Source organism: Ruegeria sp. CF1, assembly GCF_056537445.1.
In genome coordinates this window covers 115344-173014 of sequence record NZ_JBQFRN010000003.1, presented here as the reverse complement: position 1 = coordinate 173014, position 57671 = coordinate 115344, and the positions used below count along the sequence as shown (strand labels likewise).

44 protein-coding genes (2 of these 44 cut by a window edge) are annotated in these 57671 nt (G+C 57.6%); 17 read left to right on the top strand and 27 right to left on the bottom strand.

Features of this window, described 5'->3' with window-relative positions; translation table 11 throughout:
- Both ACRZ96_RS08500 and ACRZ96_RS08495 read right to left on the bottom strand, forming a co-directional pair.
- On the bottom strand, nucleotides 1-198 hold the 5' end (the start) of the coding sequence (locus ACRZ96_RS08500; protein WP_480706250.1) for an alpha/beta fold hydrolase. Its footprint begins 615 nt before the window's first position; the window shows 198 of its 813 coding nt (coding positions 1-198); it begins with the start codon at nucleotides 196-198; its stop codon lies beyond the left edge, outside the window.
- Nucleotides 170-772 carry an amino acid synthesis family protein gene (locus ACRZ96_RS08495; RefSeq protein ID WP_480706251.1) on the bottom strand — a complete coding sequence of 201 codons (603 nt, stop codon included), beginning with the start codon at nucleotides 770-772 and terminating at the stop codon, nucleotides 170-172. Before ACRZ96_RS08495 ends, ACRZ96_RS08500 begins: the two co-directional genes overlap by 29 nt.
- 102 nt (nucleotides 773-874) lie before the next feature.
- On the opposite strand from ACRZ96_RS08495, the gene ACRZ96_RS08490 reads away from it, so the two are divergent.
- Nucleotides 875-1561: a GntR family transcriptional regulator gene (locus tag ACRZ96_RS08490; RefSeq protein ID WP_480706253.1), complete on the top strand. Its 687-nt coding sequence runs from the start codon at nucleotides 875-877 to the stop codon at nucleotides 1559-1561.
- Nucleotides 1562-1661: 100 nt separating this feature from the next.
- Complete coding sequence (locus ACRZ96_RS08485) at nucleotides 1662-2636, top strand: LysR family transcriptional regulator (protein WP_480706255.1); 975 nt, start codon at nucleotides 1662-1664, stop codon at nucleotides 2634-2636.
- Nucleotides 2637-2650: 14 nt separating this feature from the next.
- Here ACRZ96_RS08485 and ACRZ96_RS08480 read toward each other — a convergent pair whose 3' ends face one another.
- Nucleotides 2651-4168, bottom strand: coding sequence for a trimethylamine methyltransferase family protein (locus ACRZ96_RS08480; RefSeq protein ID WP_480814395.1), 1518 nt, complete (start codon nucleotides 4166-4168; stop codon nucleotides 2651-2653).
- 188 nt (nucleotides 4169-4356) lie between these two features.
- Here ACRZ96_RS08480 and ACRZ96_RS08475 point away from each other — a divergent pair, with 188 nt between their 5' ends.
- A complete protein-coding gene (locus ACRZ96_RS08475; RefSeq protein ID WP_480706257.1) occupies nucleotides 4357-6792 on the top strand; it encodes a GcvT family protein in 2436 nt (811 codons plus the stop codon).
- 8 nt (nucleotides 6793-6800) lie between these two features.
- On the opposite strand, the gene ACRZ96_RS08470 is transcribed toward ACRZ96_RS08475, so the two are convergent.
- Nucleotides 6801-7718: a GlxA family transcriptional regulator gene (locus tag ACRZ96_RS08470; protein WP_480771802.1), complete on the bottom strand. Its 918-nt coding sequence runs from the start codon at nucleotides 7716-7718 to the stop codon at nucleotides 6801-6803.
- A 95-nt stretch (nucleotides 7719-7813) separates the two neighbouring features.
- Between ACRZ96_RS08470 and ACRZ96_RS08465 the strand changes: the two genes are divergently transcribed.
- From ACRZ96_RS08465 to ACRZ96_RS08450, 4 genes are all read left to right on the top strand, one after another.
- Nucleotides 7814-8974, top strand: coding sequence for an acyl-CoA dehydrogenase family protein (locus tag ACRZ96_RS08465; protein WP_480562055.1), 1161 nt, complete (start codon nucleotides 7814-7816; stop codon nucleotides 8972-8974).
- A 7-nt stretch (nucleotides 8975-8981) separates the two neighbouring features.
- The gene (locus ACRZ96_RS08460) at nucleotides 8982-10997 is read left to right on the top strand and encodes an acetate--CoA ligase family protein (protein ID WP_480706261.1); all 2016 of its coding nucleotides are present in this window, start codon (nucleotides 8982-8984) and stop codon (nucleotides 10995-10997) included.
- Between the two features lie 3 nt (nucleotides 10998-11000).
- Entirely contained in the window at nucleotides 11001-11780 is a 780-nt protein-coding gene (locus tag ACRZ96_RS08455; RefSeq protein WP_480706263.1) for a carnitinyl-CoA dehydratase, read from the top strand.
- Between the two features lie 147 nt (nucleotides 11781-11927).
- Complete coding sequence (locus tag ACRZ96_RS08450) at nucleotides 11928-12509, top strand: XRE family transcriptional regulator (protein WP_223118496.1); 582 nt, start codon at nucleotides 11928-11930, stop codon at nucleotides 12507-12509.
- Nucleotides 12510-12523: 14 nt separating this feature from the next.
- Here ACRZ96_RS08450 and ACRZ96_RS08445 read toward each other — a convergent pair whose 3' ends face one another.
- Genes ACRZ96_RS08445 through ACRZ96_RS08435 form a run of 3 tightly spaced genes read right to left on the bottom strand, consistent with a single transcriptional unit; the run spans nucleotide 12524 to nucleotide 14582 of the window.
- The gene (locus tag ACRZ96_RS08445; protein WP_480562060.1) at nucleotides 12524-13321 is read right to left on the bottom strand and encodes a metal ABC transporter permease; all 798 of its coding nucleotides are present in this window, start codon (nucleotides 13319-13321) and stop codon (nucleotides 12524-12526) included.
- Complete coding sequence (locus ACRZ96_RS08440) at nucleotides 13321-14067, bottom strand: metal ABC transporter ATP-binding protein (protein ID WP_170611711.1); 747 nt, start codon at nucleotides 14065-14067, stop codon at nucleotides 13321-13323. Before ACRZ96_RS08440 ends, ACRZ96_RS08445 begins: the two co-directional genes overlap by 1 nt.
- 2 nt (nucleotides 14068-14069) lie before the next feature.
- The gene (locus ACRZ96_RS08435) at nucleotides 14070-14582 is read right to left on the bottom strand and encodes a Fur family transcriptional regulator (RefSeq protein WP_170801717.1); all 513 of its coding nucleotides are present in this window, start codon (nucleotides 14580-14582) and stop codon (nucleotides 14070-14072) included.
- Nucleotides 14583-14638: 56 nt separating this feature from the next.
- Here ACRZ96_RS08435 and ACRZ96_RS08430 point away from each other — a divergent pair, with 56 nt between their 5' ends.
- Nucleotides 14639-15763 (top strand): metal ABC transporter solute-binding protein, Zn/Mn family, encoded by a 1125-nt coding sequence (locus ACRZ96_RS08430; protein ID WP_170646963.1) that lies wholly within the window; start codon nucleotides 14639-14641, stop codon nucleotides 15761-15763.
- A 335-nt stretch (nucleotides 15764-16098) separates the two neighbouring features.
- Here the strand turns inward: ACRZ96_RS08430 and ACRZ96_RS08425 are convergent, their stop codons facing one another.
- The 3 genes from ACRZ96_RS08425 to ACRZ96_RS08415 form a co-directional block, all read right to left on the bottom strand.
- Nucleotides 16099-16497, bottom strand: a complete 399-nt coding sequence (locus tag ACRZ96_RS08425) for a 6TM ABC transporter family protein (protein WP_480706270.1) — start codon at nucleotides 16495-16497, stop codon at nucleotides 16099-16101.
- A gap of 447 nt (nucleotides 16498-16944) precedes the next feature.
- On the bottom strand, nucleotides 16945-18093 hold the full coding sequence (locus ACRZ96_RS08420; protein WP_170801719.1) for a TolC family protein: 1149 nt from the start codon (nucleotides 18091-18093) through the stop codon (nucleotides 16945-16947).
- 445 nt (nucleotides 18094-18538) lie between these two features.
- Nucleotides 18539-19681: an alpha-D-ribose 1-methylphosphonate 5-triphosphate diphosphatase gene (locus ACRZ96_RS08415; RefSeq protein WP_170407682.1), complete on the bottom strand. Its 1143-nt coding sequence runs from the start codon at nucleotides 19679-19681 to the stop codon at nucleotides 18539-18541.
- Nucleotides 19682-19730: 49 nt separating this feature from the next.
- Here ACRZ96_RS08415 and ACRZ96_RS08410 point away from each other — a divergent pair, with 49 nt between their 5' ends.
- Nucleotides 19731-20402 carry a DUF1045 domain-containing protein gene (locus tag ACRZ96_RS08410; protein WP_170512023.1) on the top strand — a complete coding sequence of 224 codons (672 nt, stop codon included), beginning with the start codon at nucleotides 19731-19733 and terminating at the stop codon, nucleotides 20400-20402.
- Here the strand turns inward: ACRZ96_RS08410 and phnN are convergent.
- From phnN to phnG, 7 genes are read right to left on the bottom strand one after another with little or no spacing between them, the layout of a single operon-like run.
- Complete coding sequence (phnN, locus tag ACRZ96_RS08405; RefSeq protein ID WP_480706275.1) at nucleotides 20378-20929, bottom strand: phosphonate metabolism protein/1,5-bisphosphokinase (PRPP-forming) PhnN; 552 nt, start codon at nucleotides 20927-20929, stop codon at nucleotides 20378-20380. The genes ACRZ96_RS08410 and phnN overlap by 25 nt on opposite strands.
- Entirely contained in the window at nucleotides 20926-21609 is a 684-nt protein-coding gene (phnL, locus tag ACRZ96_RS08400) for a phosphonate C-P lyase system protein PhnL (RefSeq protein WP_480814394.1), read from the bottom strand. The genes phnN and phnL overlap by 4 nt, the downstream gene beginning before the upstream one ends.
- Before the next feature lie 3 nt (nucleotides 21610-21612).
- Nucleotides 21613-22383 carry a phosphonate C-P lyase system protein PhnK gene (gene phnK, locus ACRZ96_RS08395; protein ID WP_170394315.1) on the bottom strand — a complete coding sequence of 257 codons (771 nt, stop codon included), beginning with the start codon at nucleotides 22381-22383 and terminating at the stop codon, nucleotides 21613-21615.
- Nucleotides 22380-23231 carry an alpha-D-ribose 1-methylphosphonate 5-phosphate C-P-lyase PhnJ gene (locus ACRZ96_RS08390; protein ID WP_170509531.1) on the bottom strand — a complete coding sequence of 284 codons (852 nt, stop codon included), beginning with the start codon at nucleotides 23229-23231 and terminating at the stop codon, nucleotides 22380-22382. Before ACRZ96_RS08390 ends, phnK begins: the two co-directional genes overlap by 4 nt.
- A complete protein-coding gene (locus tag ACRZ96_RS08385; RefSeq protein ID WP_480706278.1) occupies nucleotides 23228-24316 on the bottom strand; it encodes a carbon-phosphorus lyase complex subunit in 1089 nt (362 codons plus the stop codon). Before ACRZ96_RS08385 ends, ACRZ96_RS08390 begins: the two co-directional genes overlap by 4 nt.
- Nucleotides 24316-24879 carry a phosphonate C-P lyase system protein PhnH gene (phnH, locus tag ACRZ96_RS08380; RefSeq protein ID WP_480706280.1) on the bottom strand — a complete coding sequence of 188 codons (564 nt, stop codon included), beginning with the start codon at nucleotides 24877-24879 and terminating at the stop codon, nucleotides 24316-24318. The genes ACRZ96_RS08385 and phnH overlap by 1 nt, the downstream gene beginning before the upstream one ends.
- On the bottom strand, nucleotides 24879-25334 hold the full coding sequence (gene phnG, locus ACRZ96_RS08375; RefSeq protein ID WP_170394307.1) for a phosphonate C-P lyase system protein PhnG: 456 nt from the start codon (nucleotides 25332-25334) through the stop codon (nucleotides 24879-24881). The genes phnH and phnG overlap by 1 nt, the downstream gene beginning before the upstream one ends.
- Nucleotides 25335-25415: 81 nt before the next feature.
- On the opposite strand from phnG, the gene phnF reads away from it, so the two are divergent.
- Nucleotides 25416-26135 carry a phosphonate metabolism transcriptional regulator PhnF gene (gene phnF / locus ACRZ96_RS08370; RefSeq protein WP_170509522.1) on the top strand — a complete coding sequence of 240 codons (720 nt, stop codon included), beginning with the start codon at nucleotides 25416-25418 and terminating at the stop codon, nucleotides 26133-26135.
- Here phnF and ACRZ96_RS08365 read toward each other — a convergent pair.
- The 5 genes from ACRZ96_RS08365 to phnC form a co-directional block, all read right to left on the bottom strand.
- A complete protein-coding gene (locus ACRZ96_RS08365) occupies nucleotides 26132-26749 on the bottom strand; it encodes a DapH/DapD/GlmU-related protein (protein WP_170407658.1) in 618 nt (205 codons plus the stop codon). The genes phnF and ACRZ96_RS08365 overlap by 4 nt on opposite strands.
- Nucleotides 26749-28074: a phosphonate ABC transporter, permease protein PhnE gene (gene phnE, locus ACRZ96_RS08360; protein ID WP_170407654.1), complete on the bottom strand. Its 1326-nt coding sequence runs from the start codon at nucleotides 28072-28074 to the stop codon at nucleotides 26749-26751. Before phnE (ACRZ96_RS08360) ends, ACRZ96_RS08365 begins: the two co-directional genes overlap by 1 nt.
- Complete coding sequence (gene phnE / locus ACRZ96_RS08355) at nucleotides 28071-28946, bottom strand: phosphonate ABC transporter, permease protein PhnE (protein ID WP_170407651.1); 876 nt, start codon at nucleotides 28944-28946, stop codon at nucleotides 28071-28073. Before phnE (ACRZ96_RS08355) ends, phnE (ACRZ96_RS08360) begins: the two co-directional genes overlap by 4 nt.
- A 65-nt stretch (nucleotides 28947-29011) precedes the next feature.
- Nucleotides 29012-29923 carry a phosphonate ABC transporter substrate-binding protein gene (gene phnD, locus ACRZ96_RS08350; protein WP_170611738.1) on the bottom strand — a complete coding sequence of 304 codons (912 nt, stop codon included), beginning with the start codon at nucleotides 29921-29923 and terminating at the stop codon, nucleotides 29012-29014.
- Between the two features lie 58 nt (nucleotides 29924-29981).
- Nucleotides 29982-30797, bottom strand: a complete 816-nt coding sequence (gene phnC, locus ACRZ96_RS08345; protein WP_170394291.1) for a phosphonate ABC transporter ATP-binding protein — start codon at nucleotides 30795-30797, stop codon at nucleotides 29982-29984.
- Nucleotides 30798-31015: 218 nt separating this feature from the next.
- Here phnC and ACRZ96_RS08340 point away from each other — a divergent pair, with 218 nt between their 5' ends.
- Nucleotides 31016-31309: a hypothetical protein gene (locus ACRZ96_RS08340; protein ID WP_170646977.1), complete on the top strand. Its 294-nt coding sequence runs from the start codon at nucleotides 31016-31018 to the stop codon at nucleotides 31307-31309.
- 86 nt (nucleotides 31310-31395) lie between these two features.
- Here the strand turns inward: ACRZ96_RS08340 and ACRZ96_RS08335 are convergent, their stop codons facing one another.
- Nucleotides 31396-31782: a carboxymuconolactone decarboxylase family protein gene (locus ACRZ96_RS08335; protein WP_480436495.1), complete on the bottom strand. Its 387-nt coding sequence runs from the start codon at nucleotides 31780-31782 to the stop codon at nucleotides 31396-31398.
- Nucleotides 31783-31980: 198 nt separating this feature from the next.
- Nucleotides 31981-33072 (bottom strand): aromatic ring-hydroxylating oxygenase subunit alpha, encoded by a 1092-nt coding sequence (locus ACRZ96_RS08330; RefSeq protein ID WP_170394282.1) that lies wholly within the window; start codon nucleotides 33070-33072, stop codon nucleotides 31981-31983.
- A 214-nt stretch (nucleotides 33073-33286) separates the two neighbouring features.
- Between ACRZ96_RS08330 and ACRZ96_RS08325 the strand changes: the two genes are divergently transcribed.
- The 4 genes from ACRZ96_RS08325 to ACRZ96_RS08310 are packed head-to-tail and all read left to right on the top strand — an operon-like array spanning nucleotide 33287 to nucleotide 39432.
- On the top strand, nucleotides 33287-35761 hold the full coding sequence (locus ACRZ96_RS08325; protein ID WP_480706285.1) for an FAD-dependent oxidoreductase: 2475 nt from the start codon (nucleotides 33287-33289) through the stop codon (nucleotides 35759-35761).
- A gap of 47 nt (nucleotides 35762-35808) precedes the next feature.
- Nucleotides 35809-36924: a mandelate racemase/muconate lactonizing enzyme family protein gene (locus ACRZ96_RS08320; RefSeq protein WP_480706287.1), complete on the top strand. Its 1116-nt coding sequence runs from the start codon at nucleotides 35809-35811 to the stop codon at nucleotides 36922-36924.
- Between the two features lie 13 nt (nucleotides 36925-36937).
- A complete protein-coding gene (locus ACRZ96_RS08315; RefSeq protein ID WP_480706289.1) occupies nucleotides 36938-38041 on the top strand; it encodes a mandelate racemase/muconate lactonizing enzyme family protein in 1104 nt (367 codons plus the stop codon).
- A 29-nt stretch (nucleotides 38042-38070) separates the two neighbouring features.
- Nucleotides 38071-39432 carry an aminotransferase class III-fold pyridoxal phosphate-dependent enzyme gene (locus tag ACRZ96_RS08310; RefSeq protein ID WP_480706291.1) on the top strand — a complete coding sequence of 454 codons (1362 nt, stop codon included), beginning with the start codon at nucleotides 38071-38073 and terminating at the stop codon, nucleotides 39430-39432.
- A gap of 173 nt (nucleotides 39433-39605) precedes the next feature.
- Here ACRZ96_RS08310 and ACRZ96_RS08305 read toward each other — a convergent pair whose 3' ends face one another.
- The gene (locus tag ACRZ96_RS08305; RefSeq protein ID WP_170407630.1) at nucleotides 39606-40085 is read right to left on the bottom strand and encodes an invasion associated locus B family protein; all 480 of its coding nucleotides are present in this window, start codon (nucleotides 40083-40085) and stop codon (nucleotides 39606-39608) included.
- 18 nt (nucleotides 40086-40103) lie between these two features.
- Nucleotides 40104-53315, bottom strand: coding sequence for a hypothetical protein (locus ACRZ96_RS08300; protein ID WP_480814393.1), 13212 nt, complete (start codon nucleotides 53313-53315; stop codon nucleotides 40104-40106).
- A 384-nt stretch (nucleotides 53316-53699) separates the two neighbouring features.
- Here ACRZ96_RS08300 and ACRZ96_RS08295 point away from each other — a divergent pair, with 384 nt between their 5' ends.
- Complete coding sequence (locus ACRZ96_RS08295) at nucleotides 53700-54737, top strand: zinc-dependent alcohol dehydrogenase family protein (RefSeq protein WP_480771809.1); 1038 nt, start codon at nucleotides 53700-53702, stop codon at nucleotides 54735-54737.
- A gap of 65 nt (nucleotides 54738-54802) precedes the next feature.
- Here the strand turns inward: ACRZ96_RS08295 and ACRZ96_RS08290 are convergent, their stop codons facing one another.
- Nucleotides 54803-55606 carry a helix-turn-helix domain-containing protein gene (locus tag ACRZ96_RS08290; protein ID WP_170407624.1) on the bottom strand — a complete coding sequence of 268 codons (804 nt, stop codon included), beginning with the start codon at nucleotides 55604-55606 and terminating at the stop codon, nucleotides 54803-54805.
- A gap of 131 nt (nucleotides 55607-55737) precedes the next feature.
- Here ACRZ96_RS08290 and ACRZ96_RS08285 point away from each other — a divergent pair, with 131 nt between their 5' ends.
- On the top strand, nucleotides 55738-57671 hold the 5' portion of the coding sequence (locus ACRZ96_RS08285; RefSeq protein ID WP_480771810.1) for a CocE/NonD family hydrolase. 43 nt of this gene lie beyond the right edge of the window; the window shows 1934 of its 1977 coding nt (coding positions 1-1934); it begins with the start codon at nucleotides 55738-55740; the stop codon falls past the right edge of the window.

Genomic DNA, 57671 nt, shown 5'->3' with positions numbered 1-57671 from the left:
CAGACGGTCACTGCCTCCATGCCCCGGCAGATCAACCGCAATTATACGGCAATGCTGGCTCAGCGTGTCAAACTGAGGGCCCCAGGCCGCAGATTGCATGCCAACGCCATGGATCATAAAGACCGGTTGCCCTTCGCCCGCCTCTCTGAACGCGACTGATCGGCCCGAGTTAGACAGCTGCAGGGTTGTCAACGTCATGACCAAGTTCCTCGATGTCCTGATAGCGATCCCCGATCCGGTGGTGCGGCCGCCCTCCAATCGATGCACCCAGTGCAATCAGAATCTCATCTGCCGCAGGTGCATCTACGACCGAAGTCTGGATCGTAAGGTAGTGAGAGCGACGACCCCCATCATGTTTGTCCATCAAGGGGATCAGCAGCGGCGCATTGGCAGGGCCGCGCGTATTGCAGAAGGAAAGGTAGGATTTCGCGCCGACTGCTTTGCGATAATGATTGCCAAAATGCAGCGTGTGGATCAGGGCCGACGCATGCTCGACCTCTCCGTTCAAGCCCACAATCGCGGATTTTCCATAGGCTTCGACCCGGTCGCCGCCACCTGAAGCATCCAAAATCATTTTGGTCAGCAACTCCCCCAGTCCAGGGGCGCACTCGCGGATTGCAGGGCCAAGATCCTCGACAAATCCCTGACCAGCCCACGGGTTCCGAATGACAGCCATTGCGGCAATTAGCTTCAGCGGAGTGTCCGCCAACTTACCACCCTCGATCAGAGTGTCTTCGACATGCAGAAGCGTTTTTCGAATTTCGGCGGACATGGTGATTCCTTTGGCAAGCCTTTGGTCGAGAATATGGTATACCATATTACGATATGTCAATCATACTTGTTCCGGATCCGTACCACAGATATGAAAGCGTCGATGATGAACACCGACTCCACCCTTCAAAAGATCGAAAAAGCACCGCAAACCTTGCGGGATATCGTGCAAGCACGCCTGCGCGAAGCGATCATCGCCGGGCATTTTGCCCCCGGTGAGCGGCTTGTTGAACGCCCGCTTTGCGATCAGCTTGGTGTCAGCCGCACCGTCATCCGCGAGACGATCCGGTTTCTGGAAGCCGAAGGTTTGGTTGAGATTATCCCCAACCGCGGGCCAATCGTCTCGACCCTCAGCTGGGACCAAGCGCGGCAAATCTATGACATCCGCTTACAGCTAGAAGGCTCAGCCGCCGCCGCCTGTGCACAAGCGCATGAGACAGGTTTCGCAAAGGATCTGGGCAAGGCATTGAAAGCAGTGGGCGGGGCGCAGAATGACACCGAATGGTCAAATCTGCTACAGGCCACAACTCGCTTCTATGAACTGATTTTTCTACAGGCTGGGCACAGCATCGCCTGGGAGGTCGTGCAACGTCTGAACGGCCGGATCAGCCGCCTGCGGGCCTTGACCCTCGCAGCGCGGAATCGAGAGCGTTCTGGGATGAGCCACATGACTGCCATCCATGATGCCATCCTCAGTAGAGATCCTGCCAAAGCCCGAAAAGCAGTCGAAAGCCATATCGCGGATGCTGCACAGACCGCGCGCGGCTTTTTGGAAAGCTCTGAGACCTGAGTGCTCGGCAATTGAGCCAGAATTCCAAGATTCTGATATCAAAGCTCTCATTATCTGCGTAGATTTGCCGGGAATGCCCTGATCTCACGAAAGCACCGGAATGCCGCGTCAGTCTGCTCCCAAAGACCTCAGTCTCAAATGGCTGGAACTGTTTCAGATATGTGCGCAAAAGGGCTCGCTACAGGCGGCTGCCAAGGAAACAGGGCTGACGATCAGCACCGTTTCCCATCACCTGCGCAATCTCGAAGACCATCTGGGCGTTGAGCTGTTCAACCACACCCGTAGACCCATGGTTCTGACCCCGAAGGGCCGGGTCTTCCTGCGCAATATCGACGATGCGCTGCACCTGATCCGAAAGGCCAAGGCAGAGGCATCTGCGGGCAGTATTACCGAGGCCAGTTATCTGCGTTTCGGCACGATCGAGGATTTCGACAGCGACATCATTCCGGAACTGGCAGTCTACTTGTTTACGAACATGCCTGCCTGCGATTTCATGTACCATACAGATTCCAGCCACGCGATTATCGACATGCTGCGCGACAGGCAGTTGGATCTGGGGATTTCCACTACTCCTAGCGAACGTATGCGCGATCTGCAGGATCGCCCCCTTCTGCGCGATCCATTTGTGATCGTTTTGCCTGCGGTGAATGACAAGTCTTTGCAAGACATTGTTGAGGGACGAACCAAATTGCCGTTTCTACGATATTCCGGCAATCTGATCATCGCGCGCCAGATCGAGTCCCAATTACGCCGGATGGGGATTTCGTCCTCTCACAGGTTTGAATGCAGCAACAATCAGACGCTGATGTCGATGGTGTCCTCCGGTGCGGGTTGGACCATCACGACGCCGCTGCTGTATTCTCGGGCAAAGCGGTTCCAATCAAGGCTGTGCATGCACCCATTTCCGGGCAAGAGCTTTGCACGCACACTGGCGCTGGTCGCGACGCCGGATTGTTCAAGATCAGTGATTGAGCTTGTGGATGCCAAAACCCGATCATTGATCAATGACCGCATCATTTCCCCACTGCGCGATGATATCCCGTGGCTGACGGATAGTTTCAAACTTATCGAATAGCACTGGATCAGCCTTCAAAGAATGTTGAAGCGATCTCGGATTTGCCGATCCTGTTCGTCTGACAGGTATCTTGGCGTATGGGTCTGCAAAATTTCTTGCGCCCGATGTCGCGCGCGGCTCCAGGCATCTTGCGCTCCGTTTTCTGCCCAGGTTCGCGGCTCGTCCCTGTCTGCGAGTGAGGGATAAAAGTAATCCCGTTCCATGGCCGAAAAAGTATGCTGACCACCCAGAAAATGGCCCTCGCCCAGAACTGCTTCGCAGATTGCGTCAAAGCCCAGATTCTCGTGTGTCACCTCTATCCCCCTCAAAGCGCGGTAGGTGTACGAGTGCATCTCATCATCCAGCACGAACGCCTCAAAACTTGCACCCAGCAACGAGGCCGTCATGCCCGAGCTTTCATAGATCAGATTACCACCTGCCAGCGCTGCCGCCATTGAGGTCAGTCCCTTTTCCATCCCGTATTGAGCGTCGATCGCCTTGGCATCAGACATCGAACAGGCCACACCTGAAGGCAGCCCAAGCCAATTTGATAATTGTGCAGATGCTGCATTCAGGACAGCCGTCTCTCCGCTGCCACCTGAGAACGCGCCGGTCCGAAGGTCAATCACCAGTGGCCAATTCGAAAAGACCATAGGAAACCCGGGCTGGATCGCGTGGACCATTACCAGACTCGCAAGAGTTTCTGCCAATGACTGCGCCAGAAAACCAGCCAAGGTCGCTGGTGCAGTCGCGCCGGCCTGAGCAGCGGTGATGCAAGAAATCGGAATATTGTGTTCGATGCAGGCGTAGACCACATCCACTGCGTCTTCGCCGTAGCGCATCGGCGAGATCACCGGGCTTATATGTGCTTTCATGAACGGGCGTTTTGCGAATTCACCGGGTCCCCCGGCTGCGATATCCAATATCTCAACAATTGGCGCAACGTGCTGCGCCAATGTAAAAGACGTCGCGGTGGGCTTGGAGGTATTCTTCAACAGCGCATAGACGGTGTTCACATCCAGATCGAAGGTTTCCTCCAGATCGGTTGCAACGCAACAGCGGGTGAACCAGCTGACATTTGGCAAGACATCTTGAAGACGCGTGAAATCATGCAAGTCCTGCAAGGTTGAAGGCCGATAGCGACCACTGCGCAGATCAAGCGTCTGAACCGCCGCCCCTCCGGTTCCGAAATAGACGCGATTACCGCCAACTTCGATGGATCGGGCTGGATCACGCCCGTGCAGAACGAAGGTCTTGGCGGCCTGATCAATCGCCTGTTCCACAAGTTGAGGCGAAAAAAGTATCCTCCCCTCCCCGCTATCTTGCGCCCCAACCGCCAACAAATCAGAACGCAAGCGATCCGGCACCTCACCGATCCCCAGCTTCTCAAGAAGATCCAGAGCCGTGTTGTAAATCCGCTCAAGCTCAACCCCAGTCAAGGGTTTGTAAGCGCCTCCCGGTTGACCTGGCGGACAGGGGTCGAGCGCAGGCTTTTCAGCCCGCTGTGCGATACGTCCTTTTCGACCGGACCTTTTCGCCTGCGGCGCAGCCATTTGTGATCCTCCAACCGCATCAGGTTGATCAATTCAACTAAACGTCTAAAGCCAATTTCAACCGCATTCGAATTACTACGAGTTAATGAGCTTTTATTTTCGATTTTTTACGTAACAATATCCAGCCGCTTGTGAACCAACTGACAGAACAGGCTAATCCCCAAAAACTACGTACCGGAGGGTCCTTGATGAAATCGCGCACTAAAGTGGTCGTCATTGGCGGCGGTATCGCCGGCTGCTCGACTCTGTATCACTTGACCCGTGAAGGTTGGTCCGATGTGGTGCTGGTCGAGCGCGATGAGTTGACCAGCGGCACAACTTGGCATTCGGCCGCGCAGGTGACCAATTTTGGCATGAACCAGACCATGGTTGGTCTGAAGACCCACTCGATCAACCTGTACAAGGAACTGGCCGAGGATCCGGACTATCCTATCAACTACCATCACGGTGACGGCGGCATCCGGCTTGCAAATACGCCTGAGCAGATGCAGGGGTACCACCATTTTGCGTCTATGGCGCGCGGAATGGATGTGCATTTCGAGGTCATAGATGCAGAGGAATGCGCCCGCCGGCACCCGTTGATTTCCACCGACAACCTTCTCGGTGGGCTATGGGATCCGTTAGATGGCGACATCGATCCGGCTCAACTGTGCCAAGCTCTGGCGCGCCGTGCGCGCAAAGCCGGGGCCGAGGTTTATCGCAATACTCCGGTCACAGGACTGACACAGCACAAGGACGATACCTGGACGGTTCGCACGGAACACGGCGATATTGATTGCGATATCGTAGTTAACGCTTGTGGTTATCGGGTCAACGAAGTGGGCGCGATGATGGGCGTGCACCACCCTGTCGCTTCGATGGAGCATCAGTATTTTCTGACAGAAGAAATCGAAGCGATCCGCGACGCAGGCCATCGGATGCCCCTGCTGCGCTGTCCGATCAGCGACTATTATTGTCGGCAGGAGAAGAACGGCTTGCTGGTCGGCTTCTACGAGCAGGATTGCAAAACCTGGGGCATGGACGGGATCGATCCGAATTTTGTGAACGCGCTGTGCCCTGACGATCTGGACCGCGTGACGGATGTGCTGGAAGGTGCCTTCGCACGCATGCCTGCACTGATGGATGTCGGTATTCATACAGTGGTGAATGGTCCGATCACCTACACAATTGACGGCGCACCTTTGGTCGGGCCAATCCCCGGAAAGCGCAATGCTTTCTGCATCATCGGTCTGCGCGCGGGTTTGGGCGAAGGGGGTGGCCATGGCTGGCTGCTGGCCCAACAGATCCTTCACGGCGAGGCCTGTTATGACACGTGGTGCCTTGATCCGCGTCGGTTTACCGGCCACACAAATGTGGAGCTGACCGCGCTGAAAGCCATCGAAGATTACCAGAATGAATTCCGCTTTCATTTCCCGCACGAACACCGGCCTGCCGGTCGCCCCGCCAAAACCACACCGCTGACCCCGATCCTCGCAGCAGAAGGGGCTGAATTTACAGTGGTCAACGGTTGGGAGCGGGTCGACTACATCAAGCCTGCACCAGATTTTCACCCAACGCTGAGTTTCAGTTTTGATGAGACCTTTGACGTCGTGGCAGCGGAAATCAGAAACCTTCAAGAAAATGTCGGACTGGCCGAAGTGAACGGCTTCAACCGGCTGGAAATCACTGGAACCGATCGGCATCGGTTTCTGGATCGGATGATGTGCGGCGCGGTGACAAAACGCGACGGGCGGGTCGGCCTTGGTTATCTGCTGAACCACCACGGGATGGTCAAAGCCGAGGCCACCATCGCCAACCTTCCCGCGAGTGATCGCGGCCCGGCACGGGTCTGGTACGGGTCCGCCGCCGCCAGCGAATACCATGATATGGACTGGCTAAAGGCGCATCTGCATGATGGCGAAGATGTGCAAATCCGCTCACTCACCAATGATCAGACAATATTAGTGCTGGCCGGACCCAAATCGCGCGACGTGCTGTCCGCTTGTGCTCGAGGAGACTGGTCGCGAGAAGCCTTTCCCTGGCTGTCAGTTCGCGAGTGTTTTGTCGGGTTCGCGCCAGCAACTGTATTGAATATCAGCTACTCAGGGGAACTGGCCTACGAGATACATGTCCCGAACGCCTCACTATACGCGGCCTATCTGGCGTTCAGAAAAGCTGGCGAGACGCATGGCTTGAAATTATTTGGTGCTCGCGCCGTCGAGTCCATGCGGATGGAGAAAGGGTTCTTGCACTGGAAAGCCGATCTGCTCACAGAGTTCGACCCATTTGAGACCGGTTTGGATCGGTTCGTAAAACTGACCAAAGGCGATTTCATTGGCCGAAACGCGTTGCAGAGACGCCTTGAGAACGGGCCTCAAAAGAAACTGGTAAGCCTGAAAATCGATGCAACCAAAGCACCGGCGCATGGTGGAGCCTCCCTGATGTCGGACGACATGGTTATTGGCACAATCACGTCAGGTGACTGGGGCCACAGAACAGGGCTAAACCTTGCTTACGGCTTTGTGATTCCGGAATTTTCCGAACCCGGCAGCCGAATGCAGCTTGACCTGTGCGGAGAATTGATCGCGGCCGAGGTGATTGCGCCATCCCCGTATGACCCGGACCTCTCACGCGTGCGAGGCTAATCCCAAAGTTACTCCCCGTTTCGATAGGCTGTTGGTGTCTGCCCGAATTGCATCCGGAACGCCCGCGTCATTGCGCTTGGGTTCTCATACCCGCAGCGGCTGGCGATCTCGGCCACGGACTGCTGAGTCTCGACCGCAAGTTTACGCGCCAAATTCAGACGCAGGCGACGATAGAGCGCCTGCGGTGTTACACCCAGCTCGGACAAAACCCGGGTCTCAATCTTCTTTTGAGAGCACCCGAGCTGACGAGCGATATCCTTTATCATTACTGGCGCATCCAACGTGCCCTGCATGACGCCCAGCACCCGATTCACCAGCCTGTCTTCGGATTTCATCTGTGGTGAAGCAGCACTTGGTTCACCACGATTCATCAGAAGATGTGCCACCTCCATCGACAACAGCGGCCCGTGATCCGCAAGAATCAGCGCAGTCGCCAGATCATAAGCAGCCATCGCGCCCGAACAGGTGATCCGGTTCCGGTCGATCACAAAACGTTCCTGCACGACCTCGACATCGGTAAAAGTTTCTTCGAACCGGGAAAGTTCATCCCAGTGAATGGTCGCGCGATGCCCTTCCAACAGTCCCGCGCGCGCGAGCAACCAACTCCCTGTGTCCAGACCAGCCAGTTTGCGATGACGGGTTGCGGCCCTGCGCAAAGCGCGATGAGTATCGGGAACCGAGTGTTCCAGATACCCATAAGACGGCATGACAACCAAAGCATCACCCGCCTCAATGCCCATCGCTCCATGAGGCGCGACCTGCAACCCGCTGGAACTTTGGACTGGCGCACCATGGGGTGAATAAAACTGCCAGGCATAGAGATCCTGCCCCGCCAAAGTGTTCGCCGCGCGCAATGGCTCAACCATGTTGGCGAGGCAAAGGTTCGAGAACCCGTCGAACAGCAAAAAGTTATAGATCTGGGTCAAATTTTTCTAACTCGGCATGATATCGTACGATTACTGCATGTCATCGTGTCAGGCAATTACGTTTCATTGCCAATCAGACATCAGGGGAACGCGTCATGCAATTTGGCTTAACCGAAGAACAGGAAATGATCGTCTCAACAGTGCGGAGCTTTGTTGAGAACGAGATTTACCCCCACGAAGCTGAGGTCGAACGCACCGGACAGGTGCCGCAAGAGCTGGGAGACGAAATCAAGCGGAAATGCATCGAACTGGGGTTTTATGCCTGTAACTTCCCCGAAGAAGTTGGTGGCGCAGGTCTCTCGCATCTTGATTTCACTCTTGTCGAACGCGAGCTCGGCCGAGGTTCGATGGCATTGACCCATTTCTTCGGTCGCCCGCAGAATATCCTGATGGCCTGCAACGCCGACCAACGTGAACGCTATTTGTTGCCTGCCGTGCGTGGCGAAAAGATGGATGCTCTGGCTATGACCGAACCTGACGCGGGTTCAGATGTTCGGGGCATGAAATGTCAGGCCGTACGCGATGGAGGAGACTGGGTCGTCAACGGTTCGAAACACTTCATCTCGGGCGCGGAGCACGCGGATTTCTTCATCGTATTCATCGCAACAGGTGTGGATGAAACTCCCAAAGGCCCTAAAAAGCGGATCACTACATTCCTCGTAGATCGTGGTACGCCGGGTTTTGAAGTGCGCGAGGGGTACAATTCAGTCAGCCACAAAGGCTACAAGAACTATATCCTGTATTTTGACAATTGCCGCCTGCCTGACACACAGGTTCTGGGCGAGGTCGATGGCGGTTTCGCCGTGATGAACGAGTGGCTCTATGCAACGCGCCTGACGGTTGCTGCTTTTTCGGTCGGGCGCGCGCGGCGCTGTTTTGATTATGCGCTGAACTACGCGGCTGAGCGCAAGCAATTCGGCCAGCCGATCGGTAAGTTTCAGGGTGTCGGCTTTCAGATCGCCGACATGATCACCGAGATCGACGCTGCTGACTGGCTGACGCTCGCGGCCGCATGGCGACTGGATCAGGACTTGCCCTCAAATCGCGAGATTGCCTCGGCCAAGCTTTATGCTTCGGAAATGCTGGCAAAGGTCACGGATACGACGTTGCAAATCTATGGTGGCATGGGTCTGATGGATGACTTCCCGATCGAACGGTTCTGGCGGGATGCGCGTGTAGAACGTATTTGGGATGGTACGAGTGAAATCCAGCGGCATATCATCAGTCGTGATCTGCTGCGGCCCCTGGGTGCCTGAGGACCGAATGAGCAAGGATATCTCCCGTCTTCTACGCCCGGAATCCATCGCGGTGATCGGCGGCGGCGCGTGGTGCCAGCAGGTTATCCTGCAGTCGGAACGCATGGGCTACGCAGGGAAAATCTGGCCTGTCCATCCCAAGGCGGATGAAATTGCCGGGCACAAGGCCTACGCACGGATTGAAGACCTGCCATCGTCCCCGGACGCGGCCTTTGTTGGCATCAACCGTCACGCCACTGTTGAGGCCGTTCAGGTTCTGTCAGACATGGGCAGCGGCGGCGCAGTTTGCTTTGCCTCTGGCTTCTCGGAAGCTGCAGCCGAGGATCAGGCAGGAGGAGATCTGCAATCAGAGTTGATCAATGCAGCAGGCAGCATGCCCATTCTTGGGCCAAACTGCTATGGCTTTATCAATGCGCTTGATGGTGCGCTATTGTGGCCCGATCAGCATGGAGCTGCTCGAGTAGATCGAGGCGTTGCCATTCTGACCCAGAGCTCCAACATCTCGATCAACCTGACTATGCAGAAACGAGCTCTGCCGATTGCCTATATGGTGACTTGCGGGAACATGGCGCAGACCAGTCAGGCTGAGATCGCGATGTCGCTGATCGATGATCCACGGGTCACTGCCGTCGGTTTACATATCGAGGGCTTCAAGGATATCCGCGAATGGGAGGCCCTTGCTGCCAAGGCACATCGGAAAGGCGTGCCTCTGATCGCACTTAAGGTGGGTGCATCCGAACAGGCGCAAGCAGCAACAGTTTCTCATACCGCCTCACTGGCAGGGAGCGATGCGGGTGCGCAGGCTTTGCTAAACCGGCTGGGCATCCCGCGCCTGTCCTCGCTGCCCGAGTTTCTGGAAACCCTGAAATTGTTGCATTGTTATGGGCCTTTGCCGGGGGGCAACATTGCTTCGATCAGCTGCTCGGGCGGCGAGGCCAGCCTGATCGCAGATATGGCGATCGGCACTGACCTCAGATTTCCAGAACTGTCCAGAGACAAGCAAACCCGATTGCGCGATGCGCTTGGTCCGATGGTCGCACTAAGCAATCCACTCGATTACCACACCTATATCTGGCGCGATGAAGATGCGATGGCGAAAGCTTGGGCCGGGATGACAGGCGACGACCTGGATATGACCTTCTCGATCGTCGACTACCCGACCACCGATCCAACGGATTGGGCTGCCGCGACACGCACGGCACTAAAGGTGCGGGCAGAAACGGGCGCGCGCTTCGCAGTGGTTTCTACACTGCCCGAATTGTTCCCTGAAAACACTGCGCAATCCCTGGTAGAAGGCGGTGTAGTTCCCTTCATTGGCCTTCGTGAAGCGCTTGCCGCTACACGCGCGGCGGCTCAAGTCGCCGCGCCTTCGGACACGCCAATCTGCCTGCCGGGCACATTAGATGCGACGCAGACGCTGACCGAAGCCGAGGCGAAGCAGGCTCTGGCCGCGCATGGTTTGCGCATTCCTCAGAACAGGTCTGTCCGAGGCGCCGAAGAAGCCCTAAGCGCGACGCGCGAGATGGAAGCGCCCTTTGCCGTCAAAGGTGTCGGCCTTGCCCACAAGTCTGAACATTCCGCTGTACGGCTGGGGGTACAGGCTGCCGATGTGGCGGGTGTGGCAGCGGATATTGGAACCGAAGAGATTCTGATCGAAGAGATGATCACAGGTGCGGTGGCAGAAATACTCGTCGGCGTCGTGCGGGATCCTGCCCACGGCTTTGTGCTGACTCTGGGTGCCGGAGGTGTCCTGACCGAAATACTGCGCGACACCACCTCGCTTTTGATCCCGGCAACGTCCAGCAGTATTCGCGCGGCACTGGGCGAGTTGAAAGTCGCGCCGCTGCTGTCAGGCTATCGCGGCCAACCAGCGGCTGATATGGATGAAATCGTTGCCGCCATTCAGGCCGTTCAAGACTATGTAATGCAAAATGCCGAAACGCTCGGCGAGGTCGAAATCAACCCGCTTCTCTGCACGCCCACCCGGGCGGTGGCGGTGGATGCGCTCATCAGAAAGGCCTGAGAAATGGACCCGATCAAGACCCGCCGTGACGGCGCAATTCTCGAAGTGACGCTGGATCGGCCAAAAGCCAATGCAATCGATCTAGCTACCAGCCGCATCATGGGGCAGGTATTTGCCGAGTTTCGCGATGATCCCGAACTGCGCGTCGCGATCTTGACCGGAGCAGGTGATAAATTCTTTTGCCCTGGCTGGGACCTGAAGGCAGCCGCCGAAGGCGATGCCGTAGATGGAGATTATGGTGTCGGTGGCTTTGGCGGTTTGCAGGAGTTACGCGATCTGAACAAACCGGTCATCGCGGCCATCAATGGTATTGCCTGTGGTGGCGGACTCGAGCTTGCGATTTCCGCCGATATGATCCTGGCCGCTGAACACGCAACTTTTGCCCTACCTGAGATTCGATCCGGAACCGTTGCAGATGCGGCGAGCGTCAAGCTACCCAAACGCATTCCCTACCACATCGCGATGGAGCTATTGCTGACTGGACGCTGGTTCGATGCCGAAGAAGGTCAGCGTTGGGGCTTGGTCAATGAAGTCCTGCCTGCCGATCAACTGTTGGATCGTGCCTGGGAATTGGCGCGTCTGCTCGCCTCGGGTCCTCCGCTGGTTTATGCTGCGATCAAAGAGGTCGTGCGCGAAGCTGAAGACAGCAAATTTCAGGACGCCATGAACCGCATCACCAAGCGCCAGCTGCGCACCGTCGATATCCTCTATTCCAGCGAAGATCAGCTTGAAGGCGCAAAAGCCTTCGCTGAAAAGCGTGATCCGGTCTGGAAAGGAAAATAAATTCAAAACACCGCTGCCTTCATCGCATTGGCGCAGTTTTGCGCCAATCGCTCAGCTAAGCTTGTTTTTTGTCAGAACACACTTTTACTATCCTGCAATTCAGGCCAAAGCTACTTTTACGGGAAGAAGGAATGTCAAAGCGGCCCGATGCAGGACAAGAAAACAGAACCAGAACTTGAGATCGGGCGAACCCTGCAGCGTTTGCGACAGGAACGTCAGCTCACGGTGACCGAACTCGCCGCGCAGTCAAAGGTTTCCGCGCCGATGATCAGCCGGATCGAAAATGGTCATGTGTCGCCGTCCCTTGGTACCTTACACGCGTTGGCAGATGCACTATCTGTCTCTCTGATGGCGATGTTCAGCCATACCGACACGACCTCGGATGTGCATCACGTTCAGGCGGGAACCGGGTTGCGGTCGCGGCGTATCACACCAGACCATGCCCATGACTATCTACTGCTCGGCAAACACAGCGGGCCTAGCGGGTCATTCCAATCCGCACGCATCCGCATCTCAAAACAAGACCAACGCAAGTTGCCTAACTATCAGCACGAAGGCTACGTCTTCATCTACATGATTGAAGGCAGCGCCATCTATGGCTGTGGGACCGAAGAGTTCCAGATGTCAGAAGGTGACACGCTCAGCTTCGACGCCAAGCTCCCACATGGGGTACGGGTCATCCTGTCAGACGAAATTGAATTCGTGACCGTGTCGACGCGACCGCATTGATCTTTGCAGATGCCCTAGGCTCCACGCCGCGTTTGCCATCCGATCAGACTGAAACACGCGAACACTACTGCAGCAACACAAACAATGGATGGCCCTGCAGGCGTATCAAACATGTAAGCAGCCCGTAGCCCGGCGATTGCGGAGAATGCGCCAATCGCCGCCGCAATCAATGCCATCGCTTCCGGAGATCTGGCCAGACTGCGCGCAGCCGCCGCCGGGATGATCAGCATTGCAGCAATCAGTAGAACACCTACGACCTTTATCGCCACGGCCACTGTAACTGCCAGAGACAGCGTCAGGATCAACTGCTCTCGCTTGGGGTCAAAGCCGCTGGCATAGGCCAACTCTTCATTCATGGTCGCCGTCAAAAGCTGCGACCAGCGCCATACGATGAAGGCCACGACAAGCGCTGCCCCCCCCCAGATCACAACCAGATCGGTGCGTGACACGGCCAGAATATCACCGAAGAGATAGGCCATCAGGTCGATGCGAACACCGGACAGGAAAGATACGGCGACCAGACCGAAGGCAAGTGCAGAATGTGCTAGAACACCCAGCAGTGTATCCATCGCGTAACCACGTCCGGACAACAGTGTCACGGTAAGTGCCATTGCAAGCGCAACAGCTAGCGCCCCAGTAAAGACGGACAACTGAAACGTCAGCGATAAAGCGACACCCAGGATTGCCGCATGGGCGGTGGCATCCCCGAAATAGGCCATTCGACGCCAGACAACAAAACACCCCAGTGGTGCCGCAGCAAAAGCAACGCCAACACCTGCAAGCGTCGCGCGCGTCATGAAATCATCCAGCATTATTCTGCGGCTTCCTGAGAGGTTTCACAGTGACCGTGATCGTGATCATGGTCGTGATCATGGCGATAAAGGGCCAGTGCGCCTCCGGTACCCGTTCCGAACAGGGCCCGATATTCCGGGGCCGAGGCTACGACTGCGGGGGACCCTTGGCAGCACACATGACCATTGAGGCAGATCACCCTGTCAGACGCGCTCATGACCACGTGCAATTCATGGCTGATCATCAGTATGGCGCATCCGGTTTCACGCCGGACCTCCTCGATCTGACGATAAAACGCCGCCGACCCCGGTTGGTCGAGACCCTGAGTGGCTTCGTCCAAAAGCAGAACGTCGGGCCGATTGATCAACGCTCGCGCCAGCAAAACGCGCTGAAACTGTCCGCCTGACAATTGCGACATTTGGCGCTTTAGCAGATCCGGCACCCCAGCAGTTTCAAGCGCTTCTGTACATTGAAGCCTAGAGACACGCTCCGTCAGACGCATGAATCTTTCCACTGATATCGGCAGGGTCGGATCAATGTGCAGTTTTTGGGGGACATACCCGATTTTTAGCCCAGGCTTCAGTGTAACCTTACCTTCCGCAGGCTTGGTCGCGCCAATGACGGCACGCAACAGGCTGGTCTTTCCCGATCCGTTTGGACCAACGATCGTCACGATTTCACCAGCCTCAATCGTCATGCCGACATGGCGCAGAACGGTATTCGCGCCATAACGCACGCTGAGATTTTCAACGGTGATCAGGGTCATGTCTACGCCTTCTCGGTGCAGTCTGGGCAGAGTCCCTCGGCTTCTACAACGGTTCGCTCGATTTCGAAACCCGCCGCGCGCGCGGCTGCGCCGAGGACGCCATTGGACGGTGCCGACTGAGCTTCGGCGACAGCGTCGCATTTTCTGCAGATCATGAAGGCCGGGGAATGGACCTCTCCGGGATGAGAGCAGGCCACAAAGGCGTTCAAACGTTCAATCTTATGGACGAACCCGTACTGGACCAGAAAATCCAGCGCGCGATAAGCCACCGGCGGCTGAGAGCCAAAACCGGCTTCACGCAAACGGTCAAGTATGGCGTAAGCCCCAAGCGACTTGTGGTCTTGCAACAGCATTTCAAGAACTTTTCGCCGCACAGGGGTTAGCCGCAACCCTTCTTCCCTGCACCGAGCATCCGCTGTGGCCAACGCCGTTTCGACGCAATTCTTGTGATCATGCTCCTGAAATCCTACCGGCGCATCTTCACCAACCGAAATGGAGTGCATCTCACTTGTCATGTTATACCATATCATATATGCCGCTCGTAACGTTATAAAATCACACAGAGGGTCTGATGTCCAGAAAGCTGCTCCCACTATCGATTACCGCTGCATTGATGGGCGGAACCGCCATGGCGGATGCACCCAAGGTTGCGGTTGACATCGCACCCGTTCACTCACTCGTGGCCCGGGTGATGGAGGGGGTAGGAACGCCTGAATTGATAGTGCAGCCCGGTGCCTCGCCACACGAATACAAACTTCGTCCGTCAGAAGCAGCCGCACTGCAAGAGGCAGATCTGGTATTCTGGATTGGCGAGGACCTGACCCCGTGGATGGAAGGCGCTGTCGAGACGCTCAGCGACGGGGCGACTGTTACGGTGTTGCTTGAGTCGGACGGAACGGTTCTGCTCGATTTCCGTGAAAGTGCTTTGTTCGAAGCGCATGACCATGGCGACGACGAAGATCATGGGGATGACAATCATGACGATCACGACCATGCTGAGGATGATGGTCATGATCACGACGACCACGACGATCATGCAAAAGACGATGACCACGATCACGAGGATCATGCCGAGGACAAAGAGCATGATGATCATAATCATGACGAAGAGCATGCGGATGAGCATGACCACGATGATCATGAGGACCACGCCGGACATGACGACCATGAGGGCCACGCGCATGGCGAACATGATCCGCACGCCTGGCTCTCTCCGGTCAACGCAGAAATCTGGCTGAAAACGATCGCGGCGCAGCTTTCTTCGGCTGACCCAGACAACGCAGGTGCTTATTTTGCAAATGCGGCAGCTGCGCGTGAAGAAATGGCTGCTTTGTCTGCGGAAGTGGCCGAAACGCTGGCGCCGGTCAAAGGTGGCAGCTTCATCGTGTTCCACGATGCCTATCAATATTTCGAAGATGCCTTTGGCTTCCCGGCCTCGGGTGCAATTTCCCTCAGCGATGCGACCGATCCAAGCCCGGCAAGGATCGCCGAAATTCAGGGGCGTATCCGCGACGAAGGTGTGGATTGTGTCATGGCTGAACCCCAGTTCAACCCCGGAATTGTCGCAACCGTTCTCGACGGCACCGAAGCTAAAACCGGCATCATGGACCCGCTGGGATCTGATCTGGAACCCGGAGTAAATCTGTACCCGCAACTCATCCGCAATCTGGCCAAAACACTGTCTGAGTGCCTTTGACTCAATCAACAGCCTGGTTGGGAGTTGGTTCTGGCCAGGCTGAAATCAGACAGAGTTCTCCGCTCATCGTTCCAACAAAGTCATCAGTATTCGGCTACCGGCCTCTCTAAGCTGTCCAATTTGGCGGCTAAGCTGCCGGCGCAAGTCAATCATCGCCAGCGGACTTTCGATGCCGCGCTCGACCAGAGGTTGGATCACGCCAATCTATTCCTCCAGAAACGCCGCCTCCACACCTGTACGGTCGGGAAGATCAAATTCTTGTCCGGATATCTGAGCCTCAAGTCTCGCGCGCGACGCGATCGCAATCGCCTGTCGCGGCCTGCCAATCGCCTAGATCACGCCACGAATACGAACGGGAAGGGCAGATCGACCAAAGCAACCAGCGAGGCAGACGTAAAGAAATCCCTCACGACTTCAAAGTCCTGAAGGATCGAGGCCATGCGTCCATTCTGCCCGCCCCGGGCTTTCATTATAAGCACCATCAACTGATTGAACAGCCGTTCGGTGATTTTCAGGTCCGCCCATTTTCCCGCTGTATCGATGAACCGTGTCCGCAGGTTCTTGATCAGGAAATCGAACAACAGTGCAAGGCCAACCCCGACGACCAGAGCCAGCAAGCTATCAACCACTTCGTTTGGCAGAATGGGGTCATGAACGACCATGGTGAACAGCGACGTCGTCGGCCCAAGCACACTTATCACCAACGCCGCCAACATATTCTGAATGTAGACCACGCGCAGATCGCTAAACGCAGACCAAAACCATTGGCCTTGCGGGGCAGAGCGGTCCTCGTCCGAACGGCGCGAGCATTATGCGCGCAATATCCAGCGTGTCTTGCGCAGTCGTGTTTCCTGTCGCCGCCAGATCTGAGGATCGCTGAATCCGCTGCTGGCATCGATCACAAGGAAGCGTTGGTGTCTTCTCGATCCAGAAACGCGAAAGATTGCACAGCTGCATCAAACGCCAGGACCAGAAACAAGTTCGGCTCCAGTTTCAGCAACCGCGCTTTCCCGAAACCCGCCTTTAGCCCACCGTTTCCACTGCGCTGACCGCCTAGGCGACTTCATTGCCCTAGAACACCCGAAAGATATCCACCTCGGACAACCCAAGACCCAAATGCTCTGTCAGAAGTCGGAGGTGCGTATTCAGCGGGTTAGTCGCAGTCGGGTTCATGACGGATATCACAAGGTTGGATCGGTCGGCTGTGCAACACCCAACGCGTCCAGGATATCGCCCGTGACCGCCAGCACGGCATATTCTGCACGACGTGCCTGGGCCTCAAGCTGGATCACCCGAACCTGCGCAAGATTCAACTCGCGCAACGCATCCAATATCTGTACCAGCGTGCTGCGCCCGATATCAAACTGTCCACGAGCTGCATCCAGCGCTTGCTCATTGATCTCGACAGCGCGCCGGGCTGTGGCGAGCCGTCGCTGGATTGAATTGGTCTCTTCCAAGGCCTGGGAGAGATTACGTTGCAACTCGCGCCGCAATTCTTCTTCATCAGCCCGGCTTTGTTGAAGATTCGCCCTTGCGGTTTCGACATTGGCGCGCGCGGATCCCCCTTGGTAAATCGGGACCGTTACACCCAATCGGGCCTGCACACCGTCGTCGATACTACCCTGGTCGAAATCTGTCTCAAGAATCGCAGAGAGTGTTGGGCGGGTCGCTCGTTCAGCAACCACAACCTCTTGCGCACGCACTTGACTGAAGGCGACCTGAGTACGCAGACGCGGGCTGCGTGCAACCATTTGCTGCGAGGTGGCCGCTGCCAGAATGGGTGCGGGGGGGATGGTCGGAATTATGTCGGGTCGCGTTCCGAAGACTTCGACCCATGTTGCCGTCGCCAGTTCCACATCCGTCTGAGCCTGCGCTAATTCTGTCTCGGCGTTAGACTTCCGCCCCTGCCCCGCCAGCAAATCTGCCACCGACCCGGCCCCGGCATCAAAGCGGGACTGGAGGTCGCTGACCAAAACGTCCGTACGATCCAGATTCTGCTGGGCTTGTTCTTCGAGGCGGCGATTTCGATCCAGATCAATTATGGTTTCGATGGCCTCGAAGCTCAGCGCGCTCAGCTCAGACAATTCGTTTAACCAGGTCTGCCGGGCTTCAATCTGACGCAAACCCACACGACCCGAGACTTTGCCACCATCATAGATGATCTGGCTAAGCCGCAGGATCGGTACTGTATCCCCATCGGACGTCAGGGATGTCTCGGCCTCGATCTGCGGCAGGAACGCGCCTTGCTCGGCATCAATGCGGGATTTCGAAGCCAGAACGCTGGCGGCTCCGGCTGCGGTGGTGGGCGATGTCGCGACAGACCTTCGCACCAACTCAGCGAATTCAGTGCGTGCGACATTTCCCTTCAGATTATTCCCCCCCGATAAGGGAGCGGGGGCTGGTGTCGCCCCGGGATCAAAGGACTTGGTTCCCTGTAAATCCTGACTGCAGCCCGCCAAAATAATAGTGGCTATCACAACCGACAACCATGCCCTCATTCCGCCAAAGCTCCTGATTTCAACTCTGAGATAAGCAACAAATTTCCAGTCAGTTAATCGTGGAACTTGTTGCCCGCATTTTGCGTTACAGGAGAAAGTGCGGTAAAAAAGTAACCATATTCTTTACGAGTTTAATGTTCTGGCACGACATCAGTTTATCAAGATGCGGGTCCAGAAAAATCAAGCGGAGCAAGGGCGCAGATCCCATCTGATAATCCGCGAGCTTTCGGCCGCCAGCCATGTTCTGTTCGGCAAGTTTGATTCAACCAATCACAACTCATCCAACCTTGTTGCCTTGGCTCCAGACACCGCGCAAAACTGGTGTTTGACCCATGCGACGCACACGCAGAACGTCACCGCGCAGACCTACATTCAGGATGCCACGGTCATCAAGACCGACAGCCATTGCAGGATTACGTGTAACCGTGGCCACAGCACGTGGCAGGTCGTCCCAAACACTGGCAAGATGAAAAGCCGACAGCAGTAGCGCAGAAGGCACATAGTCGGAAGACACAATTTCCAGAAGATCGGCCTTTGCAAGATCTTCAGCCGCGACATTGCCGGAATGCGAGCCGCCACGGATCAGATTCGGGGCACCCATCATGACGGCGATGTTGCGGGTACGGCAGGCCTCGGCCGCCTCGAACGTGGTTGGGAACTCGGCGAAAGCCACACCATTTTCGGACGATTTTTCGACATGCTGCGCCGTGGTATCGTCATGGCTGGCAAGCGCGGCGCCAAGACGGGCGGCCTCGATCACTGCACCGGCTTCGTGCTTTTCTCCGAAACGCTGCTGCAGACCACGCAGGTTCTCGACATGTGCAACGAAATCGGCGTCGGTCATACCGCGCTTTTTGGCGACATAGGTCTTCAATGCACTCAGATCGCTGAATTGGCGTTGACCCGGCGTGTGGTCCATCAGACTGACAATGCCAACCCTGTCTTCCGGCCCGAAGGTCGCCAATTCCTCAAGCAGTGTCTCCGAGCAGATCTCGGCCCGCAGGTGAAGGAAATGGCTGATCTTGAAATAGCCTGCGGCGCGCGCCGACAACAGTTCGTCCGCCAGTTTGCGGGCATAATCGATGTAACGGCCCTTGCCGCTGTGAATGGAACCTACTCGCATGGCGTCGAACACGGTTGTGATTCCGGTCGAGGCCAGCTCGCTATCATGCGCGATCAGGGCCGGAAGATGAGGCCAGTCCACTTCCGGGCGAGGCTCGATATGACGTTCGATATTGTCGGTGTGCAGCTCGACCAGTCCCGGAAGGATGTAATCACCTGCACAATCGACTGCGCCGGTCGGAACATGATCCCCTTCGGTGATCTCGGAAATGACGCCCTGTTCGATTGTCACCGAACCGGTTACTACCCGATCGGGCATAACAAGCTGGGCATTCGCAAGGCACAGATTATCTGACATATCGCTGTCACAAGCCTTTGCCAAAGAGGGCGCGGGAAAAGGGGAATTCATGTCATACTCTCGATTTGCAATCTACTACGTGCCGCCCGAAGGACCATTGGAACAGTTCGGCGCGCGCTGGCTGGGATGGGATGTCGTGCAGGGCTGCGAAGTGCCTCAGCCCGATCTGCCCGATTTGCATGACGTTACGATGACACCGCGCAAATACGGCTTTCACGGAACGCTGAAACCACCCTTTCAACTGGCCGGAGGTTATTCGCTTGAAGCCCTGAAAGCGGCGGCGTCTGAGATGGCCGCTGGCCTGGCGCCTTCGAGCTGTGAAGGGCTGAGTCTGACGAGGCTGGGCCGGTTTCTCGCCTTGACCCCACAGGGCGATGTTAGCGGCTTGCAAAGAATTGCTGCGGCCTGTGTACGTGAGCTTGACCCGTTTCGCGCCCCAACCAACGAGGCTGAACTTGAGCGGCGGCGCGGTGCAAGGCTGAGCCAACGTCAGGACGCACTGTTGATCGAGTGGGGTTATCCCTATGTGATGGACGAGTTTCGGTTTCACATGACGCTGACAGGTCGGCTGCCGAATGGTGATATTCCTGTATGGACCGAGGCGCTGCGCCGCCATTTGCCAGCCTTGCCCGAGCCCTTCGTCATCGACCAAATTGCCTTGTGCGGCGAGCGCATTGATGGGCGTTTCGAGCTTATTCATCGGTACGCGCTCGCTGGTTGAAGGACCCCTGCGGCGCGCGCAACCGTCTCGGCCAGTGGGCCATCGTTGGAAATGGTGATAATGTCCAACCCATCGGGCAAGGGTTTTTCTGCCTGAGCAAGCCGATTTGCAATCTCACTATCGCTTTCTCGGCCGCGAGTCGCCAAACGCCGAGCAAGAGTTTCCGGCTTCGCGGTGATATTCAGGACAATGAAGCGTGGGAATTTTTCTGCGGCCTCGAGCAGAGCTTTACGGGAGAAATTTGCCAGACAATCTGCGCCATCACTCAGCCGATCTTTGACAGCAACCGGTATCCCGTAGCAAAGCCCATGAGCAACCCAATGCACCGCAAAGGCACCATTCACCGCCATTTCTTCAAATTCGGCGAGTTCGACGGCGTCATAGTCTTCCCCGCCCAACTCTGGTGCACGGGTGATGACGCGGCGCACCAAATGCAAATCGGGCAACAAGTCACAAAGCCCTAGCATCACACTGTCTTTGCCAGCCCCCGACGGGCCAACCACAGCGATGAGGCGACCCCGGGTCATGCCGCGACCTCGGGCGAAAACTGACTGGCGTCGATTTCGCGATCACAAACGCGCGCCCTAGCCGCTTCGTCGTGAAAGATGCCGATGATTGCAGTACCACGCGCCTTTGCCTCTTCGATGAGCCTTAGAACAACCTCGCGATTGGCCGCATCCAGACTGGCAGTCGGCTCATCCAACAGCATCGCGGGATAAGAATGGGCGAACCCGCGTGCGATGTTGACACGCTGCTGTTCACCACCCGAGAAGGTAGTCGGTGAAAGGGTCCAGAGCCGCTCAGGAATGTTCAGTTGCCGCAACAGAGCTTCAGCCCGCGCCTTCGCGTCAGCAGCGGAAATGCCCACAGCCCGCAGCGGCTCGGCCACCACATCGACGGTGGGCACGCGCGGAACCACGCGAAGAAACTGGCTGACATAACCCAGAACCTCGCGGCGCAGGGCGATAACTGTCCGAGGCTCTGCCTGCACGATATCCACATCACCGATGCGAATTTCTCCGCTTCGGGCCAGATAGTTGCCATAGATCATACGCATGAGGGTGGACTTGCCCGCTCCAGACGCGCCCGTCAGCGCTACGCATTCGCCCGGAGAGACCGAGAAGGATACATCATTCAAAACCTTAATCACGGCCGCGCCTTGATTATGGAGGGTGAAAGTCTTTGAGACGTTATTAAGCTCAATCATTGCTCACACCTGCAAAACGGAACTGACAAGAAGTTGGCTATAGGCGTGTTGCGGGTCATCCAGCACTTGATCGGTCAGGCCTGCCTCGACCACGCGGCCCGATTTCATCACCATCAACCGATCTGCCAGCAGGCGCACCACGGCCAGATCATGCGTGACGATGATCGCCGACAAGCCCATGTCGCGAACTAACCCGCGCAACAAGTCGAGCAACCGCGCCTGAACGGACACGTCCAAACCGCCCGTTGGCTCATCCATAAACACCAGCCGAGGACCGGTCACGAGGTTTCGTGCAATCTGCAGGCGCTGCTGCATCCCGCCCGAAAAGGTCGTCGGGCGATCATCCACACGGGAGGCATCGATCTCCACTCGTTGCAGCCAATCCGTGGCCTTGTCACGTATGTCGCCATAGTGACGCTCTCCAACGGCCATCAGCCGTTCACCTACATTCCCACCGGCACTGACGCCCATGCGCAACCCGTCGCGTGCATGTTGGTGGACAAAGGCCCAATCGGTACGGCTCAGCATCCGGCGCTCGGGCTCGGACATCGTTACCGTGTCCTGCGGACCTTTTGCGCGGGTGTCGAACACAACCTCTCCGGCATCCGGGGTCAGATGCCCGGCCATGCAATTCAGCAGTGTCGACTTACCTGACCCGCTTTCGCCAACGATCCCCATGACCTCGCCGGGATAGAGGTCGAATGACACATCAGCACAGCCAATGTTTGGGCCATAGCGCTTTGTGATGTCCCGAACAGACAGCAAAGGTGTCATGCGGCGTCCTTTCCTTTGTGACCCGCCGCCTGGCGCGCCTCGCAATAGTCGGTATCCGAGCAGACGAACATCCGCCCACCCGCGTCATCGATGATTACCTCGTCCAGATAGCTGTCTTCGGCACCGCACAAGCCGCAGGCTTGGTCGGCCTTGGACGCCTCAAACGGATGATCCTCAAAATCCAGTGAGACAACCTGCGTGTAGGGTGGCAGCGCGTAGATCCGTTGTTCACGCCCAGCTCCGAACAGCTGGATCGCAGCCATATCACCAAGCTTTGGGTTATCGAATTTCGGGATTGGCGACGGGTCCATTACATAGCGGCCTTCGACCTTCACCGGGTAAGCATACGACGTCGCGATATGCCCATGACGACTGATATCTTCGTACAGCTTCACATGCATCAGCCCGTATTCCTCAAGGCTGTGCATCTTGCGGGTTTCGCTCTCTCGCGGTTCCAGAAAGCGCAACGGCTCGGGGATAGGCACCTGATAGACAAGGATCTGACCTTCTTGCAGCGGCTCCTCGGGAATCCGGTGGCGAGTCTGAATCACGGAGGCGTCGCTTGTCGTTGTGGTTGTTTCAACCCCCGCAGTGCGCTCAAAGAAGGTGCGGATCGAGACCGCGTTTGTGGTATCGTCCGAGCCCTGATCGATCACCTTGAACGTGTCATCCGGGGTCAACACAGCGGCCGAGACCTGCACACCGCCCGTACCCCAGCCATACGGCATGGGCATTTCGCGCGAGGCAAACGGCACCTGATAGCCCGGGATCGCCAGACTTTTCAGAATTGCACGGCGGATCATCCGCTTGGTCTGCTCGTCCAGATAAGCAAAGTTATAGGCGTTCATTCCGCAGCCTCCTGCACCTGATTCGCGCCAGCCTCGCGGCGTAGTTTGCGCACCAGTTCCAGTTCAGACTGGAAGTCGACGTAATGCGGCAGCTTGATATGCTCTAGAAACCCCGTCGCTTGAATGTTGTCCGCGTGATAGAGAACAAACTCGGCATCCTGAGCAGGTGCGCCAACATTATCCTCACCCAGTTCTTCCCACCGCAGCGCACGGTCGACCAAAGCCATCGAGATCGCCTTGCGTTCCGTCTGACCAAACACAAGCCCATAACCTCGGGTGAATTGCGGCGGCTCGGTTTTGGAGCCCTTGAACTGGTTAACCGTTTCACATTCGGTCAGAACGACCTCACCGATTTCGATGGCAAAGCCGAGCTCAGGGATCTCCATTTCCACCGGAACGGACCCGATCCGAAGCTCTCCAACAAAGGCGTGATTGCGCGCGTATCCGCGCTGTGTGGAATACGCCAGACCGAGGGTGAAACCTTCATCCGCGCGGGTCAGCGCCTGAAGGCGCAGGGCGCGATCGGCGGGCATTTCAATCGGCTCGCGGGTCAGATCAGGTGGCGGCGTATCGTCATGCGGCGCTTCCTCGATCAGGCCTTCGCGATTGAGGAAATCCGTGACATGCGGCACTTCACCCAGTTCAGCTTCGCGCGCTGGGGCTTTGGGCACCTCACCATCAGCAGCCAGTTTGAAATCCAGTAAGCGATGAGTGTAGTCGAAGGTCGGCCCAAGCACCTGCCCGCCCGGCAAATCCTTGAAGGTTGCCGAAATGCGCCGGTCGCAAGCCATTGCCGCGGTATCAACAGGCGCGGATGCGCCAAAGCGTGGCAACGTGGTTCGATAGGCGCGGATTAAGAAGATGGCCTCAATCAGATCGCCTCGTGCTTGCTTGATCGAAAGTGCGGCCAGATCAGGATCGAACAACGAGCCTTCGGCCATGACACGATTGACCGCCAGGCTAAGCTGTTCGCGGATTTGCGCGATGCTCAGTTCCGCCACATCGGTATCACCACGGCGTTCTTCGGCAAGCCAGGCGTGGGCGTTCTCAATCGCGCGCTCACCGCCTTTTACTGCGACATACATCAGGACACCTCGGTCGTTCTTGGCAAAGCCGCTAGGCGGCTGCTATTCGTGAAGATGAAGTCGAGCCCCAGGGGAAATAGCATCTGATTTTGCTGAAACGCCTCAAGCTCGGACAATGAAAGCGCGGCTTTATCCTTGATGCCCGGACCTGTCAGAGTCGCCCCTGAAGCGATGAGTTCGGGGCATTCCACGATCAACGTGGCAGAGCGATCCGGATATTCGGACGTCCCGATCGGGTATGCGTTCAATGGTCCAAGATCCGACCACGCACCAATGGCAAACATACAATGCGACGGGCCGGTCAGCGGTGCGCCGGTGTGGAATGCAAGCCAGCTGCGTACGGCGTCGCAATCCAGCGCACCTGCCAGATAAACCGGCGTCTCAGTGTCGCAAAGCGTCAACAACACCGCACCCGCTGCTGGTGACATTGGGGCCGGAGGAACTGCGCCAGAAATCTCTTGCACGGTACCGGGACGCGCCATTGCTTCCATCACGCTGCGAAAGGCGTGGGCAGATTGGATCGCGGGATCCTTGAAACCGCCGATCAGGGCTTCTGACTGCATCAATCCTCTCCTCGTACCATGGTGAAGAAATCAACCTTAGTGGCTGCGGCTTTGGCGGCACGCGCGGCCTTTGCATTGGTCAGCTCATCTCGCAAAGGGGTCAGCACTTTTGTGCGCAACAGATCAGACACATCTGTCTGCATCAGTGCATCAACTAGCGCGGCGACTTCGGCATCTTCTTTCCGACGGCCTTGTATATAGGCATGTCCGACTTCGCCCGCTCCCAGAGTCAGCGCACAGCGTGTTACCGTCATTTCGCCCAGATTGAACGGCGCACCAGTCCCACCTGCGCGAGCCCGAACCATGGTGCTGCCAATCTCAGGAGCACGCAGCCATGTGAAGCCGGGGCGAGGCATCGCTGCATCCAACAGGGCGGCCACGCGTCCCTCCGGCGCTTTGGCCAGCAGGCTCATCCAAGCCTTCCGGTCCGCGTTTTCATCAAAAGTGTCTTTCATCTCGACAACTTTTCCATATACTATACAACTATACACATCTTATCATATTTGCCGCCGTCAGACAGAGGAATTTTGTGAAACTTGCGTGACACTCCCACCAAAACCCCGATCTGGAAGGCCATCGCCGACGCACTTCGCAGCGATATGGCCGAAGGGCGCTATGGCCCGGGTGATAAGCTGCCAACCGAAGCGGCACTGGCAGAGCGGTTCGGTGTGAACCGCCATACGGTGCGTCACGGCATCTCGGCCCTTGTGGATGAGGGCCTAATCCGAACGCGCCGGGGCGCGGGCGCTTTTGTGGCAGCCACGCCCACCGATTACCCCATCGGCTCGCGGGTGCGATTCCATGAAAACCTCATCGCTGCTGGTCGCAGACCAGAAAAGAGGGTGCTTCATGTTGAAGAACGGGCAGCGACCGAGGGCGAGGCCACCGCACTGACCGTTTCACCCGGTGATCAGATCTGTGCGTATCACGGCCTCTCATTGGCGGACGGGCACCCGATTGCCGTGTTTGAAAGCATGTTTCCCCTTGAGCGCCTGCCTGGCATCACTGCTGCGCTGCAAGAGACCAGCAGCGTTACCGAGGCGTTAAACAGGTCGGGCGTCACTGACTATACTCGGGCCTCAACCCGGCTGACGGCCACGCGCGCGACGGCCACCCAAGCGCTACATCTGCAGGTCTCTGAAGGGGACCCGCTTCTCAGATCATCCGGGGTGAATGTGGACGAAAAGGGACAACCGGTTGAATTTGGCCGAACCTGGTTTGTTGGAGATCGGGTGACACTGACCCTTGAGAGTTAAGGCTCGTATTTCTCCAGAAACGCATCAGCCGTCAGAGCACGGAAATCGTCGAGCGCCAACCGCAACTTGTCATGAGACCAATTCCACCAGGCCAATGCGATCAACCGATCGGCGATGTGTCGTGGCTGACGCAGTCGCAAGGGTCTTGCAGGTGTACCGGCAACAATTGTGTAGGGGTCTACATCCTTCGTCACCAAGGCACCCGCAGCCACAACAGCCCCGTCACCCAGTGTGACCTCGGGCTTTATCATCGCGCCTGCGCCAATCCATGTATCGTTCCCGATATGGACAATTCGGGATTTGCGGTGACTGAAAAACACCTCGTCCCGATCCGCATCGTCCCAATAATCGTTCGAGCGATACAGGAAATGGTGACAGGACGCCGTGTGCAGCGGGTGATCAGTCGCGCCGATCCGCGAAAACGCGGCGATGTTGGCGAACTTACCGACCTTCGCGTTGGCGATGTCGGCATAACGATCGCAATAGCTGTAGTCGCCCATTTTTGTATGTACGACGCGACTGCCCTTGCCGATTTCAACATAGGCCCCGAACGTGCTTTCGGTAATCTCACATTCGGGGTGAATGCAGGGCTGTTCCGCTGAAAGCCGCGCCATCAGTCTTTCCGCCCGATCAGCTTGCCGCGCAACCAGCCCGAGGCCCAATCCATGAACATCACCATGATGATGATCAGGACAATGTAATAGGCGACCTCTTCCCAATCTTTCTGCGTCTGGATGGCTTGCGTCAGCATCAGTCCGATGCCGCCACCGGTGATCGCACCGATGATCGTTGCCGAACGTGTATTGGACTCGAGGAAATATAGAATCTGGGCCAGCAGCACGGGAACAACCTGCGGGATCACCCCGAACCGGTATCGCTGTAGCGGTTTAGCCCCGGTCGAGGACACCCCCTCGATCTGTTTCTGATCAACGTTTTCCAACGCCTCCGAGAAGATTTTGCCAAACGTGCCCGTGTCGGTAATCAGAATCGCCAACGCGCCGGTCAATGGTCCGGGGCCAAAGGCCCGAGCCAGAACCACAGTCCAGATCAATGCGTCCACACCGCGCACAAAGTCGAAAAGACGGCGCGTTGCGGCGCGAAGCAACATGATCGGCGAAAACCGTTTGGCGGCGAGAAAGGCCAATGGCAGCGCGATCATCGCGGCACCCATCGTACCCAGAAATGCCATCAGGATCGTTTCTCCGATGGCCCAGGCCACATCCTTATGCCGCCACATCGCGTTGTTCCACCAGTCAGAGATTGCGCCTGCGATATTCGAACGGCTTGGATCGATCTGCGCGCCAAACAGGATCTCTCCAATCCCATGGCCGTGGTAGGGACTGTCAAGCGTGAACCAGAACAGCTCCCAACCCGGGAAATAGTTGAACACTTCAGTCCGAGCGCCCGTCATGGTGATCCGGCCCTCAGGCGTTGTGACGCCAACACGCCGTTCAGATGCGGAAATCCAGTCGGGCAGTTCAGAGGGCAGATTTGTCGTCAGGCGGCGTCCCTTGGCCTGCACTTCGATCAGCTGGAAGTCGGGTATTTCAATCTCGGTCCGGTTGTCAGACAGGAACCGCACGATATGATTGCGGCCCAGATCGATCGTCGTCACCTCTTCACCCGATACCCAGTCGGGACGTTTACCCTCGGGATAAGTGCCCTTACGCTCGCCCTCAACAGCATAGGTCACTTCACCGCTCTGATTATTGCGTGTGACATGCACTTTGTGTGACCAGCTATCAGAAGCCAGTGTAACGGCGTTGTCCAGATTGGCACGTTGCGCAAGGCCCGGCAGGTCGAAGGCAAAGAAGATGTAGGTGAGATAAACGAGGATCACGACAGGGATGCTAAAACCGATCAATCGTTTACGCTGAAATAGCTTTTCGGCGTCAAGCTTGGCCCCGTCCAGCCCGAAGTTCCAATCAATTGTGGTCATTGGCCCTGCCCTTCGGTCAGACGGTTGCGGTAGCGGCTGGACACCTGATCGAAGAATACGATGGTGCTGAATAGCAGGATGAAAATCGCGCCGGCCTCGTCAAAACGACCCGGACCCCAAGCCATGGCATTGCGCAGTTCGTAACCCAACCCTCCCGCGCCGACGAAGCCCAGGATGGCAGAAGCGCGAATATTGATCTCAAATCGCAGCAACGTGTAGCTGATATAGTTTGGCGCGACCTGTGGCAGGATACCCAGCATCATCTGTTTCGACCAAGTCGCCCCGGTCGAAGCCAACCCCTCAACCGGTTTCAGATCCGCGTTTTCGGACACTTCCGAGAACATTTTGCCAAGCGCCCCAGCGGTGTGGATTGAGATGGCGATCATCGCCGGCACCGGCCCGCCGCCAAGGACAAAGATCAGCACAAGCGCGATAACGATTTCCGGCACTGCGCGCATAACATCCGAGATACGCCGGAAGACCGGGATTAGACCCGGCCATTTCGCCAGCCCGCGTGTGCCAAGAAGCGACAGGATCAGACCACCGATGGCCCCGATCAACGTGGAAACTGCGGCAATGTTCACCGTCTCAACCAGTGCAGGGATGTACTTCACGATCAGGCCAGGCAGATCGGCCCGCTTTTCCCAAGCTTCAGACAGCACATCCGCCGGGTAATCACCGATCTGATGCAATCCGTCCCAGAACCCACCCGCGTTTCGGGAATCCGCAATGTTGAAACCTGATACCATCAGGACCACAAAGATCAGCAGCGTCAGCCCGCCATAAAGCCTGCGCTTGTGAACTTGTGCCATATAGCTGGATTGAATGGTCTCAACGCCGCCTGGCGCCGCACCGATTGATAAATCTGCCATCCCGAGCCCCGAATGAATAAAGACCGGCAACCCCAATGGGTTGCCGGAAACGTCATGTGCGCGCGTTAGCCACCGATTTTGGCTTTGCGGGCCTCAACAATCGAGATGTAGGTGTCATGCGATACCGGCTGGAAACCCAGCGTCTCGCCTGCCGCCACACCATAAGCGCAATCGGGGTCACGCTCGTGCAGGCCATCGACAAGATCTGTCATGGTCGCACGGACATCGGCAGGCAACGCCTTGCGCAGAACCACAGGGCCTTCGGGGATAACGTTCGATTTCCAGATCTGGACCATGTCGTTCATGTCGACAAGACCTGCGTCAACCGCTTTGCGCAGGGCACCAGAATTGTATCCATCTTCCCAGTTGCCCTGACCATCGGCCCAGGTCACACCACCATCAATGTCGCCATTATTCACAGCGACGATCGTCTGCTCGTGGCCACCAGTGAATTTGACCTCACCGAAATACTCACCCGACTCCATGGTGATACCTTCTTTGTATTGCGGGATTTCGATCGACGGGATCAGATAACCTGAGGTCGAGTTCGGATCTCCAAACCCAAACACTCTGCCTTTCATGTCGTCCAGTGAGGTGACGCCACTATCCTTGCGGGCGAACCCAATCGAGTGATACCCGATTGAACCATCCACATTGACCTTGATCAGAACGGGCTCAACTGCTTCGGGGTCTTGCAGATAGGTGGCCGCGTAAGAAGAGGCACCCAGCCATGCCATGTCGAGTGTACCGCCCAACAGGCCCTGTATCACACCGTTGTAGTCCGCCGGGGCGAATAGCTTGGTCTCAACGCCTAACGCCTCAGAGGTATAGTCTGCAAGACACTGGTACGAGTTCATGCGGTCCTGGGCATTTTCACCACCGAGGATGCCAATGCGAAACTCGGTGATTTCTTCGGCAAGAGCAGCAGTGCTCAATACAGTCGTGGCGGCAAACGACAGTGCGAGGGTCTTTTTCATCATTTTCTCCGTTCGGTTAGATGAAGGTGGCCCGCGACGGACGCGGGGGGGAAATGGCTCAGACGTAGGCTTCCGCTTCGCGGACCTCGGGCCTGTCCAGTGTTTCGATCTCGGTCGAGGTTGCGGCCTCGGAAAAGTCCGCGCCTGCACCGTAGATGTCGCGCGCTACGCCCGTGGTCAGCTGCGCAGGGGTGCCGTCGAACACAATCCGACCATCACGCATTCCGATGACCCGGTCGCAGTAGCGACGCGCGGTATCCAACGTGTGCAGATTAGCAATGACCATTCGGCCGTCTTCTTCGTGAATGGCCCGCAGCGACTGCATCACAACCTGTGCATTCATTGGGTCCAGCGAGGCAATCGGCTCATCCGCCAGAATGATCTTCGGGTCCTGCATCAGCGCGCGGGCGATGGCGACGCGTTGCTGCTGGCCGCCTGATAAGGCTTCGGCTCGTTTGGGTGCTTGCTCGGCAATGCCTAGCCGATCCAGAATTTCAATCGCCTTATGAATATCCGACCGCGGGTACAGGTTGAACATCGTCGAAAAGGTCGATTGCCTGTTCAGCGTGCCATGCAAAACGTTCGAGACGACATCCATGCGCGGTACAAGATTGAACTGCTGGAAGATCATCGCACAGCGCGATTGCCATTCGCGTTTGGCAGCACCGCGAAGCGCAGAGATCTCTTCGCCTTCAAAAGTAATTGTGCCGGTCGTTGCATCGCTCAGACGGTTGACCATGCGCAAAAGCGTGGATTTTCCAGCCCCGGAGCTGCCTATAATCCCGATCATGGTTGGCTTGTCGACAACGATATTCGCCGAATCCACGGCCCGTTTGTCACCAAACTTTTTGGTCAGCTTTTCAATTCTCAGCATATCGCCCCCATCGTTGCGAGGCGGATAGAACGTCAAATCAAAAGCTTCGTGACGCTTTTGAATCGTTTCGTTTACATCTACGCGAAAGATTTGTGACAGGCGCGATGATTGCCTGGTTCTGCAGTGTGTGGCGTTTCTCGCAGGACTCTGCGCGAGTTTTATCCACAGGGCGTCATAAAACTGTTACGCTTGAGCGCAGAAAGAACTAACCTTCACCTATGACCCGTCTTCATGCCAGCCTTCTTCTTCTATGCCTTGTGGTGCCTTCTACTGCGCAGTCTAAAATGGCGGATGTCAGCTGTGATGACAGCGCGCGGATGGCACAGACACTGAAACAGGTTCTGGGGGCCGAACGTCAGGGCATGGGTTTGCGCGATCCCGAAACGATGCTGGAGGTTTGGGTCAAACGCACAAGCGGAGACTGGATGATCGTTCAGAACTACGCCAACGGCACTTCATGCATCGTCGCGATGGGGGACCATTGGCAAGGTGAGGTGCCAGACCCGGCTTAGGCAGGTGTCAGCAGACCGCGCGAACTGCAGACGCGCAATCTCGCTGATTGTGTCGTTCCTTCTGAAGATCTCGCGAAGGGATCAGATCAGTCCAGCAGCCCACGTTCGGTCAGGACTTTGCGAGCGACACGGAAGCATTCAAGAGACTGCGGGACGCCACAATAAATGCCGATCACATGAATGATTGATCGGATTTCCTCTTTGGTGACACCATTGTTCAACGCGCCGTTACAGTGGATTTCCCATTCATGCATCTTGCCGAGTGCCCCAATCATAGCGAGGTTCATCATCGAACGGGTCTTGTGATCGATCGTGTCATCCCCCCAGCCGAAGCCCCAGCACCAAGCAGTCATGTTCTCTTGGAATGAGCGGGTAAAATCATCCGCCGCTGCCAGGTTCTTCTCAACATACTCGGCGCCCAGCGTCGACTTGCGCTGCTTCAGGCCATGTTCAAACAGGTTGTCGTCCATCATTCTCTCCTCAGGTGAAACGACCGATCTGCAACTTAGTCGGTCCTGGCTCGATATTCCGCTAAAGCCGCCGTCCCTGACTTACAACCAACCCCACCACCGAAGGCAAGGGGCTCGATCGCGTCGTTCTGGTCGGGTGTGCCCTTTGGCACAGCGTTGGCTTCGGTGATGTCTTATCTGGCCCATCCACAGCACGTAACGTTATTCAATCGCCTCGCGCATCCATTGTTGAAGCTTCGCAACGGAATGCTCGCTCATGACGCCACAGGCCGGATCAAGCACCAGCGGTCCCGGTTTGTACCCTTTGGATTTCAGGCCGCGGTGAACGGATTCCACTAACCGAATATCCTCGGCCACAGTCGTTTCGCGATCCTGAGTGGCAAGGCCACGGATCACGTCGCTTTCATGACCGCCTTCTGTGTACCACCCGCGCCAGACGGTACAGCTGTCCACTGTATTTGCCCGCCAATGATAGGTGTTCAGAACATTTCCCGGATAGCATTGGAACGAGAACATCGGCCACAGGAACCAGCTTTGATAGTCGCCCGCGTGCTTGTTGCTTTCCAGATCAATCGGATAGGTCATCTTTTCGAGGCTTTGGCACTCGGTCGTGTGACGCAGCACGTAACCTCCCGACACATCGGGCTGAATGTCATAGGTTTCCGGTTTGATCACGCCTTCGGCAAAGGTCGGGTGATTAGTTGGGCAGTGATAGCATTCCGAGTAATTCTCGATCGAAACCTTCCAATTGCAGTTTTCGGGAATTTCCACCCACTCTAAGGGGGCCAGAGCGTTAGTGTTCGGCACGAACTCAGACAACTCGTCCCGGACGCCGGGATACCATTCGTCCATCGTTGCCGCGTTATCGTCCAAATTGACAAAGATGAACCCGAGGAAGTCTTCGGTCCGTACTTCGGTCAGACAGATTTTCGCGCGATCAAAACCGGGAACTTTCTTGATGTTCGGTCCAGACCGCAGGCCGCCAGTCAGCTCATAGGTCCACTGATGATAGGGACAGACCACTACACGGGTATTTCCGGTTCCGGTCACCATTTCATGCGCACGATGCTGGCACACGTTGTAGAAAGTCCTGACAAGATTGTCGCGTCCGCGAATGGCAAAAAGGTTCTGACCAGCGATTTCGAACGCAAAGTAATCGCCTACATTTGGGATATCTGCCGCATGACCAGCGTATTGCCAAGTTCTGCACAACAGGCCGTTCATCTCTTTGTCGAATATGTCAGGATCCGTATAGTACCGGGCCTCGAGCGAGTGGGTTGGCAGGACAGTCATATTTTTTCTCCTGATACAAGCCGGGCTGGTGTTTCAGTCAAAAAGATCGCGTCAGGATTCGTAACATCCGTACGCGTCAGAATACCACTTGAAACATCTGTACCGCACATTGCTTACCTCGGTATGTACATTTGTGCCATTTTTAATTGACAGTGGTACATATGTAGCAATAGGAAGTCCACAGAATTCCATGTCTCGGAAACAGGAAGTTGCGATGTCTAAAAAGGAACTGCCTGCACGCGCAAAGGTCGTCATTGTCGGCGGTGGCGTCATGGGTTGCGGACTGGCCTATCACCTGGGCCATGAAGGTTGGGGCGAAGACACGGTGCTGTTGGAAAAGGCCGAGTTAACTTCGGGCTCCACCTGGCATGCCGCTGGTCAGATTACTCACTCCACCAGTTCCTACGGGCTGGGCAAAATGGTCGACTATAACATTGGCCTTTATTCCAAGACACTTGAGGAAGAAACCGGTCAGGCGGTCACGTGGCACGGCTGCGGTTCATTCCGTCTGGCCTATACCGAGGATGAGATGGACTGGCTTCGCCACACATTATCAGTTGGCCGAGCGCTGGGGTTCAATATCGAGTTGGTAGGGCCTGACTTCATAGCTGACAAACACCCCTACTATAACCTCGACGGTGTCATTGGTGCGCTTTATACGCCAGATGACGGTCACGTTGATCCTTCGAACGTGACTATGGCGATGGCAGCTGGGGCCCGTCAGAAAGGTGTGAAGATTTTCCGCCACTGTCGCGCGACCAACATCACCCAGAACGATGCAGGTGAATGGGTGGTGGAAACCGAACAAGGCACCATCACCTGCGAACACGTCGTTAATGCAGGCGGCACCTATGCCCGTCAGATGGGCGAATGGTCGAACCTGCAATTACCCATGACCTCGATGACCCATCATTATTTTGTCACTGAAGATGTGCCTGAATTCAGAGACCTGAAGACCGAGCTGCCGGTGATCCGCGATGACAAGATGGTTTCGGGCTATATCCGCATGGAACAGAAAAAGGGCCTGATCGGGATCTATGAAAAGGAGAACTCGAACTCTGTCTGGCATGATGAATGCCCATGGGAGTACGAAAACTGGCTGTTCGAGGCGGATTATGACCGTGTCATGCCTTGGCTGGAAAACTCATTGGAACGGATGCCGATCTTTTCTGAACTGGGCATCACCCGCGAAGTTCATGGTGCAATCAGCCACCCGCCAGATGGCAACCCGATGGTCGGCCCCGCACCCGGCGTCAAGAATTACTGGTGCTGCTGTGGCACGCAGATCGGCATCGGTTGGGGGCCTGGTCTGACCCGTGAACTGGCCAAATGGATGGTACACGGTGCTGCCGATATCAACATGCGTGACTATGATCCGCGCCGCTTTGGCAGCTATGCCAAGAAAGACTGGCAGGTCATCAAGGCGCATGAGGATTACAAGCTGCGGCACGAGATCCCCTTTCCGCATTTCAATCGTCTTGAAGGGCGTCCGATCAAACCCTCGCCGCTGTATGAAATCCTCAAGGAAAAGGGCGCGGTCTATGAAGAGGTTTTTGGCCACGAGCGCCCGCGATGGTTCGCGCGCAATGGTGTTGAACAGCGTGACCACTATTCGTTCCGCCGCAACGAAGTCTTCGACATGGTTGCGCTGGAATGCCAAGCCGTGCGTGAGCGTGTTGGTATCATGGACGTGACCGCGTTCACCAAAGTCGAAGTTTCAGGCCCCGATGCCTATGCCTATCTTGACCGTCTGACGGCCAACAAGATGCCACAGAAAGATGGCTCGATCACCTTGACCCACTTTCTGAACCGCCGGGGCCGTATCGAGCTTGAGACGACCATCGTTCGCATGGCGGAAGACCGCTATTATCTGGTCTGCGCGGCGTTCTTTGAACAGCGCCTTGTCGATCACTTGAACCAGAACCTCGCGGGAGAGACCGTCTTTGTCAAAACGCTCTCTGAAGATTGGTCGGCTTTGTCCCTGAACGGGCCAAAATCCCGCGAGGTACTGGCCAGATGCACCGACGCGGACCTGTCCAACGCCGGGTTCCGCTGGCTGTCGGCTCAGGAAATCACCATCGCGGGGCACAAGGTCTGGGCCTTTCGCATGTCCTATGCGGGCGAGTTGGGTTGGGAATTCCATATGCCGGATGAAACCTGCGTTGACGTCTACAACGCACTGTGGGCTGCCGGCGAGGAATTTGGCATCGAAAACTACGGCTCGTTTGCGATGAACAGCCTGCGCATGGAAAAAGCATTCCCCGGTGCTGGAGAACTGACCAACGAGGTCACGCTTCCAGAGGCCAATGTCAGCCGGTTCTTCAAGCTGGACAAAGAGTATCTGGGTGTCGAAGCAACGCGCGCCAGTGCCGCTCAGTCTGAGGCGGGCGAGATGCCTTGGATTTGCGCCTATTTGGAGATCGAACCGGATGGGGTCGAAGATGGTCATGGGGGCGAGGCTATTCGGATCAAAGGCGAGGTTGTCGGTGCAACAGCCTCGGTCGCCTATGGCCACAGCGTCGGCAAAATCCTCGCCTTTGCTTACGTCAAGCCACACGTGAATGTTCCGGGCACAGAGATCGAAGTAGTTATCGCTGGTGTACCCCGCAAAGGGCGTGTCCTCGGCGAAGCAGCCTATGATCCGAAATCCGAACGCCCACGCACGGACGCAGTTCGTGAACTGGCGTGATCTGAAAACCAGAGCATCGGCCATCGCGGAAGCCCTATGGTGACGCCATGAAGATAACCCGTATCCGTGTGTTCAAAACCCCCCTGCCCTATGTCGGCGGATCATACGGCTGGGGCGCGGGCAACGCGATCACAACGTCGATGTCTTCGGTAGTGGTGATCGACACGGATGCGGGTCTACAGGGCTGCGGCGAGTTTGCCCCATGCGGCGAGAACTACATGATCGCCCATTCCGAAGGCGTCGAGGCCTTTGCCCGCCTCGTCGCCCCGCGCTTGCTGGGGGAAGATCCCCGCCAGCTGTCCAAGATCGAACGGTTGATGGATGGCACGGTCCAAGGTCACGGCTACGCCAAAGCGCCCTTTGATGCAGCGTGTTGGGATATTCTGGGACGGTCCACCGGACAACCTGTTTGGATGCTGATGGGCGGCAAACTCACCGATGGTGCGCCGATGTACCGGGTTGTGCCGCAAAAGCCTGTCTTGGAAGAAACCATCGCCGAGATGGAGCAGCACCGCGCAGCGGGATACCGGCAGTTCCAGATCAAGGTAGGTGGCGACTGGGTGACCGATATCGACCGTATCCGCGAAGGCGTGCCCCTGCTGAAACCCGGTGAAAAGGCTATGGCAGATGCCAATCAGGGTTGGCGCGTTGACAACGCTATCCGTGTGGCCCGCGCAACCCGCGATCTGAACTTTATCCTCGAACAACCCTGCCACAGTTACCACGAGTGCCAGCAGGTGCGCCGCGTAGCCGAGCAACCAATGAAACTGGATGAATGCGTCACCGGGATTGAAATGGCCCGACGCATCGTGAACGATCGGGGTGCCGAAATTTGTTGCTTGAAGATTTCTAACCTGGGCGGCCTGTCCAAAGCCCGCCGGGTGCGTGATTTCCTGATTGATCACGGTATTCCGGTTGTCTCCGAGGACACGTGGGGCGGTCAGATCACCACCGCCGCAGTTGCCCATTTTGCGGCCTCAACACCCCAAGAGATGCTGATCAACTCGACCGATCTGATGAACTACAACACACGAAACACCGGGATTGGCGGCCCCACAGTAAGGGACGGTAAACTCTATGCCACAGATACTCCGGGGCTTGGGGTGACGCCGGACTTTGACAGCCTTGGCCCACCTGTCGCAACCTACGAATCCTGCGCCTGATGGAAACCGCCTGATGAAGATTACTCGCATCACCGCCTGGGAAGTCCCGCTGACCTCGCATGACACCTATTACATGGCCGAGGGCAAGACCTGCGATACGACGGTTTCCGTGGTCGTCCGCCTGGATACCGACACCGGCGCATCGGGCTGGGGAGAGGTTTGTCCGATCCCGCATTATTTACCCGCCTATGCCAAGGGCGTGGCTCCAGCGCTTGAAGAGATGGCACCCGTTGTCATCGGCGCTAACCCGGTTGGTCCCGAAGCGCTGATGGAGCGCCTTAATAAGCATCTGATCGGGCATGGCTACGCCAAGTCAGCGATCGATACAGCGCTTTGGGATCTGACCGCACAGGCAGCCGACCTACCGCTTTACACTTTGCTTGGTGGGCGGGCGGTCGCGGATTTGCCGCTGTATCACTCGATCACCTGTATCGCGCCGGATGAAATGGCGCGCATGGCGCGCGATGCCTTTGATCAGGGCATGCGACAGTTTCAGGTGAAGCTGGGCGCGGACAACAACTGGGAAGCCGACGTTGCTCGTTTGATTCAGGTGCGCGAGGCTGTAGGTGATGGCCCGTTGGTTTATGGAGACTGGAATTGCGGGTCAGATACGCTGACCGCTACACGAGTTGGCCGCGCTGTCTCGCATCTGGACATAATGCTGGAACAACCCTGCGCCACGATTGAGGAATGCGCCCAGGTCCGCGCCGCGACTGGTCTGCCGATGAAGCTGGACGAAAGCGCCTGTGACATTCATTCGGTTCTGGCAGGACACCGCGCTGGCTGCATGGATGCTGCTGCGCTGAAACTGTCGAAGATGGGCGGCCTTTCGACGATGCGTCAAATCCGCGATCTCTGCCTGTCGCTTGGCACGCAGATGTGCATCGAGGATACCTGGGGCAGCGATGTTACGACGGCCGCCTCGCTGCATCTTGCGGCCTCAACCCCAGCGCACGGCATCATGAATACATGCGATCTGTCCCACTATGTCAAACCATGTCTCGATCCGAATGCACCTAGCCGCCGGAACGGTCGCATCGCCCCACCCGAAGGCCCCGGCCTTGGCGTCAGGCCTGATGCAGACGCTTTGGGCCAGCCAGTAACCATCATCGATTGATCCCAACCCCGCACGCCAAGAGGCCTGTTATGGAAGACTTCAGCAACGCCTACCCCTCCCATGATCCCGAATGGGTCAAAGACATGCATGCGGATCATTATCTGCAAAGCTGGTCGAAACAGGGCAGCCGCCCGCGCGTCATAACAGGTGCTCAGGGCAGTTGGTTCTGGGACAGCGAAGGTAAACGCTACCTCGATTTCCAAAGCCAACTTGTGAACGCCAATATGGGTCATCAGCACCCCAAGATCGTACAAGCGATTAAGGATCAGGCGGACAAGCTTTGTTATATCGGCCCGGCCATGGGCTCGGATGTTCGATCAGAACTCGCGGCAATCATGACCGAGATCACGCCTGCCAACATCTCATCAACCTTTTTTACAACAGGAGGGTCCGCCGCCAATGAAACCGCGATCCGTTTGGCGCGGCATTACACCGGTCGGACAAAGATCATTGCCCGCTACCGTTCCTACCACGGGGCAACCGGTGGCACGCTATCGCTGACCGGCGACCCGCGCCACCATCTGACCCGCGCCGATATGCCGGGCATCGTGCGGATGCTTGATCCTTACGTCTATCGGTTACCAACTGGCCACAAAGACCCGGCCCAGTGCCCGGTCGCCCAAGGCGGGCCGCATCTGGAAGAAATCCTGATGTATGAAAACCCTAACACCGTGGCCGCTGTCATTCTGGAACCTATTGTCGGCACAAACGGGATCATCGTGCCACCCGACGGATATCTGCAGTCGATCAAGGCAACCTGCGAAAAATACGGCATCCTACTGATCGCGGATGAAGTCATGGCCGGGTTTGGCCGGACGGGAAAATGGTTCGCCGTCGATCACTGGGGTGTTCAGCCGGACATCATTTGTTCGGCCAAGGGCATCAACTCGGGTTACGTGCCGCTTGGCACCATGTCCGTCAGTACCGAGCTGCATGACTGGCTGCGCGATTACCCATTGCCCGGAGGCCTGACTTATGCCGGCCATCCGCTGGCCTGCGCATCTGGCATTGCCGCGATCCGAGCCATGCAGGAAGAAGGCACGCTGGCCCATGCCACCGCGATGGGGGAAAAGATGCGCGCAGAGCTGCACAAGCTGGCAAAGAAACACCCCTCGATCGGGGATATTCGCGGCAAGGGCATGTTCAATGGCATCGAACTGGTCAAGAACCGCGACACCCGCGAACCGCTGGTGCCATTTGCCGCCAAAGGCGAAGACGCCAGACCCATGAGCGAGATGATGAGCTTTGCGATGAACGAAGGCCTCTACCTGTCATTCTTCTCGAACGTGATCCGCCTGACCCCACCGCTCAACATCAGTGAAGACGACCTGATTACAGGGCTGGCGATTCTGGACCGCACCCTCGACATCGCCGACCGGGAGTGTCTCTGAGAACTAGTCGGCGCGAACGCTCGCATCTCGGAAATCCAAAGCCATCACATAGCCCTACGCCGCAGCCTCCGCTCGTTGCGAGTGCAATCACAAAATGAACGCTCTGGTCAGACCCTTCTACGCGTTGCTAACCAAGAAGGCCTGTGCGGCCTTCTGGAAGGAAGGCCAGGCAATCACGGCAGCATATCGGATATTCTGCTAAATCCCGCCAGATCGAAACCAAAGGAAATCGGATCGCCGACCCGGTTTACGCTTTCAATACTCAACAGATTGCCAGCGCGCATCTTTGACATCCAGTCCTGAGAAACAGGAGAACGGGCAAAACAACCCTGTGCTTCGCAGGTTAGAAAATCCAGCCGCGCGATCTCGGCATCATCCACTTTAGCAATCAGCCCTTCAGAGAACAGCAGGCCAAATGGCAGTGTCAGCACCGCTTCGATCTCGTCTCTGCCGGCAGGTTTGACGAACGCAATCGAGGCAAGCCTTTGATTGTTCTCGGTTAAGATAATGGTCTGGGTCATTTCACAAATCAATTCAGTTCCGTTGACCTGATTGCTGCAGTTGACCGACCACAATGGCGCTTCGTTTTCCTGTGCGCCAAGTTGAGTTGTCAAACCGAACGACGCCACCAAAGCGTAGATCCAAGTTTTCATACTGCTGTTCCTCATAAACTAGAATTGTATCCCAAGGCCAATGCCAACCTGCAGGGCTTCGGTTGAGTCTCCAAACATATGGTCCAGGCTCAGGTTGATAAAGCTGCTGTCATCCAAAGCAAACAATCCCAACCGCGCGGACACGACGCCGTGGGCGTCACCGATATAGCTGGTATTCACGAACCCTCCATCGGCGGCGCTGGCCCCACTGAAGCCAGCGGTTACCGACACCGTGTCGTCAGACGAGAGGATGGCACCGGCGCGCAGGCTCGCACGCAGTTTCTGCGAGGCGCTCAGGATCTGCTCGGTCCCGATCTCAATCGACGGCGTCAGCGAATAGATCATCTCGTTGTCGTCCTGCAAGACGATACCTGACAAAGTGGCATCGCCATTGCTTTCCGTCGCCAACCGCGTCGCATCGACGGCCAGTTCGGGGCGCAGGTACGCTCCACCAGCGCCAAGTCTTTGATCATACGCCAGGCTGAGCCGCAGGTTCTGGTGGTTCATCTTGTGCTTGATCTCGCTGACACCAACGGTGTCCACAATTGTGCCATTGGGCAAAACGCCCCGGATCCCACCTGCACGGCTTGTATCGTAGTTTGACCAACCTGCCGACAGCATGGCCGCAAACTCCCACGCGCCTGTGTATTTGGTCAGCGATGCACCCAGATTGAACCGATCGCCGGATGCATTGTATTGCGATCCGTTCTGCAGGCTGATCTGGTCGTAGCCCAGGGCAAACCCTGCATACAACTCATCCCCCACCGGTAGACGGACACCCGCCGACCAATTGGTGTTATTGACGTTCAGATCGTTGTAAATCCCGGTCTGCTCGCGGTCGAAGAAATAGCGGCCGCCGGTAAACCAGATACAGTTACGCGGATCATCCCCGGCTTGATAATTGGTGTAGCGTTCGCAGTTTTGCAGCGTATCCGCGAATACCCGCGTGCCAAAATACGCATCCACCGCATCTGCGGCGTAGTCCGCTGTCGACAAGCTCTCAATGGCCGCGATCACATCGGTCTCGGATTGCATGTTCCCGATCAGCGCCAAAAGCTCGCCCTGTTCGGACGTTCCCCGCCCGTTCAGGACATCATTGATATAGTCACCGATCGCGGTCTGGTTGGAGTTCATCCTAGGCGTCGAATAGTCTGGTGTGATCACCAGATCGATCGAACTGCCGTCCGACGTCGCCCCGTTCAAACCAATGGAGTAATCAAGAACCACAGTGTCCTGGATGGTCGTGCCAGCATCTGCGGCCGTTCCATCGGGATTGATGATGACAAGCGGCAATGCGCGTTCGAGCGTGTTCAACCCCGGCACCAATGTACCACCAATCGTGGCATCCCCGGTGACATTGATCAGATCGCTGTCTCCACCCGATATGCCAGTGGTTCGGAAATACACGTCGAACGTTGAAGTCGCAGTGCCGCCAAAGGCCAGACTTCCGGTCACGTTCGTGGTCTGGCTAACATTCTCGGTGAAGGAAAAATCATCCGCTTGAACAGCAGCCGTCAGGCCTCCGTCGACGCCCCAATTTGCGCCCAGAACCAAGTTGCCATCCACCTGCATGAGCCCGGCGTCGCCCAGATTCACGGTATCCAATGCATAGAAGGTTGCACCATCTTCCACGGTCAGGCCATTCGTCCCGTCACCAAGGTTCAGGTTCCCAAGCGCGCGTCCGGACAGCGTGATTTGTTCATTGCCATCGCCGCCGTTCACCAGTTGGTTATTGCCCGCGATCAGCACCGTGTCTTCTGATAGGGTCAGCGTGTTGTCGGTTCCTCCTTCGACAATGATAGAGGCAACCGAGTTCGCTTGCCCGGTGCCACCCATGACAACACCATCGAACCCAAGCATAATGGCGTCTGCACCGTCACGGCCTTCGGATTGTGCAAAGACACCAATGCCACCGTCGCCGACCGACAACACATTGCCGGTCAGGGTCATGTCGATAGCACCGCCCGACCCGGCGCCACCTGCGGCACCCCGGAATATGGAATCGACGATGCCGCCACCACCACCCAACGACTGCGCGGCGACACCGATCGCGTTCTCTCCGCTGGTGACCGTGTTACCAGTTTGCGAGAACAGAATGTCCCCGCCGTCCCCGCCATTTGCAGCTGACAGATTTACGGTCACCTGGCTGGGGTCCAGGTCTGTCGTGACAAGACCACCGCCGCCGCCGATGCTCTGGATCACGAACGCATGCGATCCGGTACCACTTGTGTTTACGTCACCGGTATTGGTGAAATCGACGTTGCCGCCATCTCCAGTTGAATCGTCCTGCGCCCCGAGGGTCACATCGACGCCTCCAAGACCAGCAACGACAGCTTCACCCCCGCCCGCGCCGATGCTTTGAACGCTTTGGCCAAAGGACCGGTCACCGCTGGTGAAGACATCTCCATTCAGATCAAGATCGATATCACCGCCGTTGTTGCGGAAGCTTGGATCGGACCCCAGGATTACCGAAGCAAACCTGTTGGTATCAGCCGTGCCCGTGCTGTTGAGCACCAGCTTACCGCCGCCGCCGCCAATAGATTGCGCCGTACCTGCCGAGGAAAACGCACCATCAGTGCCGACATCGCCCGTCCGGCTGCCGAACACATCGCCACCTGCTGCATCATTCGTATCAATCGCGCCCAGGCGCGCATCAATCTCGATACCGTCGCCATCCTGAAGGCTGATGTTGTTGGCCGATGTGCCACCACCGCCGCCGACACTCTGCAGCATCAGACCTGTCGAGCGGTCGCTGGTGGTCGCTATGTCACCGACGTGCGACTGGGCAACCTGGCTGCCCGCTGTGCCCGAAACATCATCACCGCCCAGCGAGATGTCACTGATATAAACAGTGCCGGTTCCACCCGCGCTTGCCGTCGCAGTCGTAAGGTCGACCGATGTTTCAGAGTTGCCGCCGCCGCCGTTAACAGATTGTGCGAAGATGGCCTCGCTGCCTGCACCATTCACCAGAATGTCACCGGTTGAATTGACAGTCGCGGTTCCCACTGATCCGGTGGTCCCTTCTCGCGCGCCCAACACATGAGAGATCGTGTAATCCAGCGCCGAGACCAAGGGCGACGATACCGAATATCCCGCATTACCGCCGCCGCCACCAACGGATTGGGCATAGATACCGAACCCGTTTTCAGCGTTCACGACAATCGTACCGGTATGGTTGACCGTGACATCTCCACCATCCGCCCCGTCGCCACCAGAACCGCCAATGGCGATCTTTGAGTATGACTTGCCGGTCATTGTGTTTTTGAGGTCATTCACATCCATCGCAACGGCCAATCCACCATTGCCACCACCGCCACCGACGGATTGTGCGAAGATACCGTAGGCACCTTCGCCATCAACGCGGATGTCGCCGGTATTGGTGACAACCGAGTTTCCGGCAGCATTGCCACTGCCACCCGAACCACCGATGTTCAACTGCGCGGTCGGAGAGCTGCTGTCCCCAGTCTTTAGCCGCAGCGTCCCAGTAATCGAACTCCCACCATTGCCGCCGCCGCCACCAACGGATTGAGCAAAGATGCCATGCGCACCTGCACCAATGGTGATGATCGTACCCGCATTTGTGACGGCCACGTTGCCTCCGGTTCCACCGGAACCACCCGAGCCACCCAGGCCAAACTGCAACGCCCGCCGAGTGCTCGCCTCGGCCCCGCCATAGCGACCATCAACCGAGATTGTCGATCCGCCATTGCCGCCGCCACCGCCGATAGACTGCGCGAAGATACCGTGGCTTTCGGCTCCGCTGGTCACGATCGTACCATCGGCTTCGTTCACAACAGTGGTTGTACTGCCAGAACCACCGGTGCCGCCGGTGCCACCAATAAGGATCGCGTTTGTCGTAGACCCCTCCGAGGACCGGCCCAGAATAATGTTTCGAACCTGCTGTGCATCACCGCCGCCACCGCCGACCGATTGCGCGTAGATACCAACCGACTTGTCGCCCGTGGTCAGGATCACGTCCCGGTTGGTCACAGATACCGCCGCCGACATCGCACCCGAGCCGCCGTTGCCGCCGATGGACAAGGTCGCGGTGTTTCCAATCTCTTTACGAAGGCTGATGATGCGGTTTTCCACGACACCACCCATGCCACCGCCGCCTCCGACGGACTGCGCGAAGATACCATGGGCCATGGTGCCTGCAGTGCTGATTATTCCGTCACTCACTACGGTAACGATGTCCGAGGTCATACCGTCCCCACCGGTACCGCCTATGTTGATCGATGCTGTGGTGCCGACTGTGGACGGGTTGACCACAGCTTTGATGGTATCGAGGTTCGATTGTCCGGCCTGTACCATGCCGCCAGTTCCGCCTGCGCCACCGATGGATTGCGCCATCAGCCCAATCGAGCGATCTCCTAACGTTGCGATCTGGGCAGTGTTGGTCACGTCCACCGTGCCACCAACGCCTCCGGTGCCGCCGGTACCACCGATGGACAAGGCAATTGAAGTACCCTTGCCAGCCGAGTTGCTGGCCTTGCCACCATTGCCGCCGCCGCCGCCAACGGACTGGGCAAATACGCCATGTGCGTCATCGCCCTGTGTGACAACAGTGCCCGCCACCACAGAAGTCACATCGCCTGCTGCGCCACCCGTACCGCCTTCAAGCCCGACTGACAGGCTGGCTTTGTTGCCTTTGCTGTCGCCGGATTTCGGGGTGCCGATGCTGACCGAAGTTGATGACGAGTTACCCCCGCCATTGCCGATGGACTGTGCAAAGAAGCCATAAGACCGGTTGCCCGTCGTGCTGATCGCGCCGTTCGAGCTGGCATAGACGTCCCCACCGCTGCCCCCGGTTCCACCCGTGCGGCCGATCTGGATGTTTACATTGCCGCCATCAACCGACGTCGATGCCGAATTGTAGCCAGCATTGCCGCCGCCGCCGCCAACTGACTGCGCAAACAGACCATGGGAATCTGCGCCCGAGGTCGCGAGGTCGCCTGTATTGCGCACATCCACCGAACCACCGATGCCGCCCTCACCCGTGCCGCCGCCAATAGCCAAGCCAAAGCCTTTGTTGGTCGCGTCGGAGGCAAGCTCATAGGTCATGCCGAGGTTCAAGGCGGCGTTGCCGCCGCCACCACCGATGGATTGCCCAAAAACACCGTGGCTGCCATCTTGCAAGGTGACGATATCACCATAGTGATCAACATCGACCTCGCCACCGTCCCCTGCCGTACCTGCATCGCCACCGATGGCAACCACCGCTGACACACCGGTTTTATTGCCAGAGGAATCTGCAGGGTTCACCTTGCCTTCAAGCTCATCCAAAACCGCGTTGTAGTTGGCGATGACCGAGTCATCGACGCCGGTATTGGTCGGTGTCTTACGATCGGATGAATCGCCTGTGCCGCCGTTGCTTTGGTTGCCGGTGGTCTTGCTGATACCCACAACTGCGTTGATCCCCGCATCGCCGCCGCCGCCGCCAATGCTCGACGCCTCGATACCGTGCGATCCAACGCCATCGGTCGTGATTGTCCCCGCAGCAAGGGCCGCTGTGCCACGCGCGACGGTCACGTCACCCGCATCGCCGCCACCGCCGCCAAAGCCGCCGATCCCCATCGCGATAGGTGAGCTGTCCTTGGTACCAACAAAGGTCGCATTAATGCCGCCGGTACCACCGCCGCCGCCGATGCTCTGGGCAAAGATTCCGCGCGCGTGATAGCCATTTGTTGCGATGTTGCCGGTCTGAGTGACCGACACGTCACCCGCATCCGCACCAGTACCTCCGTGGCCGCCAAGGCCGCCCACAATGCTCAGATCCGTTTTGCCGTCCGAGTTGTTGGAGTCGCCATAGTTCAGCTGCCCGGTCACATTCAAAGCACCGTTGCCACCGCCGCCTGCGATCGACTGGGCCAAAACTCCATGTTTCCAGTTGCCGGCGACTGACACAGTTCCCGCATGATTGACGCCCACATTGCCCGAGACATTGCCGTCACCGCCAAAGCCTCCGACGCCAAACGTAACCGAAGGGATCTTGCCATCTTTGCTGAGCGCAATTCCACCCGAGACATTCAGACCGCCATTGCCGCCGCCGCCGCCGATGGACTGCGCCAGTAGACCCGCCGAACCGTCAGTATCCGGCTTTTCTTCGTTGAAGACACCCATGTCGATGAACAGGCGTTCCAACCCGAAGTTCGACGCCAATTCCTCGGTCTCATCAACGATCGAGTCGCCCAGGAAATCGCGCAATTTGTCTTCGAACGTCGTTGTGTTGGGGATCGAGATATCGTCCGGGTTCGTTGTAACCGTAATATCCGCTTGCGAGGTGACCGTGACGTCTCCGGCCTGACCGCCATCGCCTGCGAAACCACCGACGCCCACGATCAGAGAGCTGTCGGATACGATCCCGCCTGACACGTTCAGACCACCGTTGCCACCGCCGCCACCAACGGATTGGGCCAGCAGGCCGGATTGGCCAGTGCCGTGAGCTGTGATCGTACTGCCCGCGCCAATGTTCACATCAACATTTCCGGCATCTCCACCGCCGCCGCCAAAACCTCCAACGCCCACGACAACCGCATAGGATTTACTGCTGTCCGTCTGACCCGCACCGGGTTTGCCGCTTATCGCGAGGCCGCCCGAGACGTTCGTGCCGCCGTCACCGCCACCGCCACCAAGCGACTGGGCAATGATGCCACTGGCCCCTTTGCTTTCATCAACGGCGAAAGTGCCATCCGATTGCTCGACCATCGGTACGGCCTGTACATTGCCGGTATAGTCCAGATCGACATCGCTTGCATCACCACCGGCCCCGCCAAAGCCGCCAACACCCGCTGAAACCGAAAAGATCGTGTCCGACCCCGATGGTTTAGTCAGCGCCAGAGTGCCCGAAATATTCACGCCCCCGGTACCGCCACCGCCACCAAGGCTTTGCGCAAACAGACCATGCGACCCGTCACCCGCCGTCACTACATCGCTTTGAACATCCAACGTGACCGCATCGGCATTGCCACCACCGCCACCAAAGCCACCAAGTCCCAGGGCAACCGCTGCACCGGATTTGCCGGTGAGATTGACAGCGCCAGAAACGTTCAGACCGCCGTTACCGCCGCCGCCGCCGACCGACTGGGCTATGACACCAATACTGTCTACGCCAGTGGTTACCACCGAAGTTGTGCCACTGCTGTCCGTTCTTGAGCGCAATGTGCTGTTCACTTCACCAGCGTTACCCGCCCCGCCACCGAAGCCGCCAACGCCCAAACTGACCGAGCCGCCATTTTCCTGGCTGATACCCAACGAGGCCGAGATATTAGTGCCGCCGTTGCCACCACCGCCGCCAAGGCTCTGTGTCAGGATCCCGGTGCTGCGATCGCCGGTCGTGGTCACTCCGCCGGTGATTGTCGATTGCACCAACGCTCCGGCATCAGCGCCGCCGCCGCCAAAGCCGCCCACACCGATGCCGACCGTCGCATTGGCTGATCGGGACAGAGACAACGCTGCCGAGATGTTGGTGCCGCCGTTGCCACCACCGCCGCCGAGGCTTTGCGTCAGAATGCCGACCGAGTCATCACCGGTTGTCATGACATCTCCGGTGACCCGCTGCGTGACGTTATCTGCCGCACCACCGTCCCCGCCAAAGCCGCCGACGCCGATCCCCAAACCCCCGGAATAGTTGCTGGCTACAGAAATGGCCCCGGAAATGTTTGTGGCGCCATTGCCGCCACCTCCGCCAAGGCTTTGTGCGATAATACCAGCCGACCGCGGACCCGAGGTGCTCACATTGCCAGAGAACATGTTGTCGACTACCCCGCTGGTCCCGCCACTGCCGCCGAAGCCGCCCACGCCGATACCTGCCGCACCCGATCCAGTGCGTGCGATGCTCAGAGCGCCCGAAATGTTGACGCCGCCATTACCGCCGCCGCCGCCAACGGATTGGACCAGAACGCCCGTCGCGTTCTCACCACTTGTAGTGACATCGCCGGTGACCGACCCCGTCGCCGCGCTCGCAGCACCGCCATCGCCACCCGAGCCACCGATGCCAACCCCGACGGCGCCGCCCCCGGTCCCCGAGATGTTCACGGCTGCTGATACGTTCAGCCCGCCATTGCCGCCGCCACCCGCAGCAGATTGCACCAAGACGCCGCCAGAATTGTCACCGGTAGTGGTAACACTGCCAACGACCGTGCCTTCGGCCGTATCCGCGTCGCCCCCGTCGCCACCGCTGCCACCAAGACCAACAGACGCACCACCGCTGCCGGTTCCTGCGACAGTGACTGTGGCGGAAACATTCATGCCTCCATTGCCACCACCGCCGCCAAGGCTTTGCACGATCACCCCGCCGGATTCATCGCCTTGTGTCGAGACGTTTCCGTTCAATGTGGCTTCAACTGTGCCTCCGTTGCCGCCGGTACCGGACGCGCCACCAAGACCCACGGATGCCCCACCCGAGCCAGTGCCCGCCGCGGCCACTGCAACCGAGACGTTCATGCCACCATTGCCACCGCCGCCGCCCACAGATTGTGCCAAGAGACCGCTAGAGGTTTCACCTTGCGTGATCAGATTCCCGGTTACATTCGCCGTGACCGCCGAGGCGTCACCGCCGCCAGTTCCACGGCCGCCCAAGCCAACTGCCGCAGCGCCAGAACCCGTACCTGCGCCACCGACGGAAGCAGAAACGTTGAACCCGCCATTGCCGCCGCCGCCGCCGATTGATTGCGCCACAACTGCGCTGGACTGCGCACCTTCGGTTTGAACACTATTGGCAACCGTCAGGCCAACAACACCCCCCGTGCCGCCGCTGCCACCGGACCCACCCAGACCAACGCTGATCGCGCCCGATCCGGTGCCGGCCCCAGCCAAAGCCGGTGAGACATTGAAGCCACCATTACCACCGCCGCCACCAACGGACTGCGTGAGGATACCCACCGAAGCATCCCCTCGGGTTACCACGTTAGCTGTTGTGCTGGCCGTCACCAAACTGCCGTCACCCCCGGCGGACCCTGAGCCGCCCAGACCAACCGAAACTGATCCCGCACCCGTTCCAGCCCCGGACACGGTGGGCGAGACATTGAACCCGCCGTTACCACCGCCACCGCCAAGCGACTGCGCAACAAACCCGCTAGAGGCGAAGCCATCCGTCAGGATGGTGCCATTCGAGGTCAGCGTGACAATGCCGCCATTGCCGCCGGTATCACCTGAACCACCCAGTCCTACACTCACCGCACCACTGGCTGTACCTGCGCCCGACAGAACCGGGGCTACGTTGAACCCACCGTTGCCGCCTCCGCCACCGATGGATTGCGCTACGACGCCCGAGGACTGATCCCCCTGCGTTTCAACCGCATTGTTCGATGTGGCATCGACCGTGCTGCCATCGCCGCCACCGCCGCCGTTGCCACCCAATCCGACCGAGACGCCAGCCCCTGCAGTGCCCGATCCCTGAACCGATGCGCTGACGTTAAACCCGCCGTTACCTCCGCCACCGCCGATGGACTGCGCAAGGAATGCTGTCGCCGAGTCGCCTTGCGTCAGAATTGTCCCACTGGATCTTAGCGTAACCGACCCGCCATTACCGCCACCTGCGCCCGTTCCACCAAGCCCGACGCTGACCGCACCGCTTGCAGTACCTGCACCGGCCCCAGTCCCCGAGATATTAAACCCACCATTGCCGCCACCACCGCCGATGGATTGGGCGACGACGCCTGAAGAACGGTCCCCGACAGTTACAATCGTATTTGTAATCGTCAGATTGACTGTGCCACCCGTCGAGCCCGTACCTGCGTCGCCGCCAAGGCCAACTGAAACTGCACCGCTCGCAACCCCAGCCCCTGCAAGTGACGCGCTAACATTAAAAGCACCATTGCCACCGCCGCCGCCAACGGACTGTGCCAGAACGGCAGTTGAGTCCGCGCCACCGGTGCTTACTGTGCCTGTGACGCGACCGGTCACCGATTGACCGATTCCACCTCCTGAGCCGTCGCCACCAAGGCCTACGGTGACGGCACCGCCACCTGCCCCCGAACCAGCAACACCGGCCGTCACGTTGAAGCCACCATTGCCACCACCGCCGCCGATGGATTGGAAAACTACGCCGCCTGAACCTTCGGACACTGTTGTGACGTTTCCTGCAACCTGGCCTTCAACCACGCCGCCATTGCCGCCTGTATCGCCGTTGCCGCCGAGCCCGACGCCAATTGACCCAGCACCGGCTCCTGCCGCTGCCACTCCGGCGGTGACATTGAAACCACCATTACCACCGCCACCGCCGATGGATTGAATAACGACAGCCGTCGAGCGCGCACCTTCGGTCCGAACGTCGCCGTTGACGCGCACGCCGGTTACCGTACCGCCTATGCCGCCGCTGCCTCCGTCGCCGCCAAGTCCGACTCCAATCGTTCCGGCACCGCCACCGCCGGCCGCCAAGCCAGCAGCGACGCTGAAGCCGCCATTGCCACCGCCACCGCCGATGGATTGAACCACGACCGCACCGGCATCGTCCCCACGGGTTGTAACATCCGCATCAACTTGGGCCGTCACTGTACCGCCCGCACCTCCACCGCCAGCTTTACCGCCGAGGCCTACACTGATGGACCCGGCAGCGCCGCCCGCAATATCGGCACTGGCACCGATGGCATAACCACCATTACCACCGCCGCCGCCAACGGATTGCGCAACGACACCGCTGGAGAATGCGCCACTGGTTTCGATTGAGGTCCCACCGGCACGCAAAGTGACGTTGCCACCGATACCGGCACCTCCACCATCTCCGCCGACACCGACGTTGATCCCGACCGCAGCGCCTCCGCTTGCGCTGATACCGGCCGCGATGCTTCCACCACCATTACCGCCACCGCCACCCACGGATTGGGCGATGATCGCGCTGGAGCTTGTGCCAGTCGTGGTCACGTCAGCATTGGTATAGACCTGAACAAGTCCACCATTGCCCGCACTGCCGGCCTTGCCGCCAATTCCAACTGATACGTTGCCCGAAAATAGTGCCGAGGCGCCACCGGTCGTGGCGACCGCCAATCCACCATTGCCACCACCACCGCCGACGGACTGAAACAGCATACCTGTCGACCGGTTTCCGGTCGTGACGACAGTGCCTTCAAACCCAGCTGCTGTTGCGACGCCACTACCATCGAACTGGCCAACCGTGACCGGACCACCCGTGCCGCCCGTACCACCGTCACCGCCAACCCCAACAGCCAGCGAACCCGATACCGGGCCGCCTGACGCTGCGACAGATACGGCATAGCCACCATTGCCGCCACCACCGCCAACAGATTGCAGCATCACCCCAACCGAGTCGTCACCACCGGTTTGTACAGAAGCTGAACCGCTGCCGCTAAGCGTGACCGTCCCACCGTTGCCACCATTGCCAGCGGACCCACCAACCGAGACCGATGCCGCGCCAAATGCGCCAACCGCAACCGAGACCGCTCCGCCACCGTTGCCGCCACCGCCGCCGACGGATTGTGCAAATACACCTGCCGAGCGCGCGCCCGAAGTCCGGATAGCCGACGGCTGGCTGCCATCGGTGTTGGATAAGGTTACATTGACATTGCCACCGGTCCCTCTGGCCCCGCCATCACCACCGATGGCTACCCCGACAAACGCACCTACCGAACCGGACGAACCACCATTGCCGCCACCGCCACCAATCGACTGGGCCAGAATACCCATCGCATCATCACCCGAAGTGGTGATGATCCCGTCATTCACGATCGTCACAGTGGACCCGCTGCCACCGCCGCTGCCATTGCCACCGACCGAGACCATTCCACCGGACGAGCCACCATCACCGCCACCGCCGCCGATGGATTGCGCGATAATCCCGCGGGCGTTGTCGTCTTCGGTTACAATACGCCCGTAGTTGCTGACGCTCACTGCAGCGCCCGTTCCGCCCCGAGATCCTGTGCCACCAATCGCAACAAGCCCATAGGAGTTTGCACCGGTTCCGCCGCTGCCGCCGATGGATTGCGCCATGACACCGTCAGCCCCAATGCCCGAAGTCAGGATGCTTCCCGAACCTTGCACAGTGACATTCACCGAGTCCCCGCTACCGCCGTTCGAGCCCACGCCACCAAGAGAAAGGGATACCAGACCGCCTGCAGTTCCGCCCGAACCGCCGCCGCCGCCGATGGACTGGGCAACAATACCGCGCGCGAAATCACCTTGTGTTTCAATCGCGCCACCTTGCGAGACGTTAACCCTGCCTCCATTTCCGCCATTATCGGCCCCGCCAATGAGCGAAACCAACAAGTTGCCACTTGTCCCCGCTGACCCCCCCGAACCGCCGATGGATTGGGCGTAAATCCCGTTCGCGTAGTCGCCGGTCGTCAAGATGCTACCGCTTGAGGCCGTGTTTACCGTTACGGTGCCACCGCTACCGCCATAGCCTCCGTTACCGGACGAGCCAACCAGCCCCCATTGTGACCCACCATTACCGCCATTGTTCGACACGCTCAGCGCATAGATGCCATCAGCCGAGTCGCCGGACGTAGAAATGTCACCCCGCTGCGTAACGGTTACGTCGCCACCATCTGCCGAGTGGCCACCGGTGCCCCCACCCGGAGCCGCGAAGCCGCTGCCACCATCACCAGCCTCGCCGCTGCGGCTGAAGGCAAATATACCGTCATAGCCGTCGCCCGATGTCTGGATCGTGCTGCTCGAGGATTGTGTTGCGTTTACCGTGCCGCCTTCCCCGCCGTCGCCGCCATCGCGCCCGTCCCAAAAGCTCAGGTACGAGTCGCCGCCCTGACCACCGTCACCGCCAACGCTACCCACTTGCCAACCGACATTGCTGGTTGCGTTGACATTCCCGTTCAGGGTTTGAGTCTGGGTTGGGCCATCGGCACCGTTTCCACCTGAACTTGGTGGCACAACAAGCGCACCATCGCGCCCATTGCTGCCATCTCGCCCGTAAACGACCTGGCTCACACCGTTAGGTCCGGAGACGTTCACCGGCGGGGTGACAGAGCCAGGAGTACCCGAACTGTTGAAGTTGCTGTTGTACTGAGACAGGGTCAGCTGAGTGGACAAGCTGGCCGTTCCGGTCGCACCAGAATTACTGATCTGAGCCGTTGTTCCCGTTATGGATACAATCTCAAATGCCAGTGGGGGATTGTCGGAGTTGTAAATTGTCTCGCCGGCATCTTTGACGAGAAACACATAGCCATCCGCCGTCTCAACAAAAGCCGTCGTCCCGGCTGTAGGTGTTGAAGCGGGATCCACGATCAGTGCAGTGACTGTCGTATCCAGACCAGTCACAGGGTTGTTAACAGTGTCTCCAACAATTGAATCTGCAGTCGGCGCGGCAAGCAAAGATGTTGAATTAAATAGAAAAATAGAAAGCGCAAACAGCAGGTTTGAAAACTTTGACACCTTGAGACCCTACAACCCAATTCACCAGCACAGAAAGCAAAGAAGAGCTGCACCCAAAAGCAACACATTGCTTTTGGGAATTTCCCCATCACCACCTAAAGAAAGATATGCGCAAGTTTAAGGAGAGTGGATTTCTTAAATTTGTCTAAAACTGGATTTGGTTAAAATAGTGCTAAAATGCCACAACCTGGGTTCATCCCTAAGGCTGGATCAGTTCGGCTGAGTTGGTTTAGGTTCACACAACTTTTCGAAAAAATGAAAGAGCACACTATGAAGGCTGTCCTGTTCGAGAAGTTCCGACAAACCCCCAAGGTTGTCACAGTCGACGACCCTGCACCCGATACTCATGGCGTTGTTCTGAAGGTCGAAGCCACTGGCGTTTGTCGCAGCGATTGGCACGGGTGGATGGGGCATGACAGTGATATCGAGCTGCCTCACATACCCGGTCATGAGTTGGCTGGCGTGGTCGAAGCCGTCGGACGGGATGTAAAGAACTGGAAAGTTGGCGACAAGGTAACCGTGCCTTTCGTCTGCGGCTGCGGAACGTGCAGCGAATGTCACGCAGGGCATCAACAAGTCTGTCTGTATCAAGAGCAACCCGGCTTTACCCATTGGGGCAGTTTCGCGGAATATGTGCCAATTCATCAGGCTGACCTTAATTTGGTCGCGCTGCCTGAAACCATGGAATTTGCAACCGCCGCCAGCCTTGGCTGCAGGTTTGCCACTTCATTCCGCGCGGTCGTCGATCAAGGAAGGGTCTCGGCCGGTCAATGGGTTGCCGTACATGGCTGCGGTGGGGTCGGTCTGTCAGCCGTTATGATTGCTGCCGCCGTCGGGGCCAATGTCATCGGGGTTGATCTAGACGAAGCCAGACTCGAACTTGCGCAAGAACTGGGTGCAGTTGCGACCATTAACGGTACAGATGCTGATGTTCCCGAAGCGATCCGCGAAATCACCAAAGGCGGCTCCCATGTGTCAATCGACGCTTTGGGTCATCCCGTCACTATGACCAACTCGATCCTCTGCCTGCGTCCGCGCGGCAAGCACATTCAGGTCGGTCTGATGCTGGGTGATCACGCTTCGCCAGCAGTACCCATGCCAAAGATCGTAGGACAAGAGATCGAATTGCTTGGTTCGCACGGGATGCAGGCGCATCGCTATGGCGCGATGCTCGACATGATTAAAAATGGCAAGTTGGATCCGGCGCGGTTGGTGGGGGAAAAAATCAGCCTGGAAGACGCACCCAAGGCCTTGATAGGGATGGATAAGTTTACCTCAATCGGTGCGACGGTCATCACAAGGTTCTGAGTCACAAACAGGATCCGCCCCGTGCGAAAATGGCGCCACTAAACGGCGATTTCAAAATGCATCACTCAATTGGCAAGTTCTGTTGGTATCGCTGAAAAATGGGCATCGCCTGATCCCAAAAGGTACTTTCGGACCGCCAGGTCGATTGATTTACTCTGTTCTGAATAGACACCGCAGGCAGTGAGCGCTTCACGGGCGGTAATGCGCTCATCAAGCCGTTTCCAGATTGTTTTCGCCGCATAAGGGTGTGGAAACGGCCGCCAAGCCACACCCATTGTCATGCCACGCAAGTATTTTAGCTGTTGGCGATGTGCGGAATAAAGGATGGTCTGCGCAATGCTTCCTTCCTTGCCGCATTCATGTTCGGTGGCGAAGATCCTGTTACCGCGCAGGGCAACCAGCCCTTCGTAGCGCGAAATCTGCCGAACGCTTTTGTCCGGGGACGTGGCGTTTTCGTGCGAGCGGATCGTCACGACGCCATCCACCTCCTTAAGTCGGATCAGAGAACAAAAAATGCGCCCCTGCCAAGACGGGGTGCAAAAGAAAGAATGATAGAAGCCCACATAGCGTCTGAGATTCTTCACCTGATCACTGTACGGCTTAACAAACAAGCTGGCAGGAGTTTCTTTCCGACGGACGATCGAGTCTTTCAAAGTTTCTTCAAAATCTGTCCGAGGCGCAAAAAGCTGCGCCTCAGGCAGATCGAAATACCGAGCGATACGGCGCAGGTTGTGGGCTGATGGCAAGCTTTCGCCGTTGAGGTAGCGATTAAACTGCTGCCTGTTCAGGCCGATTTCTCGACAGACTTGCGAGATATTGCCTCGCTCGGCGCACAAAGACCGTAAATTTGCGGAAAAACTTTCGGACATAAGCGTCATTTCTTTCGCGTTTTGACGCTATAATGCTAAAGATTGAATAAAAGCGCGTAAAGTAGCTCAGTTCAATAATTTTCGGAATGCGGGTTGGCTGTACCAAACGCAACAACGGGACCTCGCTCCGAATGTCCACAAAAATCATCGAAAACACCTGGATCCCACTGCCGGATGGTCGGAAACTGGCTGCACGAATTTGGTTGCCCGAAACCGGGCCGTCACCCGCCATTCTGGAATACCTCCCCTATCGCAAGCGGGATGGAACTGCGCCGCGAGATGCAACCACTCATCCAGTATTTGCCGAGGCAGGATACGCCTGCATCCGCGTCGACATTGCCGGAACCGGTGATAGCGAGGGGCAGTTCGACGACGAGTATTCGGAACAGGAACTCCGCGATGGTGAAGCCGTTCTGAGTTGGATCGCCGCACAAAACTGGTGCGACGGAAACATTGGGATGATCGGTATCTCCTGGGGAGGATTCAATGGGCTGCAGCTGGCCTTTCGCCATCCGCCCGAGCTCAAGGCGGTGGTCAGTGTTGCCTCGACCGTGGATCGGTACGCCGATGACATACATTTCATGGGCGGCTGCCTGTTAAGCGACAATATTAACTGGGGCAGTCAGATGTTCGCCTATTTGACACGGCCCGCAGACCCCGAGCTGCGATCTGATTGGCGAGAAGTCTGGCTTGCCCGACTTGAGAATGTACCATTCTCAGCAGCCGATTGGCTGCGTCATCCAACGCGCAGCGCGTTCTGGAAACATGGCTCGGTTTGCGAGGATTGGTCGGCGATTCAAGCTCCGGTTCTTGCGATAACGGGTTGGTCGGATGCATATGTCAACGCTCCGCCAGCGCTGGCAGCAAATCTGGCCGTGCCGTCAAAGGCGCTGATCGGACCGTGGGAGCACCGCTATCCGCATATCTCGAAACTGGAGGCAGGGGATTTCCATTCCGAGGTGATCGGCTGGTTTGATCGCTGGCTGAAGGGGCAGCAGAATGGCGCCGAAGACCTGCCCGCCTACCGAACCTATATGCAGGATCATTTTGGCCCGAGCAAAAAGAACAAACCCAGGCAGGGCCGCTGGATCGCCGAGACAGAATGGCCGTCGCCCAATGTCAGTGATGAAGTCTGGCATTTGGGATTGGGTGGGTTCTCCGACGTCGCCATTACGGCCGAGACAACCGTATCGAATCCAGCCCATATCGGACAGGCTGGCGGGTATTTCTGCCCGGGCATGCGGATCGACAATGAGTTGGCCGAAGATCAAGCAGCCGATGACGCACTGTCGCTTTGTTTCGATACGGCACCGCTGGACAAACCGCTTGAACTGCTTGGACGGGCGCGACTGAAACTGTCCTTCACCGTGGACAGACCGGTAGTCCAACTGATAGCGCGGTTGTGTGATGTCGCCCCGGATGGGGTTTCTCAGCGGATCACCTATCGGGCGCTGAACCTGACGCACTACAAGAGCCACGAGACCCCTGAAGCGTTGGTTCCCGGTCAGGTCTACAGTGCGGAAATCGCACTAAATGAGTGCGCGCATCGCGTGAAACCCGGTCATATCCTGCGTCTTGCGCTGTCTACCGCTTACTGGCCTATCGTTTGGCCCGCGCCAGAAGCGGCAGAGGTGACGTTACAACTGCAAGGTTCGGCGCTGTATTTGCCGGTTCGGACGATGTCTGAGGAAGCTGATCCTGCACATCCCGGACCAGCGCAGGATTATCCGACGTTGCAAAGCACCGAGCTGCGCGCGCCGTCGGGCCGATCCGAACGGCGCATCGAAGCGGACGGAACCGTCGTACTTGAGACATTCGACGACTACGGCAAAGCACAGGACCCCGGCCACGGCCTGATCGTCGGAAGCCACGTCGCCATGCGCTATGCGATCCATCCCGATGACCCAGCGACCGCGCAATTCAAGGCGGGCTGGCGTTTCACGTTTGAGAGGGACGAATGGCAGGTCGAGATCAGCACCGAAAACGCGATGACCTGTGACGTCGAGAATTTCTATCTGCATCGAAAACTGCGCGCCACCGAAGGCGCGGACAAAACAGAAGTTCT

Excerpts from the sequence above, each read along its gene's own strand:
- ACRZ96_RS08495 (WP_480706251.1), bottom strand. The coding sequence starts at position 772 with ATGTCCGCCGAAATTCGAAAAACGCTTCTGCATGTCGAAGACACTCTG.
- ACRZ96_RS08490 (WP_480706253.1), top strand. The coding sequence starts at position 875 with ATGATGAACACCGACTCCACCCTTCAAAAGATCGAAAAAGCACCGCAA.
- ACRZ96_RS08485 (WP_480706255.1), top strand. The coding sequence starts at position 1,662 with ATGCCGCGTCAGTCTGCTCCCAAAGACCTCAGTCTCAAATGGCTGGAA.
- ACRZ96_RS08480 (WP_480814395.1), bottom strand. The coding sequence starts at position 4,168 with ATGGCTGCGCCGCAGGCGAAAAGGTCCGGTCGAAAAGGACGTATCGCA.
- ACRZ96_RS08475 (WP_480706257.1), top strand. The coding sequence starts at position 4,357 with ATGAAATCGCGCACTAAAGTGGTCGTCATTGGCGGCGGTATCGCCGGC.
- ACRZ96_RS08465 (WP_480562055.1), top strand. The coding sequence starts at position 7,814 with ATGCAATTTGGCTTAACCGAAGAACAGGAAATGATCGTCTCAACAGTG.
- ACRZ96_RS08460 (WP_480706261.1), top strand. The coding sequence starts at position 8,982 with ATGAGCAAGGATATCTCCCGTCTTCTACGCCCGGAATCCATCGCGGTG.
- ACRZ96_RS08455 (WP_480706263.1), top strand. The coding sequence starts at position 11,001 with ATGGACCCGATCAAGACCCGCCGTGACGGCGCAATTCTCGAAGTGACG.
- ACRZ96_RS08450 (WP_223118496.1), top strand. The coding sequence starts at position 11,928 with ATGCAGGACAAGAAAACAGAACCAGAACTTGAGATCGGGCGAACCCTG.
- ACRZ96_RS08445 (WP_480562060.1), bottom strand. The coding sequence starts at position 13,321 with ATGCTGGATGATTTCATGACGCGCGCGACGCTTGCAGGTGTTGGCGTT.
- ACRZ96_RS08440 (WP_170611711.1), bottom strand. The coding sequence starts at position 14,067 with ATGACCCTGATCACCGTTGAAAATCTCAGCGTGCGTTATGGCGCGAAT.
- ACRZ96_RS08435 (WP_170801717.1), bottom strand. The coding sequence starts at position 14,582 with ATGACAAGTGAGATGCACTCCATTTCGGTTGGTGAAGATGCGCCGGTA.
- ACRZ96_RS08430 (WP_170646963.1), top strand. The coding sequence starts at position 14,639 with ATGTCCAGAAAGCTGCTCCCACTATCGATTACCGCTGCATTGATGGGC.
- ACRZ96_RS08415 (WP_170407682.1), bottom strand. The coding sequence starts at position 19,681 with ATGTCAGATAATCTGTGCCTTGCGAATGCCCAGCTTGTTATGCCCGAT.
- ACRZ96_RS08410 (WP_170512023.1), top strand. The coding sequence starts at position 19,731 with ATGTCATACTCTCGATTTGCAATCTACTACGTGCCGCCCGAAGGACCA.
- phnN (WP_480706275.1), bottom strand. The coding sequence starts at position 20,929 with ATGACCCGGGGTCGCCTCATCGCTGTGGTTGGCCCGTCGGGGGCTGGC.
- phnL (WP_480814394.1), bottom strand. The coding sequence starts at position 21,609 with ATGATTGAGCTTAATAACGTCTCAAAGACTTTCACCCTCCATAATCAA.
- phnK (WP_170394315.1), bottom strand. The coding sequence starts at position 22,383 with ATGACACCTTTGCTGTCTGTTCGGGACATCACAAAGCGCTATGGCCCA.
- ACRZ96_RS08390 (WP_170509531.1), bottom strand. The coding sequence starts at position 23,231 with ATGAACGCCTATAACTTTGCTTATCTGGACGAGCAGACCAAGCGGATG.
- ACRZ96_RS08385 (WP_480706278.1), bottom strand. The coding sequence starts at position 24,316 with ATGTATGTCGCAGTAAAAGGCGGTGAGCGCGCGATTGAGAACGCCCAC.
- phnH (WP_480706280.1), bottom strand. The coding sequence starts at position 24,879 with ATGCAGTCAGAAGCCCTGATCGGCGGTTTCAAGGATCCCGCGATCCAA.
- phnG (WP_170394307.1), bottom strand. The coding sequence starts at position 25,334 with ATGAAAGACACTTTTGATGAAAACGCGGACCGGAAGGCTTGGATGAGC.
- ACRZ96_RS08365 (WP_170407658.1), bottom strand. The coding sequence starts at position 26,749 with ATGGCGCGGCTTTCAGCGGAACAGCCCTGCATTCACCCCGAATGTGAG.
- phnE (WP_170407654.1), bottom strand. The coding sequence starts at position 28,074 with ATGACCACAATTGATTGGAACTTCGGGCTGGACGGGGCCAAGCTTGAC.
- phnE (WP_170407651.1), bottom strand. The coding sequence starts at position 28,946 with ATGGCAGATTTATCAATCGGTGCGGCGCCAGGCGGCGTTGAGACCATT.
- phnD (WP_170611738.1), bottom strand. The coding sequence starts at position 29,923 with ATGAAAAAGACCCTCGCACTGTCGTTTGCCGCCACGACTGTATTGAGC.
- phnC (WP_170394291.1), bottom strand. The coding sequence starts at position 30,797 with ATGCTGAGAATTGAAAAGCTGACCAAAAAGTTTGGTGACAAACGGGCC.
- ACRZ96_RS08340 (WP_170646977.1), top strand. The coding sequence starts at position 31,016 with ATGACCCGTCTTCATGCCAGCCTTCTTCTTCTATGCCTTGTGGTGCCT.
- ACRZ96_RS08335 (WP_480436495.1), bottom strand. The coding sequence starts at position 31,782 with ATGATGGACGACAACCTGTTTGAACATGGCCTGAAGCAGCGCAAGTCG.
- ACRZ96_RS08330 (WP_170394282.1), bottom strand. The coding sequence starts at position 33,072 with ATGACTGTCCTGCCAACCCACTCGCTCGAGGCCCGGTACTATACGGAT.
- ACRZ96_RS08325 (WP_480706285.1), top strand. The coding sequence starts at position 33,287 with ATGTCTAAAAAGGAACTGCCTGCACGCGCAAAGGTCGTCATTGTCGGC.
- ACRZ96_RS08320 (WP_480706287.1), top strand. The coding sequence starts at position 35,809 with ATGAAGATAACCCGTATCCGTGTGTTCAAAACCCCCCTGCCCTATGTC.
- ACRZ96_RS08315 (WP_480706289.1), top strand. The coding sequence starts at position 36,938 with ATGAAGATTACTCGCATCACCGCCTGGGAAGTCCCGCTGACCTCGCAT.
- ACRZ96_RS08310 (WP_480706291.1), top strand. The coding sequence starts at position 38,071 with ATGGAAGACTTCAGCAACGCCTACCCCTCCCATGATCCCGAATGGGTC.
- ACRZ96_RS08305 (WP_170407630.1), bottom strand. The coding sequence starts at position 40,085 with ATGAAAACTTGGATCTACGCTTTGGTGGCGTCGTTCGGTTTGACAACT.
- ACRZ96_RS08295 (WP_480771809.1), top strand. The coding sequence starts at position 53,700 with ATGAAGGCTGTCCTGTTCGAGAAGTTCCGACAAACCCCCAAGGTTGTC.
- ACRZ96_RS08290 (WP_170407624.1), bottom strand. The coding sequence starts at position 55,606 with ATGTCCGAAAGTTTTTCCGCAAATTTACGGTCTTTGTGCGCCGAGCGA.